This is a genomic window from Pseudophaeobacter sp. 1A16562 (genome assembly GCF_041008785.1).
Lineage (GTDB): Bacteria > Pseudomonadota > Alphaproteobacteria > Rhodobacterales > Rhodobacteraceae > Phycobacter > Phycobacter gallaeciensis_A.
The window spans coordinates 113,227-170,897 of the sequence record NZ_JAXGFT010000010.1; the positions used below are offsets into that span (position 1 = coordinate 113,227).

The 57,671-nt window shown below is 60.7% G+C and carries 49 protein-coding genes (2 of these 49 only partly in view); 31 read left to right on the forward strand and 18 right to left on the reverse strand.

The window, feature by feature from the left end; all coding sequences use genetic code 11:
- The 3 genes from SM764_RS14980 to SM764_RS14990 all read left to right on the forward strand — a co-directional run.
- Positions 1-445 carry the 3' portion of a TAXI family TRAP transporter solute-binding subunit gene (locus SM764_RS14980; RefSeq protein WP_065270355.1) on the forward strand. Its footprint begins 521 nt before the window's first position, so only the last 445 of its 966 coding nucleotides appear in the window; its start codon lies off the left edge, out of view; its stop codon occupies positions 443-445.
- A 128-nt stretch (positions 446-573) separates the two neighbouring features.
- Entirely contained in the window at positions 574-3,561 is a 2,988-nt protein-coding gene (locus tag SM764_RS14985; RefSeq protein WP_369002149.1) for a TRAP transporter permease, read from the forward strand.
- On the forward strand, positions 3,558-3,989 hold the full coding sequence (locus SM764_RS14990) for a universal stress protein (protein ID WP_369002150.1): 432 nt from the start codon (positions 3,558-3,560) through the stop codon (positions 3,987-3,989). Before SM764_RS14985 ends, SM764_RS14990 begins: the two co-directional genes overlap by 4 nt.
- Positions 3,990-4,062: 73 nt before the next feature.
- Here the strand turns inward: SM764_RS14990 and SM764_RS14995 are convergent, their stop codons facing one another.
- The 4 genes from SM764_RS14995 to cls form a co-directional block, all read right to left on the reverse strand.
- Positions 4,063-5,142, reverse strand: coding sequence for a lipocalin-like domain-containing protein (locus SM764_RS14995; RefSeq protein ID WP_369002151.1), 1,080 nt, complete (start codon positions 5,140-5,142; stop codon positions 4,063-4,065).
- Positions 5,132-7,555, reverse strand: a complete 2,424-nt coding sequence (locus tag SM764_RS15000; RefSeq protein ID WP_369002152.1) for an ABC transporter permease — start codon at positions 7,553-7,555, stop codon at positions 5,132-5,134. The genes SM764_RS14995 and SM764_RS15000 overlap by 11 nt, the downstream gene beginning before the upstream one ends.
- Positions 7,552-8,208, reverse strand: coding sequence for an ABC transporter ATP-binding protein (locus SM764_RS15005; RefSeq protein WP_369002153.1), 657 nt, complete (start codon positions 8,206-8,208; stop codon positions 7,552-7,554). The genes SM764_RS15000 and SM764_RS15005 overlap by 4 nt, the downstream gene beginning before the upstream one ends.
- A 135-nt stretch (positions 8,209-8,343) precedes the next feature.
- Positions 8,344-9,765: a cardiolipin synthase gene (gene cls, locus SM764_RS15010; RefSeq protein WP_369002154.1), complete on the reverse strand. Its 1,422-nt coding sequence runs from the start codon at positions 9,763-9,765 to the stop codon at positions 8,344-8,346.
- Between the two features lie 188 nt (positions 9,766-9,953).
- Here cls and SM764_RS15015 point away from each other — a divergent pair, with 188 nt between their 5' ends.
- Together SM764_RS15015 and SM764_RS15020 are read left to right on the forward strand one after the other, a co-directional pair.
- Positions 9,954-10,850, forward strand: a complete 897-nt coding sequence (locus tag SM764_RS15015; RefSeq protein WP_369002155.1) for a YihY/virulence factor BrkB family protein — start codon at positions 9,954-9,956, stop codon at positions 10,848-10,850.
- 153 nt (positions 10,851-11,003) lie between these two features.
- Positions 11,004-11,171, forward strand: a complete 168-nt coding sequence (locus SM764_RS15020) for a hypothetical protein (protein WP_274829277.1) — start codon at positions 11,004-11,006, stop codon at positions 11,169-11,171.
- 30 nt (positions 11,172-11,201) lie between these two features.
- On the opposite strand, the gene SM764_RS15025 is transcribed toward SM764_RS15020, so the two are convergent.
- Positions 11,202-11,933 carry an RlmE family RNA methyltransferase gene (locus tag SM764_RS15025; protein ID WP_274829278.1) on the reverse strand — a complete coding sequence of 244 codons (732 nt, stop codon included), beginning with the start codon at positions 11,931-11,933 and terminating at the stop codon, positions 11,202-11,204.
- A gap of 111 nt (positions 11,934-12,044) precedes the next feature.
- Entirely contained in the window at positions 12,045-13,157 is a 1,113-nt protein-coding gene (locus SM764_RS15030) for a Ppx/GppA phosphatase family protein (RefSeq protein WP_274833666.1), read from the reverse strand.
- Between the two features lie 355 nt (positions 13,158-13,512).
- Here SM764_RS15030 and SM764_RS15035 point away from each other — a divergent pair, with 355 nt between their 5' ends.
- From SM764_RS15035 to SM764_RS15050, 4 genes are all read left to right on the forward strand, one after another.
- Positions 13,513-13,809 (forward strand): virulence factor, encoded by a 297-nt coding sequence (locus tag SM764_RS15035; RefSeq protein ID WP_274829279.1) that lies wholly within the window; start codon positions 13,513-13,515, stop codon positions 13,807-13,809.
- Between the two features lie 26 nt (positions 13,810-13,835).
- Complete coding sequence (locus SM764_RS15040) at positions 13,836-14,768, forward strand: methylenetetrahydrofolate reductase (RefSeq protein ID WP_065273465.1); 933 nt, start codon at positions 13,836-13,838, stop codon at positions 14,766-14,768.
- A 3-nt stretch (positions 14,769-14,771) separates the two neighbouring features.
- Positions 14,772-15,833, forward strand: coding sequence for a methyltetrahydrofolate cobalamin methyltransferase (locus SM764_RS15045; protein ID WP_065270345.1), 1,062 nt, complete (start codon positions 14,772-14,774; stop codon positions 15,831-15,833).
- A 280-nt stretch (positions 15,834-16,113) separates the two neighbouring features.
- Positions 16,114-17,721: a PAS domain-containing sensor histidine kinase gene (locus SM764_RS15050; RefSeq protein ID WP_369002156.1), complete on the forward strand. Its 1,608-nt coding sequence runs from the start codon at positions 16,114-16,116 to the stop codon at positions 17,719-17,721.
- A 235-nt stretch (positions 17,722-17,956) separates the two neighbouring features.
- Here the strand turns inward: SM764_RS15050 and SM764_RS15055 are convergent, their stop codons facing one another.
- On the reverse strand, positions 17,957-20,005 hold the full coding sequence (locus SM764_RS15055) for an ASKHA domain-containing protein (protein ID WP_369002157.1): 2,049 nt from the start codon (positions 20,003-20,005) through the stop codon (positions 17,957-17,959).
- A 268-nt stretch (positions 20,006-20,273) separates the two neighbouring features.
- Here SM764_RS15055 and guaB point away from each other — a divergent pair, with 268 nt between their 5' ends.
- The 3 genes from guaB (at position 20,274) to SM764_RS15070 (ending at position 25,354) form a co-directional block, all read left to right on the forward strand.
- The gene (gene guaB, locus SM764_RS15060) at positions 20,274-21,722 is read left to right on the forward strand and encodes an IMP dehydrogenase (protein WP_065270343.1); all 1,449 of its coding nucleotides are present in this window, start codon (positions 20,274-20,276) and stop codon (positions 21,720-21,722) included.
- A gap of 49 nt (positions 21,723-21,771) precedes the next feature.
- Positions 21,772-22,947, forward strand: coding sequence for an RsmB/NOP family class I SAM-dependent RNA methyltransferase (locus SM764_RS15065; RefSeq protein WP_369002158.1), 1,176 nt, complete (start codon positions 21,772-21,774; stop codon positions 22,945-22,947).
- Between the two features lie 94 nt (positions 22,948-23,041).
- Positions 23,042-25,354, forward strand: coding sequence for a hybrid sensor histidine kinase/response regulator (locus SM764_RS15070; protein WP_274829284.1), 2,313 nt, complete (start codon positions 23,042-23,044; stop codon positions 25,352-25,354).
- 60 nt (positions 25,355-25,414) lie between these two features.
- Here SM764_RS15070 and SM764_RS15075 read toward each other — a convergent pair whose 3' ends face one another.
- The gene (locus SM764_RS15075; protein WP_369002159.1) at positions 25,415-26,011 is read right to left on the reverse strand and encodes a gamma-glutamyl kinase; all 597 of its coding nucleotides are present in this window, start codon (positions 26,009-26,011) and stop codon (positions 25,415-25,417) included.
- Between the two features lie 433 nt (positions 26,012-26,444).
- On the opposite strand from SM764_RS15075, the gene SM764_RS15080 reads away from it, so the two are divergent.
- The 8 genes from SM764_RS15080 (at position 26,445) to SM764_RS15115 (ending at position 37,306) form a co-directional block, all read left to right on the forward strand.
- A complete protein-coding gene (locus SM764_RS15080; RefSeq protein ID WP_369002160.1) occupies positions 26,445-27,569 on the forward strand; it encodes a Gfo/Idh/MocA family protein in 1,125 nt (374 codons plus the stop codon).
- Positions 27,557-28,528: an NAD-dependent epimerase/dehydratase family protein gene (locus SM764_RS15085; RefSeq protein WP_369002161.1), complete on the forward strand. Its 972-nt coding sequence runs from the start codon at positions 27,557-27,559 to the stop codon at positions 28,526-28,528. Before SM764_RS15080 ends, SM764_RS15085 begins: the two co-directional genes overlap by 13 nt.
- Complete coding sequence (locus SM764_RS15090) at positions 28,525-29,739, forward strand: glycosyltransferase family 4 protein (protein WP_369002162.1); 1,215 nt, start codon at positions 28,525-28,527, stop codon at positions 29,737-29,739. The genes SM764_RS15085 and SM764_RS15090 overlap by 4 nt, the downstream gene beginning before the upstream one ends.
- Positions 29,736-30,695, forward strand: coding sequence for a glycosyltransferase family 2 protein (locus SM764_RS15095; protein ID WP_369002163.1), 960 nt, complete (start codon positions 29,736-29,738; stop codon positions 30,693-30,695). The genes SM764_RS15090 and SM764_RS15095 overlap by 4 nt, the downstream gene beginning before the upstream one ends.
- 11 nt (positions 30,696-30,706) lie before the next feature.
- Positions 30,707-32,806, forward strand: a complete 2,100-nt coding sequence (locus tag SM764_RS15100) for an NAD-dependent epimerase/dehydratase family protein (protein WP_369002164.1) — start codon at positions 30,707-30,709, stop codon at positions 32,804-32,806.
- A 344-nt stretch (positions 32,807-33,150) separates the two neighbouring features.
- Positions 33,151-34,218: a recombinase RecA gene (gene recA / locus SM764_RS15105; protein ID WP_065270335.1), complete on the forward strand. Its 1,068-nt coding sequence runs from the start codon at positions 33,151-33,153 to the stop codon at positions 34,216-34,218.
- Between the two features lie 146 nt (positions 34,219-34,364).
- Positions 34,365-37,016: an alanine--tRNA ligase gene (alaS, locus tag SM764_RS15110; RefSeq protein WP_369002165.1), complete on the forward strand. Its 2,652-nt coding sequence runs from the start codon at positions 34,365-34,367 to the stop codon at positions 37,014-37,016.
- A gap of 2 nt (positions 37,017-37,018) precedes the next feature.
- The gene (locus SM764_RS15115; RefSeq protein ID WP_065270333.1) at positions 37,019-37,306 is read left to right on the forward strand and encodes a DUF1330 domain-containing protein; all 288 of its coding nucleotides are present in this window, start codon (positions 37,019-37,021) and stop codon (positions 37,304-37,306) included.
- Positions 37,307-37,406: 100 nt separating this feature from the next.
- On the opposite strand, the gene SM764_RS15120 is transcribed toward SM764_RS15115, so the two are convergent.
- From SM764_RS15120 to SM764_RS15130, 3 genes are all read right to left on the reverse strand, one after another.
- A complete protein-coding gene (locus SM764_RS15120; protein ID WP_065270332.1) occupies positions 37,407-37,988 on the reverse strand; it encodes a VOC family protein in 582 nt (193 codons plus the stop codon).
- Between the two features lie 85 nt (positions 37,989-38,073).
- Positions 38,074-39,894 carry a translational GTPase TypA gene (gene typA, locus SM764_RS15125; RefSeq protein WP_065270331.1) on the reverse strand — a complete coding sequence of 607 codons (1,821 nt, stop codon included), beginning with the start codon at positions 39,892-39,894 and terminating at the stop codon, positions 38,074-38,076.
- 126 nt (positions 39,895-40,020) lie between these two features.
- The gene (locus tag SM764_RS15130) at positions 40,021-40,356 is read right to left on the reverse strand and encodes a DMT family transporter (RefSeq protein ID WP_065273462.1); all 336 of its coding nucleotides are present in this window, start codon (positions 40,354-40,356) and stop codon (positions 40,021-40,023) included.
- Positions 40,357-40,605: 249 nt separating this feature from the next.
- Between SM764_RS15130 and SM764_RS15135 the strand changes: the two genes are divergently transcribed.
- Together SM764_RS15135 and SM764_RS15140 are read left to right on the forward strand one after the other, a co-directional pair.
- Positions 40,606-40,905 (forward strand): hypothetical protein, encoded by a 300-nt coding sequence (locus SM764_RS15135; protein ID WP_369002166.1) that lies wholly within the window; start codon positions 40,606-40,608, stop codon positions 40,903-40,905.
- A 19-nt stretch (positions 40,906-40,924) separates the two neighbouring features.
- Positions 40,925-42,511 carry a methyl-accepting chemotaxis protein gene (locus SM764_RS15140; RefSeq protein ID WP_065270329.1) on the forward strand — a complete coding sequence of 529 codons (1,587 nt, stop codon included), beginning with the start codon at positions 40,925-40,927 and terminating at the stop codon, positions 42,509-42,511.
- A 150-nt stretch (positions 42,512-42,661) separates the two neighbouring features.
- Here SM764_RS15140 and SM764_RS15145 read toward each other — a convergent pair whose 3' ends face one another.
- From SM764_RS15145 to SM764_RS15155, 3 genes are read right to left on the reverse strand one after another with little or no spacing between them, the layout of a single operon-like run.
- Positions 42,662-43,831, reverse strand: a complete 1,170-nt coding sequence (locus SM764_RS15145; RefSeq protein WP_274833640.1) for an HD domain-containing protein — start codon at positions 43,829-43,831, stop codon at positions 42,662-42,664.
- Complete coding sequence (locus tag SM764_RS15150; RefSeq protein ID WP_274829296.1) at positions 43,828-44,085, reverse strand: hypothetical protein; 258 nt, start codon at positions 44,083-44,085, stop codon at positions 43,828-43,830. The genes SM764_RS15145 and SM764_RS15150 overlap by 4 nt, the downstream gene beginning before the upstream one ends.
- On the reverse strand, positions 44,085-44,738 hold the full coding sequence (locus SM764_RS15155) for an alpha/beta hydrolase (protein WP_065270326.1): 654 nt from the start codon (positions 44,736-44,738) through the stop codon (positions 44,085-44,087). The genes SM764_RS15150 and SM764_RS15155 overlap by 1 nt, the downstream gene beginning before the upstream one ends.
- A gap of 192 nt (positions 44,739-44,930) precedes the next feature.
- Here SM764_RS15155 and iscR point away from each other — a divergent pair, with 192 nt between their 5' ends.
- From iscR to SM764_RS15200, 9 genes are all read left to right on the forward strand, one after another.
- On the forward strand, positions 44,931-45,398 hold the full coding sequence (iscR, locus tag SM764_RS15160) for a Fe-S cluster assembly transcriptional regulator IscR (protein WP_065270325.1): 468 nt from the start codon (positions 44,931-44,933) through the stop codon (positions 45,396-45,398).
- A 61-nt stretch (positions 45,399-45,459) separates the two neighbouring features.
- The gene (locus SM764_RS15165) at positions 45,460-46,503 is read left to right on the forward strand and encodes a cysteine desulfurase family protein (RefSeq protein WP_369002167.1); all 1,044 of its coding nucleotides are present in this window, start codon (positions 45,460-45,462) and stop codon (positions 46,501-46,503) included.
- Positions 46,504-46,518: 15 nt separating this feature from the next.
- Positions 46,519-48,039: a Fe-S cluster assembly protein SufB gene (gene sufB / locus SM764_RS15170; protein ID WP_065273461.1), complete on the forward strand. Its 1,521-nt coding sequence runs from the start codon at positions 46,519-46,521 to the stop codon at positions 48,037-48,039.
- A 253-nt stretch (positions 48,040-48,292) separates the two neighbouring features.
- Positions 48,293-49,171, forward strand: a complete 879-nt coding sequence (locus SM764_RS15175; protein ID WP_369002168.1) for a polysaccharide pyruvyl transferase family protein — start codon at positions 48,293-48,295, stop codon at positions 49,169-49,171.
- Positions 49,172-49,185: 14 nt separating this feature from the next.
- Complete coding sequence (sufC, locus tag SM764_RS15180) at positions 49,186-49,941, forward strand: Fe-S cluster assembly ATPase SufC (protein ID WP_065270321.1); 756 nt, start codon at positions 49,186-49,188, stop codon at positions 49,939-49,941.
- Positions 49,942-51,222, forward strand: a complete 1,281-nt coding sequence (locus SM764_RS15185; RefSeq protein WP_369002169.1) for a SufB/SufD family protein — start codon at positions 49,942-49,944, stop codon at positions 51,220-51,222.
- Positions 51,222-51,707 carry a YIP1 family protein gene (locus SM764_RS15190; RefSeq protein ID WP_274834174.1) on the forward strand — a complete coding sequence of 162 codons (486 nt, stop codon included), beginning with the start codon at positions 51,222-51,224 and terminating at the stop codon, positions 51,705-51,707. The genes SM764_RS15185 and SM764_RS15190 overlap by 1 nt, the downstream gene beginning before the upstream one ends.
- A complete protein-coding gene (locus tag SM764_RS15195; RefSeq protein WP_274834173.1) occupies positions 51,704-52,288 on the forward strand; it encodes a YIP1 family protein in 585 nt (194 codons plus the stop codon). The genes SM764_RS15190 and SM764_RS15195 overlap by 4 nt, the downstream gene beginning before the upstream one ends.
- Positions 52,281-53,501: a cysteine desulfurase gene (locus tag SM764_RS15200; protein ID WP_065270317.1), complete on the forward strand. Its 1,221-nt coding sequence runs from the start codon at positions 52,281-52,283 to the stop codon at positions 53,499-53,501. Before SM764_RS15195 ends, SM764_RS15200 begins: the two co-directional genes overlap by 8 nt.
- A 49-nt stretch (positions 53,502-53,550) precedes the next feature.
- Here SM764_RS15200 and SM764_RS15205 read toward each other — a convergent pair whose 3' ends face one another.
- The 4 genes in view from SM764_RS15205 to SM764_RS15220 are tightly spaced (at most 50 nt apart) and all read right to left on the reverse strand, a layout consistent with a single transcriptional unit that may run on beyond the window.
- Complete coding sequence (locus tag SM764_RS15205) at positions 53,551-55,263, reverse strand: dipeptide ABC transporter ATP-binding protein (protein WP_369002170.1); 1,713 nt, start codon at positions 55,261-55,263, stop codon at positions 53,551-53,553.
- Positions 55,260-56,195, reverse strand: coding sequence for an ABC transporter permease (locus SM764_RS15210; protein ID WP_369002171.1), 936 nt, complete (start codon positions 56,193-56,195; stop codon positions 55,260-55,262). The genes SM764_RS15205 and SM764_RS15210 overlap by 4 nt, the downstream gene beginning before the upstream one ends.
- Positions 56,195-57,163, reverse strand: a complete 969-nt coding sequence (locus SM764_RS15215) for an ABC transporter permease (RefSeq protein ID WP_369002172.1) — start codon at positions 57,161-57,163, stop codon at positions 56,195-56,197. The genes SM764_RS15210 and SM764_RS15215 overlap by 1 nt, the downstream gene beginning before the upstream one ends.
- Positions 57,164-57,213: 50 nt before the next feature.
- Positions 57,214-57,671, reverse strand: partial view of an ABC transporter substrate-binding protein gene (locus SM764_RS15220; RefSeq protein WP_274833622.1) — the final stretch only. 1,102 nt of this gene lie beyond the right edge of the window; 458 of the gene's 1,560 nt are visible here — the last part of the coding sequence; its start codon lies beyond the right edge, outside the window; the stop codon is at positions 57,214-57,216.

Here is a 57,671-nt window from a genome sequence, read left to right on the forward strand (position 1 = left end):
GAAGGCGGCCGAACAATCCGCTGCCCTGTGCGACAACCAGATCGACGCGATGGTCTACACCGTGGGTCACCCCTCCGGCTCGATCCAGGAAGCCACCACCGCTTGTGACTCGGTTCTGGTCACTGTGGACGGGGAAGCCGTCGACAAACTGGTTGCCGACAACTCCTTCTATCGTACTGCGACGATCCCGGGCGGCATGTACCGTGGGTCTGACGAAGACACCAAGACATTCGGTGTGGGCGCGACCTTCGTGACCTCGACCGACGTATCTGAAGACGCGGTCTATGCGGTGGTGAAATCGGTCTTTGAAAACTTCGACGCCTTCAAGAAGCTGCACCCGGCCTTTGCCAACCTGAAGCCGGAAGAGATGATCAAGGACGGCCTGTCGGCGCCGCTGCATGATGGCGCTGCCAAATACTACAAGGAAATGGGCTGGATCGAATAAGATCGGCCAATGACCAACTGGCGGGGCGCATTGGCGCCCCGCTTTGCGCCTGCCGGGCCTCTCATCGGTGATGGCGCCAATCACAATAGCCGGATCCCATATCAGGGCGTCCGCAGGGGAGATCATCCATGACATCCGATGCTCAAGGAAATCGACCGCTTAGCGAGGAAGAACTGCAGGAACTGGTCGCGTCCTCGGACGCCGGTGCGCGCAACCCCATTGGGGCTGTGGGCCTGTCTCTTGCACTTGTCGCCGTAAGCTGGTCGCTGTTTCAGGTCATTCTGGCCTCACCGCTTTCGAACTATCTGCTTCCGGGCGCCGTCAATAACAATTCACGGCTGATCCACCTGGCCTTCGCCCTGATGCTGGGGTTCATGGCTTATCCCGCCATGAGCCGGGAAAGCCGCAATCTGGTTGGCTTCTGGCTGGGACACCTGGGAACACTGCTGGGCATTGGTGCCTTTGGCGTGGCGGTGCTGTTGGCCATCGCGCCGGGTATGTCGGTGTCGGTGGCGGTTGTCGTGTCGGCTCTGGTGGCGCTGGTGCTGGTGCTGCCGACCTATCTGAACGGAACGGGTATGGCGACGCGGCTGGAAAGCATGGTCAGCGCGCTTGGCATTTTCGCGGCGGTGGCACTACTGACCTATTGCGCGGTGGCGATTCTTGGGCAGTATCTTTTTGACGGTTGGAGCGGTTCTCTGGCGCTCTTTTCCATCGTGGTGGCGCTGATTGTAGCGGCCGTTATGGTTCTGGCCTACCTGCGGGAATGGGCCAATCCCGAGCCGGGTTTCGTGCCGGTGCAGGACTGGGTTCTTGCCGCTGCGGGCGTTTATGTGGCGGTCTATGGCTTCCTCAACTACCAGAAGATCGTCGACAGTGGCGGTCTGGCAGATGATATCGACAAATTCTTTGCGCTTGCTGGGTTGATCATCCTGTTCGAAGCCGCGCGTCGCGCTCTGGGTCCGGCGATGGCGATCATCGCCACGATCTTCCTCGCCTATGTTTTTTTCGGTTCCTCTGACGTGGTGCCCGAAGTGATCCGCTGGAAAGGCGCCAGCCTGAAAAAGGCGATGAGCCATATGTGGATCACCTCCGAAGGGGTCTTTGGCATCGCGCTTGGCGTTTCCACCAAATTCGTCTTTCTCTTCGTGCTGTTCGGGGCGCTGCTGGATAAGGCGGGCGCCGGGAATTACTTTATCAAAATGGCCTTTGGCGCCCTTGGCCACCTGCGCGGTGGCCCGGCTAAGGCGGCTGTTGTCGGCTCGGCAGCGACAGGCCTGATCTCAGGCTCTTCCATCGCCAACGTTGTGACCACGGGCACCTTCACCATCCCCTTGATGAAAAGGGTGGGCTTTACGAATGAACAGGCCGGCTCGGTCGAGGTCGCCTCATCGGTCAACGGTCAGATCATGCCGCCGGTGATGGGGGCTGCGGCCTTCCTTATGGTGGAATACGTGGGGATTTCCTACGTCGAGGTCATCACCCATGCCTTCCTTCCGGCTGCAATTTCCTATGTCGCGCTGGTCTATATCGTGCATCTGGAGGCGGTGAAGCGGAAAATGCCGACGCTGGGCAACCGGGTGGTCTCCATGGGCCGCACAATCGGAGGTATGGCGGCGTTTTTCGCGGGTTTCGCGGCGCTGTGTTACGGCGTGCAATATCCCGTCGGTTGGGTGATTACGCTGATGCCCGAAGCCTCTGGCACAGTCTTGTCGCTGCTGGTGGTTGCGGCCTATGTGGCGCTGCTGAAGCTCGCCGCCGGGGTCGAGGATCTGGTGCCGGACGATCCCAATGCCGAGGATGTGGAGCTGCCGGATGTGGGCAAGATCTATAAGGCGGGGCTGCATTATCTGCTGCCGATCATCGTGCTGGTCTATTTCCTGATGATCGAACAGAAATCGCCCGGCCTGTCGGCCTTCTGGGCGACGGCACTACTGTTTGTGATCCTGCTGACGCAGAAACCGCTCAAGGCCCTGTTCCGGGGACAGTCCAACCTTGCCTTCAACTTCATGGATGGGGTGAGCGATCTGTGGCACGGCATGATCGACGGTGCTCGCAATATGATCGGGATCGCCCTGGCAACCGCGACAGCGGGTGTGATCGTGGGCACCGTGACGCTGACGGGCGTGGGGCAGGTGATGTCCGAACTGGTTGAGTTCCTGTCTGGTGGAAACCTGATCCTTATGCTGATCATGGTCGGCCTTCTGTCGCTGGTTCTTGGCATGGGGCTGCCGACCACGGCGAACTATATCGTCGTGAGCTCGCTGATGGCGGGTGTCGTGGTAGAGCTTGGCGCGCAATCGGGGCTGATCGTGCCGCTGATCGCGGTGCATCTTTTCGTCTTCTACTTCGGTATTATGGCCGATGTGACACCGCCTGTGGGCCTTGCCAGCTTTGCTGCTGCGGCAGTCTCCGGCGGCGATGCAATCCGCACAGGTTTCGTTGCCTTCTTCTACTCTCTGCGCACCGTGGCGCTGCCCTTTGTCTTCATCTTCAATACCGATCTGCTGTTGATCGATGTGACATGGGCTCAAGGCATATTGGTGGCCATATCGGCGACCATCGCGATCCTGGTCTTTACCGCCGGGACGATGGGGTATTTCCTGACCCGCAGCCGCATCTACGAAAGCGTGCTTCTGGTTCTTGTGGCCTTTGCCCTGTTCCGTCCGGATTTCTTCATGAACCGGATCATGCCCCCCTTTGCCGAGGCGGCCCCGAGCGAACTGGTCGAGGTGCTCTCGGCTTCTGAAGCAGGGCAGGAGTTGCGCCTGCGCATCGAAGGTCCCGATTTTGACACTGGCGGCGCGGCTTCCACAACGCTGGTGATCCCGTCGGATGGCTCCGGCGATGGTCTGGCCATGGCCGAGGCAATCGGTCTGGTGCTGCTGCCTGAAGATGGGCTGATGAAACTGGACGCGCCTGGTTTCGGCACCCCGGCAGAAGAGGTACTAGGCAGCTTTGATTTCTATGGCGATGACCCGGTTCAGGTCACTGAGATCAAGGCGCCGCAGGATCAACTGCCCAAGGAGCTGATCTTTATCCCTGCATTGCTGTTGCTGGCCTTGGTGGCCATGATGCAGCGCGGTCGCGCCAGCAAGGAAGGAGTACCGGCATGAGCAAATCCGTTCTATGTGCGCTTGAACTGAGCGATGCGGCGCTGGACCGCAAGGTGCTGGAACAGGCGGCGCGGCTCGCTGCGCTGGATGATGCCCAGCTGGATGTGCTGAATGTCCTGCCGGATTTCGGCGAAAGCTGGGTCTCCGGCTTTTTCGAAGAGCATCACCACGATAAGGCGGTCAAGGACACTACTGCGCATCTGCGGGACCTCTGCGAGGAAGTGCTGGGCGCGGAGCGAAACGCCAAGGTGCGCCATGTGGTGGCCACCGGCACCGCCTATCAGGAGATCCTGCAAGTTGCGGCCAAGGCGGGAACCGATCTGATCGTGATCGGCGCGCATAAGCCCGACCTCAAGGATTACCTCCTTGGCCCCAACGCCGCGCGGGTAATCCGGCACAGCGACTGTTCGGTCTACGTGGTTCGGTAGGTCAGCGGTCCAATGCTGAGTACGTCAGATCAGAGGCGCCCCCGCTTGTGGCGCCTCTTTTCACGGCTGACAGCTACTCACCAGGCTCATAACCGGTCATCTCCAGATACCCGCGACCGTTGTGGCTGCCGCTGACCCGAACAGGCCCCTCCCAATAGGGAAAGGCGGCGCCCATCCAGCTTTGCGGGTTCAGCGCCTCCACGGTTGCTGACAGCTCCTGCTCTGGCAGCGAGATCTGCCAGCGGGTGGGAACGGAGCGGCCCGCGACGCTGCTGTAGTTCAGCGGTTGCGACGAGAAGGCGCCATCTGGCAGGGCGCGGGCGCTGCCATCGGCCGCAACCCAGGTGCCGGACGTGAAATCAGCGTCCGCGCTGCGCAGCACGAACCCCATCAGTTTTTCACCGCTGTCAAAGGACAGGGAGAACCAATCCCAGCCGGTCTGATCTTCTTCAAGCGGCTGACTGGACCATTCCCGGTCGAGCCAACCGTGGCCGGTGACGGCAACAGGGCCGGAGGGGAGCATCAACTGCCCCTCGATGCGGTAGCCGGGCTGCGAGTAGTAATAGCTGGCCTGTCCGCTGGCGGATTTGACCGAATATCCATCCGCGCCATGCAGGACCAGCGGCGTGTCGGCCGAGAGCTGTAGATCATAGGAAAACTCCATTCCGCCGGCGCGGAGGCTCAACTGGTCGATGCCTGCCCCGGTGCCGCCCATTTGCCAATCGTCGATCAAGGCGTTGAACGGATCTGCGGTGACCCCGGCCTGTCCGATACCGCCGCGCGCCAGACGTTCGGCAAAGTAATGCTGCCGTTCGGTGGTGAGGCCAGCATGCCCCATCCAGATCTGCGGGCTGTCCCAGCCCGGTTGCTCTCCGGGGGCCAGCGCAGAGCGGAACAGGGTCCACTGAATACCATATTCTTGTCCATCCGCGCCTTGAAGGTTGGCTGTCAAGTACCACCATTCAATGCGAAATTCTGGGTGCGGGCCATGGTCGCGCGGAAAGCTGAGCACGGTGCCCGGTTCGGGGATGGCAAATCCTTCAGCCTTTGTGCCCAGGCCCGCGAAACCCTGCGCCCGCAACAACATGGGCGCAAGGGTCAGGCCGAGCGTCAGGAGAACGGCAGCAAGGATCGCCAGCGGCTTATCGTTCATTGGCAAAGACCTTCAACAGGTGGGATGGTGACAGGCGGCTCAGCTTGCGGGCGGGGATCAGGGCAGCCAGGGCGGCGGCCAGCAACGCCAGCAGGAACAGGCGCAGCCAGTCGAGTGGGAACAGATACATCGGCAATTGCCAGCCAAAGGCCGCGACATTGATCACATCCAGGAGCGCCCAGGCCAGCGTCAGCCCCAGGGGCAGTGCCAGACAGGCAGTGAGGCCCGCCAGCAGCAGGCTACGCAAGATGTCGATCCGGGCCAGCCGTGCGCGCGTCACCCCCATAGCCCAGACCGGTGCCAGTTGCGGCAGCCGCTGCCCCCAGAGGGTTAGAAGGCTGGTCAGCATGGCAAAGCTGGCGACCCCCAGCGTCAGCAGGTTGAGCGCCTCTGTGACGACGAAAGTCCGGTCAAAGATCGCCAATGATCGCGCCTTGATCGTGGCTTGGTCTCTTATGCTTTCCGTTTTGATATTAAACCTCTGCCGGACGGAGTTTAAAAAATTTGTACTGCGTTCCGGGGGGATGCGGACGCCAAATTGCCGGTTCGGGATGTCGGGCGCGCGGTGCAGCAAATCCGGCAGGGCGACGATGGCCTGGCCGTTTGGATTGCCGTAATCCGAATAGATCCCGGCGATTGGCGCGCTCCAGTCCGGCGCAAGGGTAAGCGTGTCGCCGGGCGAATACTCGTGGCGCCGGGCCAGCTGTTCGTTGATCAGAATGCCCTGACCCGCGGCCACCTGATCCCAGACGCCGGGCAGCGCCCGCAGGATCGGCCAGTTGTCCCGGTAAGTCGGATCGTCGACAACGCCATAGATCCGCAGCGGTGCCTCTCGGTGCCGGATCTCGTGCCAGCGGATCGGCAGCGGGCGGACATCGGGCTGTGTTTCAGCCCATGCCGCGAAATCAGTGCCCTGCTGGTCGCTGTTCAGCGTGATATAGAACTCTGCCGCCAGCCGCTGATCCAGCCAACCGGTAAAGGTGAGGCGAAAGCTGGAAGTCATTGTTCCAACGCCGATATTCGTCGCCAGCGCCAGCAGAAGCGCCATCAGCGCCAGCGACAGGCCGGGCAGTTGCGCACGGCTGTCGGCCCAGATCCATTCTGCGAGCGGACCCCGTGCACTGCGGGCTCCAAGGCGCAGAAGCAGTGACAGCGCCTGCGGCAGCAGCAGCGCCGCGCCCAGCATCAGCCCGCCCAGAAAGGCAAAGCCCGCCACCAGTCCGTCAAACATCCATAGCGTGACGCATCCCCCGGCGATCAGTATCACGCCAGCAAGAACGGTCAGCCGGAAGGACCGGGCGGTCTGCTGTCCCCGGGCGGAGGTCGCCGGGGCCGCCAGAACCGGCATGGTCCAGAGGCTGAACAGCGCCCGCGCGCCTGCCAGTGCGGTCCCCGCGAGGGCCATGCCAAGGCCGGACAGAACCCATACCGGGCGCAGGGTCAGGCTGCCGTCGACCGAGGCACCGTATAGTCCGGACAACGTCGCGCTGACATCTGGCAGCAGCGCCGCCGCAACCCCATAACCAATGAGTAGGCCAAGGCCACCAGCGCCCAGTGCGATGAGCGCCAGCTCTGCCACCAGTAGACCAGCAAGGGTGCGCAGCTGCACCCCGAGGCTGCGCAGGGTGCGGAACAGGCCGCGGCGATGCTCCAGCCCCAGCCCAATGCTGCCCTGCACGATGAACAGCCCGACGGCGAAGGACAACAGGCCAAAGGCAGTGAGGTTGAGGTGAAAACTGTCCGTGAGCCGGGCCGTAGCTGAACCTGCCGTCTGTGCGCTGATCCGGGTGAGCGTCGGCGCCAGTTGCTCTAGCGGCGGCAGGTCACTGGATTGTTCTGGAAGGATCACCAGCCGATCTAGGGTATCAGGTCGCTGGAGAAGTCGGCTCGCGAGGCTGATATCGGCAATGGCAGTGCCGCGGGGAACATTCGGTGACACCACAATGGGTGGCGTACCCTCGTCCTGTGTAAGAGACGCGGTATCCGGGTGCAGGAACAACTGGCCGGGGGGCAGCAGCGACAGTGAGATATCGGATGCCTCATCCTCTTCGCCTGTTTCTTCGGACAACAGTGCGACAGGCGGCGGGTTCAGGAGATCAATCCCCATAAGATCAATGGATTGCGTGCCCAGCTTGATGCGCCCCTCCAGAACCGGAGCCAGCCGCCAACCGGCGCGGCGCAGGGCCACATAGGTATCAAGCGGGATTACGCCATCACCGGCCACCAGCTGATCGGCCTGCGCTTGTCCCAGTTGGCTGGCGGCGCGGGCATAGCTGGCGCGGGCCTCGGCGTTGATGGCCTGCACCGCTGACCAGAGCCCCGTGGAGAGCGCCAGCCCGGCGACGATGGCGAGCAATTGGAAGGGATGGCGTCGCCAATGGGACAGCAACGTCAGAAAGGCGGCAGTGATCATGCGATCTGCCCCTGTTTCAGATGCAGCCGCCGGTCCAGCTGGTTGGCGATACTGTCCGAATGGGTCACGAGAAACAGCGCCGCGCCACTGTCGCGCAGCAGCTCTAGCATCAGGCCCATCACCGCCTCGCTCGCGGTTTCATCAAGGTTTCCGGTCGGCTCATCCGCCAGCAGCAGCGCCGGACGCAGGGCCATGGCGCGGCCGATGGCGACCCGTTGCTGTTGTCCGCCGGATAGCTGGTCAGGATAGCGGTCCAGTAAGTTCGATAGGCCCAGCCGGTCGATCAAGCGATCTTCCCAGGAGCGGTCCCGGCGGCGGCCCAGCCGTGCGTGCAGGCTGAGGTTGCTACCAACGCTGAGGGATGGGATCAGGTTGAATTGCTGGAACACGATAGAGACCTGCCGCTGGCGTAGGGCGGCGCGCCCGGCCTCGTTCAGCCCGGACAGGGGCGTGCCTGCGATGGTGATCTCTCCGCTGTCGAAACTGTCCAGAGCCGCAGCCAGATGGAGCAGGGTGCTTTTCCCCGATCCGCTGTCCCCGGTCAGGGCCAGGCTGGATCCGGCCTCAAGGGTCAGCGAGACCGCCTGCAATACGGACGTCACACCTTGGCCTGAGGTATAACTCTTGCTCACGTCGGTAATCTTGAGAACCATATGGGTTTGTCATCCTGTCGGCGCTGGGGCGTTGGTTGATACTGGGAAACATTTAGGGGCGTTTTGTGTGCGGAACAGGGCGGCCCTGCTGGGATCGCGGCGTCAGTTCGTGACTTTGGAAATGGTGTCGGACTCTCACAGCACCGGCGCCAGCAACCGGGCCACGGGGGCGAAAAGGCGGACGGACCAGTGCTGCGCCGCGAGTGGCCGATCCAAACTGCGCGCGCGGGTGAAATCATCCTCCAGCATCGCGGCGACAGCTTCCGCCGCGCCGGTATCAAAGAACAGCGCCATGGTTTCGAAATTCAGTCGAAAAGAGCGATTGTCCATATTGGTGGTGCCGACGGCGGCGACGGTATCATCGACGACAAAGGTCTTTTGATGCATGAAACCGCCGGAATACTGCAGGACCTGAACACCGACCTTTTGCAGGTCATCGAAATAGGCGAATGAGGCCAACCATGGCAGGTAGTGGTCGACAATTCCGGGCAACAGTATGCGCACATCCACGCCGCGCAGCGCTGCGTGTTTGAGGGCGGCCACCACATCAAGGTCAGGCACGAAATAGGGCGAAGCGATCCAGACCCGGCTGTGGGCGGCAGAGATGGCCGAAAAGAACATCATCGATCCGTTTTCGGTGGTATCCCCGGGCCCTGTCGGGACGATCAGGGCGGATCGGTTTTCCGGCGACGGCTCCGGCTCCCATGTGAGCAGGTCCAGGATCGGCTCATCCGTCAGCCAGTGCCAGTCCTGCGCATAGGTCAGCTGCAGCTGTTGCACCACCGGGCCGGTCAGCTCCACATGGGTGTCGCGCCAGTCGCCAAACGCCTTGGTGTGGCTGATATATTCATCGCCGACGTTCAGCCCGCCGGTAAAGCCCACACGGCCATCGGCCACCACGGTTTTGCGGTGGTTGCGAAAGTTCAGCATGAAGCGGTGCTTGGGGCCCCTTTGGGTGCCGCGATCCACCAGATTGACGCCAGCCTGTTGCAGCTCGGCAAGATAGGAGGTGGGCAGGCCGTGGCTACCGATCCGGTCGGCCATGAACCAGACAGCAACGCCGCGCTGTCTGGCGGCGATGATGTGCCTCTTTAGGCGGCGTCCCAAATCATCGTCGCGTACGATGTAGAACTGGATCAAGAGGTAGTCGCGCGCCTCATCTATGGCGCGGAACATACTGGCGAACCCGGTTTTTCCATCAATCAGCAGGCGGAAGCCGTTGCCGGTGCAGACCTGAAAGCCAGAGACCGCTTCGAAGGGCGCAGGGTCTACGGCCACCTTCGCAGGGCTATGTGCACCCCGCACCTCGGCCATTGGCTGCATGTCCCGCACGGCGCGATGGGCGTCCTGGCGGGCAGCGCGGTAGCGTTCGAACCGGTGATGGCCAAAGATCATATAGGCGGGCAGGGCGATCAGGGGCGAGGCCAGCAGGAACACGACCCAGCCGATGGCGCCCTGCGGCGTGCGGGCGGTGCGGGCCGCGTTCAGCGCGCCCAGAACCGCTAGCCCCCACATCAGGAGGACGCCACCCGTGCTGATCGCGACCCAGAACGTCACCTGGCAAGTCCCATTATTCGGTTCCTTTCCAATGGAGTATGGCCGGGGCCTGCGCTGATTGCCAGTGGGCAGTCGCGGGGCGAGGACCGCAGGCTCTTGGGTGACCGGGAGGCCACAGGTCACACCAGAGGTGAAAACCAACCCTGTCAGGCTGGCGATTCTGCCGAGGCTGTGGAACGGTTTGCAGCATGAACCTGTTTGCTGTCCTTTCCCCTTGGCTGCGCGCATTGGCCCGCGCTGCCGCCGCATTCAACCGCAAGAACGGATGGGTGATGAGCAGTCATATCGCCATGTCGATGATGCTGGCGCTGTTCCCCTTTGTCCTGTTCACCGTCGCCCTTTCGGGGGCCGCCGCGAGCCTTTTGTCACAGGATGTCGCGATAGAGGATCTGGTGGACCTCGTCTTTGGCGGCTGGCCCGAGGAGGTTTCCAAGCCGATCCTGAACGAACTCTTCGCGGTTTTGGAGACCTCCAGCACGCAACTGGCGACGCTGGGCGGGGTTCTGGCGCTCTATTTCGCCTCCAACGGTGTCAACGCGGTGCGGGTGGCCATGGTCAATGCCTATGGCGACAACGATCCCCGGCCTTTCTGGAAGGCGCGTCTGATCTGCGCCGGGCTGGTGGTGCTGGGCGGCGCGGGCATCCTTGTGGCGGCGGTGTTCGAGGTGATCCTGCCGCTTTATGTCCGCTATATCGCAGATCTGCTGCCCTATCAGCTGGTCGGGCCGGGATGGGAGCAGGGGTTCAGTGGCGTATTGTTGTTTCTGTTGCCACTGGTCGCGGTGCTGCTGTGCCATATACTGCTGCCCGGGCAGCGGCACCGGGTATCGCAGATTCTGCCGGGGGCGGTGTTGACGGTGGTGCTGTGGTGGGCCGCGGGGATCGGTTTTGCGATCTATGTCGGATCTTTCGCGCAGTATTCGGCCACCTATGCGGGGCTAGCGGGAGCCATGGCGGCGATGATCTTTCTTTATGTGAATGCCGCGATCCTGATTTTTGGCGCCGAGTTCAACGGTGCGTTGATGCGGCTGGACCAGCCTGGCGCCGAGGCAGCAGAGGCGTCCGGCGACAGCTACGTCGAATAGTATGCACCAGCGGTTCTTGGAACATTCGGAGGAGAAAGCCTTATTGTTTCCGGTTCTGCAACAAAAAGGCAGGTTTGCCACAATTTGGTCATCGGCTGGGCGAAATACGCGGGTAGGCAAGATTCAGCCGACGCAAGAATAAGGACCGCCGCGATGCTGAAACGCCTTCAAGATCTGTTCAAGAGCCCGATGCCCGACATGGCACCGACGCCGCGTCCCCAGATGATTTTCCGCCAGTGCGAAGACGAAGGCCCAGATGCGCGTTTGCTGCGTGAGCTGGCCACCCTGTCCCTGCAGACAACGCAGCAGCCGCTGCACTAAAGAAGAGGCCTGATTGGCCCACCGGGGCGTTTAGCCCCGGAAGCCGGTGGCGATGACGAACTTTTCGGAACTGTCCGACCGCGATGCGGGCGGTTTCACATTGGCGACCTTGGTGAACTTCTGCTTCAAAAGTTTCTGCAGGTCGCCCTCGGCACCGCCGGCCAGAACCTTGGCCACGAAGGTGCCGCCCTGTTCCAGCACATCAAATGAGAAATAGGCGGCTGCCTCGCAAAGGGCCATGATCTTCAGGTGGTCGGTCTGCTTGTGGCCGGAACTGGCGGCGGCCATATCCGACATCACGACATCGGCCATGCCGCCCAGCCATTCCTTCACCTGATCGTCGGCGCCTTCATCCATGAAATCGAGCTGGTGGAACTCGGCCCCGGCCAGCGGTTCGACCTCCTGCAGGTCGACGCCGATTATGCGGCCAATGGATTTGCCCTGCTTTTCGCCCAGCGCATTGATGCGCTTGACCGCGACCTGCGCCCAGCCCCCCGGCGCGCAGCCAAGATCAACGACCCGGGCCCCCGGGACGAGGAAGCGGAACTTGTCATCCAGCTCCATGATCTTGTAGGCGGCCCGGCCGCGATAGCCTTCGGCCTGGGCGCGGCGCACGTAGGGATCGTTCAGCTGACGCTGCAGCCAGCGGGTCGAAGACAGCTTGCGCCCGCGAGCGGTCTTTACCTTGACCTTGAGGTCACGCTGGCCGCGGCCCGAAGTGTTCTTGCCGGTCGGGCTCTTGCCGGAAGGGGTCTTTGCCATCTCTTTGTACCATCTTTGCCGATGTCGGACTTTGCCAGTAAAGGCTCACTTTCCGCGGTCCATGACAGATCGGACGCGAAAACTCAAATGCCGAGGGTTCGGTCTGCGTTATTAAAAGGGTCCGTCTTCCAGAACACCGTCCGCGCTCATCTGTGCATATAGCAACCCTTCGCGCAGGCCCCGGTCCGCGACCGACAACCGGTCGGTGGGCCAGCAGCGAAGGAGAGCCTGCAGGATCGCGGCACCAGACATGATCAGCGCCTGACGGTCCTCGCCGATGCGTGGGTCACTGCGGCGCCCCTGCGGGCCGAGATCCAGATAACCGCGGATCACCTTGTCGATCTGATCACTGGTCATGCGGAGCCCATCGACCTTGGTGCGGTCATAGCGCTTCAGCCCCAAATGGGAGGCGGCGACGGTGGTCACGGTACCCGAGGTGCCGACGATCTGGAAACCTTCGCGGGCCTGCTCATCCTTATAGGGGGCAAAATCGGCGAGGTGTTCTTCGAAGAACCAGCTCATCAAGGCAAAACGGGCGGCATCGTCATCGACGTCGTTGAACTGATCGCGCAGCGTCGCCACACCCAACGGCACGGAAATCCAATCCACCACCTTGGCAGCGGGGAAGGGGCTTTCGGCGGGGTGGAACCCGGCGTGCAGGCGCATGATGGCAGACGGCCGGTCGCGGCGTGGCACCGATGATATGTCGATCCAGACCAATTCGGTCGAACCGCCGCCGATATCCACCACCAGCAGCTGTTCCGTCTTGGTCGACACCAGCGGTGCGCAGGAGATGACCGCCAGACGTGCTTCTTCCTCGGGCTGGATGATTTCAAGCGTCAGACCGGTTTCCCGTTTGACCTGCCGGATGAAATCGCGCGCGTTCTTGGCACGGCGACAAGCCTCGGTGGTGACGAGCCGCATGCGGCGTACCTTGTTGCGCTTGAGTTTTTGCTGACAAATACGCAGCGCCTGAATGGTGCGCGACATCGACGAACGGGACAGACGCCCAGTCCGTTCAAGGCCGGTCCCCAGCTGGACCGACTTGGAAAAGCTGTCCACTACGTGAAAGCCACTGCCATTGGGCTGGGCGATCAGCATGCGACAACTGTTTGTGCCTAGATCCAATGCAGCATAAAGCGCATCCGGATCCGGACGGGCTGGTACAGGGGTTTCAACCGCCTTGGGAAACGCGCCCGCACCTTTGGAACGCCTGGGCGCCATGATTCACGCCCTCCGATTATCGTGTTGGTTTTAGGATATGTTCACAAAGACGTTTGTGCAAGGGCGGCGGCGCCCGGATCGACGCTTTCCTTGTACCGGTTAACGGCGCTGCTCCGGCCCTTGTTTCGGCGTTCAGCCTGTGTTGCCAGGGGCTTGTGCAGGGTCTTGGCGACAACCTCATAAGCTTGATGAGAATTATGAGGATGCCCCTCTGTGGCCATGCGGGCCCGGAGAATGTATTCAGAGCCAGAGCAAAAGGTCGCTCAAACCCCAAGTGTTGTCGAAAACCGGCACCCGCGTTTCAGGATCGCATTCTAGAAACGCAGCAGAACAGACGCAAAGCAAAGGACCCGACATGCCTGACGTCACCATCGTATACTGGCGCGATATCCCGGCTCAGGTCATCGTGGGCAAGGGCCGCCGCGGCGCCAAACGCCAGCTCGAAGAACGGTTCGAGCAGGCCATTGACCGCGCAGCGATGAAGGTGAACGCCAAGGATGCGGACGCCTATCTCGCGGAATGGCGCAAGGCGGCTCCCTTTGCGGCGGAGGGCGATCCGGCAGAGATCGCCGAAGCCGAAGCGGTACGTCTGGAAGGAGAGTTCGATCAGGAGCGTCTGAAAGCCCTGATCGCGAATGACGGATGGGCGTGAGCCTGACACCACTATGGGAGGCCGTGATGGCTTTGTTGAACTTCAAGAAACGCGAGGCCACCAGCCCGCAGCCCGTCAACCCGCAGGTCGAAGCCTTCCTTGACGGATATTCGATCGAGGTGATGCCGCGCACCGCTACCAAGGTCGAGGATTTCCGCGACCTGCTGCCCGCAGGCACCCGCGTCTATATCGCCCATATCGAAGGCACGCCCATCGAAGACATGGTCGAGACCGCCAAGCGCCTGAATGCCGAAGGCTTTCCCGTCATGCCGCACTTCCCGGCGCGGATCATCAAAGACGAGGCGACCCTGGCGGACTGGATCGCGCGCTATCAGGGCGAGGCTGACGTCAAGCAGGCGCTGCTTCTGGCCGGTGGTGTGGCGCAGCCGCACGGTGCCTTCGACAGCTCGATGCAGCTCCTGGAAACCGGACTGTTCGACAAGGCGGGTTTCTCCAACCTGCACGTCGCGGGCCACCCCGAAGGCAACAAGGACATCGATCCGGACGGTTCCTCGAAGAATGTGATGGAAGCGGTTCTTTGGAAACAGAAATTCTCGGAGCGCACCGATGCCAAGATGGCGCTGGCGACTCAGTTCGCCTTTGAGGCAAAGCCGATCATCGAATGGGCTGACGGTCTGAAAGAAGCCGGTGTCGACCTGCCGATCCACATCGGTATCGCCGGTCCGGCCAAGCTGCAGACGCTGATCAAATTCGCCATCGCATGTGGTGTGGGTCCGTCCCTGAAGGTGCTGCAGAAACGTGCCATGGACGTGTCCAAGCTGCTGCTGCCCTATGAGCCGACCGACGTCGTTGCCGAGCTTGCAGCCCACAAGGCCGCGAACCCGGATTTCAACATTACCAATGTACACTTCTTCCCGCTGGGCGGCATCAAGACCAACGCCACCTGGGCCATCAACAACGGCGGCGCCTCGGCGCAGCCAGTCAACTCCCAAGGATAAGACATGACCCGTACTGTCGTAGAATCAAAAACAAAAACCGCTGTCCTGGGCTTTGATGAGCCGTTCTGCGTGATCGGCGAACGGATCAACCCGACAGGCCGTAAAAAACTGGCAGCAGAGCTGGAAGCGGGCGATTTCTCCACCGTTGAGAAAGACGCACTGGCACAGGTGGCGGCCGGGGCCAATATCCTCGATATCAACGCGGGCGTTGTTTATAATTCCAACCCCAACCCGAACGAGACAGAGCCGCCGCTGATGACCAAGATCATTGAGCTGGTGCAGGGTCTGGTCGATGTGCCGCTGTGCATCGACAGCTCGGTCCCCGAGGCGCTTGAGGCCGGTCTGGCTGCCGCGCAGGGTCGCCCGCTGCTGAACTCGGTCACCGGTGAGGAAGAGCGCCTGGAACTGGTTCTGCCGCTGGTCAAGAAATACAACGTGCCGGTGGTTGCGATCTCGAACGACGACACCGGGATCTCGGAAGATCCCGACGTGCGTTTCGCCGTGGCCAAGAAGATCGTCGAACGCGCTGCTGATTTCGGTATCCCCGCGCATGACATCGTGGTCGACCCGCTGGTAATGCCGATCGGGGCCATGGCGACCGCTGGTCATCAGGTCTTTACCCTGGTGCGTCGCCTGCGCGAAGAACTGGGTGTGAACACCACCTGCGGTGCGTCGAACATCTCCTTTGGTCTGCCGAACCGCCACGGCATCAACAACGCCTTCCTGCCGATGGCAATGGGCGCTGGCATGACCTCTGCGATCATGAACCCGGTGGCGCTGCCGGTGACGCAAAAGGCGATTGCCGAGAAGAAGGAACAGGTAACCGCCGCTGGTATCATCCTGCCCGAAGGCATGGACGATGAGACCTTCGTCACCTTGTTCGGTCTCGGCTCGACCAAGCCGCGCGCGGGCAAGGAGATGGAAGCGATCCGCGCTGCCAACCTCTTGACCAACAATGATCCGCACGGCGGTGCCTGGATTGCCGCCAACAAGGCGCCCGCAAAGGCTGGCGAAGAAGGCCGTGGCCGCGGTGGCCGCACCGGTGGCCGTCGCCGCCGCGCCTGAACTTGATAACAATATCGTGAGGGGAGGCCGGGATTTGTCCCGGCCTTTTCTTGTGTGCGGTCTGGGGGCACCGTATTTTGACAAACGGAGCAGGGGCGACATTGTCCTGTGCGTCTGCTTCCTGAGCCAAACGTTGCGGGTGCGATCGGATTGCGCACAAACCTTTGGCAAAAGGTTATCTTCAGACTTCGTTAGCGGTGATCCATTTACAGATTACAACAGAGGAATGGTTACCCATGGTCATTTGGGTGACGTGTCCGAGCTGCAAGGGAAGCAACGGGTGAAACGACTTCAGGCGACCGATTTCTATTCCATGCTGGATGCGATTGGCATGGCGGTGATCGTTTTGGAGGTCGGCGACGATGGGATCCCCCGATATGTCGCGATGAATACGCGCGCACGGGCCATTTCGAAACTTCCGGCAGAGGGTTGGTTTGGCAAGACTGCGATGGAAGTATTTGGCGGTTCCACCGGCGAGCGGGCTCTTGCCAAGCATATCGAAGTGGCGCGCGCTGCCGAAGAGGTAACCTATGAGATCAATCTCCCTGCGGTCCACAAGGAACGATACATCCGCACGACTATGAGCCCTGTCTTCGACGAGACAGGCAAGCTGACGCACCTTGTCGGCTCGTCAGCAGATGTCACGTCGGAACGTGAACGCGACGCGGCTTTGGAGCTGGCCAAGATCGCAAAGCAGGAGGCGGAGGCGGCCAGCCAGGCCAAGGAAAGGTTCCTGGCTGAGATGAGCCATGAGATCCGGACGCCGATGAATGGCATCCTTGGGATCTGCGAATTGCTGCAAGACACCAATCTGGATGAAGAACAGTCCCTGCTTGCCAATACGATCCTGAGTTCCACCAATGCTTTGCTGAAGATCGTCAACGAAGTTCTGGATTTCTCGCAAATCATCGCGGACAAGATTTCACTGCACTATGAACCCTTTTCATTGCGTGATCTTGTTGATGAAATCGTCACGCTTTTCTCCGCCAAGACCTCGTTCAAGGGGCTTGAGTTTCGCTTGGATTATCCTGATGCCGTGCCATCCGTTTTCGTAGGGGACGCCAGCAAGACCCGACAGATCCTTTTGAACGTGATCGGAAATGCGATCAAATTCACCGACGAAGGTTATGTATCGCTGGCGGTTTCCTATGATCCGGCTTCCGCAAGGGGGCCATTGCAATTCGTGGTTTCGGATACCGGCTGCGGGATCGAGGAAAGTAAGCTGCGTTCGATCTTTTCGGCCTACGAGCAAGCCGCCAGCTCGCCGCAGGCGCAGGCAGAGGGCACGGGGCTGGGCCTTGCAATCTCGCGGGCGCTGATCGAACGGATGGGGGGCGACATCACCGTCGACTCGGCGCCAGGACAGGGCGCGCGTTTCTTTCTTTGGTTGAACCTTGCGCCAGATATGGCTGATCCGCGGCGGGCAGAGACTGCGGGGAAGGCAGTCCTCAATCAGATCAACGGTGGGCTGGAACGGGAAGCTGGGATCGACACCGGTATCGCATCGGATCGGCTGCATGGGATGAAGATCCTTGTAGCCGAGGACAACAAGACCAACCAGATGGTCGTGGACAAGATGCTCCAGAAACTGGGGGCGCAGGTCCGTCTTGCGGAAAACGGTGCTGCCGCCGTCGAAAACTATCTGGGCGCGGACTACGACCTGATCCTTATGGATCTTTCCATGCCGGTCATGGGCGGGCTGGAGGCGGCGCGCAGGATCAGACAGCACGAGACAGAAACCGGCCGCGCCGAATGCCGGATCGTTGCGCTGACGGCGAATGCCCAGAAAAGCGACACAAGGGCCTGTTTCGAGGTTGGCATGAATGGATTCCTGACCAAGCCGTTTCGCAGGGCCGAACTTCTGGCCTGTCTCGCTTCACTCGACTGAGGTCTGGTCGGGGCCTGTGGTGTCGGCTGTAGGGTACGTGATGGACGGCAGTCAAAGCGATCGCGTGTTTGGGACGGCCGCAACCTGGCTACGTGATGTGATTCAATCCGATCCTCACCTGGGCTTTGGCCAGCAATCTTGGGGCAAAGGGGCGCAACGTGAAAAAACGTCCCGGTAACCACTACCGGGACGTATAGCGTCAAGCCCCAGTGGAGCACAGTTTTGGGGGAGCGGATTAGCCGCGCCGACGCCTGCGTCTGCGCCCGCCGTCTGCCGCGCCATCGCCGCCGCCGGTGTTGAAGTTGACCTCTGGCAGGGTGACCACCGTTTCCAGGATCGGGAATGGCTCGACCGAGTTCGGGATGGCCGAGGCATTGACGAAATGTTCCTGAAACCGGGGCTCGACTGCGGTTTCCACCTTTTCGATCTGGCGCACGGTTTCTTCGATTTCGCGGCGGGCCTCGGTGTTCAGAAGCGCAATCCGCGCCCCTGTGCCTGCGGCGTTGCCTGCACTTGTGACCTTTTCCAACGGACAATCGGGGATCATGCCCAGAACCATCGCGTGTTTGGCCGAGATATGGGCGCCAAAGGCGCCGGCCAGCACCACGCGGTCCACGGTGTCGACGCCGAATTTGTCCATCAGCAACCGCGCGCCAGAGTAGAGCGCCGCCTTGGCCATCTGGATCGCCCGGATGTCCGGGTTGGTGACAGTAATCGTCGGACCGCCATCGGCAGATCCATCCCAGAGCACATAGGCGTTGGTGCGCCCGTCCTGAATACAGCGGCTGGAGCCGGTCTGTTCTGCCGAACCGATGAGACCAGAGGCATCAAGAACACCGGCAAGGCGCATTTCGGCAATCGCTTCGATAATGCCTGAGCCGCAGATGCCGGTAATGCCGGTGGTGGCAATCGCCTCGGTAAACCCGTCCTCATCCGACCAGAGCTCCGATCCGATGACGCGGAACCGCGGTTCCTTGGTTTCGGGATTGATCTCGACCCGCTCGATAGCGCCGGGCGCGGCGCGCTGACCGCTGGAGATCTGCGCGCCCTCGAAGGCTGGACCTGTGGGGGACGAGCAGGCGAGGACCTTTTCCGTATTGCCCAGCAGGATCTCCGCATTGGTGCCCACATCAACCACCAGCACCAGATCCTTGGATTTATCCGGTGCTTCGGACAGGGCCACGGCGGCAGCATCGGCGCCCACGTGGCCGGCGATGCAGGGTAGCAGGTAGACACGCGCTGCGGGGTGGATGTTGAGATCCAGCTCGCTGGCACGCAGGGACAAGGCGTTCGAGGTCGCTAGGGCAAAGGGCGCCTGACCCAGTTCGAACGGATCAATGCCAAGGAACAGGTGGTGCATCACCGGGTTGCAGACAAAGACCGCATCGACGATCAGCGTCTGATCAATCCCGGCCTCTGCCGAAATCTGAGTGAACAGCTGCGCCATTCCTTCGCGGACCGCGCGGGTCATCTCCTGATCGCCGCCCTTGTTCATCATTGCATAGCTGACCCGGCTCATCAGATCCTCACCAAAGCGGATCTGCGGGTTCATGATGCCGGAGGAGGCGACGACCTCGCCGGTTTTCAGATCGCACAGATGGGCCGCGATGGTGGTGGAGCCCAGGTCAACCGCCAGCCCATAAAGCGAGCCTTCGTAGAGGCCAGGCCAGATATGCATGATGCGCGGCGGTGTGTTGCTGTCGCCCAGATGCACCGCGACGGTGACCTTCCAGCCGCCCTTGCGCAGGACGGGCTGCATGGTTTGCAGGATTTGCAGATCGCACTGGACGTTCTCGATCTCCCACTGGACCCGCAGGGCCTCGGCCAGCCGCTCCAGATCGCCCGAGGGTTTATGCATGTCGGGCTCTTCGACCTCGACGTAGAACAGGCGGGTCGACGGGTTCATCACGATGTCGCGCGCCTCGGCCCGTTTGCGGACCACCTGCCGGTGGACCTGGCTTTCGGGAGGAACGTCAATCACCACGTCGCCTTCGATCAGGGCCTGGCAGCCAAGGCGACGGCCATCGATCAGGCCGCGCTTGTCCTTGTAGCGCTGTTCAACCTTGTTCCATGGGCTCAGCGCGTCGTCCTGCACGGAGACGCCGAGTTTCGAGAATTCGCCATAGGAGGGGGTGATCTGACATTTCGAGCAGATGCCCCGGCCACCGCAGACGGAATCCAGATCGACCCCAAGCTGCCGCGCAGCTGTCAGAACCGGGGTTCCGGCGGGGAACCGGCCGCGTTTGCCGGAGGGGGTAAACACAACGAGAGGATCGTCAGCCATGCCTGTGCCTTTTCACTAGAATTCTGTGGCGGAGCATAAGTTCTTTTTGCCCAAGGGAAAGGCGGCCCGCGTCATTTTTGGGCCTGGTTCCGGCATTTTTCAAAAATGAGCATCTGAGATGCGTCTTGAGCCTGCCGTACGCCCCGTTTGCCTGACCCGGAGGCCCTTGCAACGGGATTTGATCTATTTCTTGTCGTGGCCTCTTTTCCCTCCCGGGCTTCTGTGCCATAGGGTCACCGCCAAACGGGGTTTTGCATGGGGATGACAAATGCAGATTCGTGAGGCTCTCACATTTGATGATGTTCTTCTGGTTCCGGGGGCATCCGAAGTGCTGCCCAGCACGGCGGACACACGCACCCGCGTGACACGCTCGATTTCGCTCAACATTCCGCTGCTCAGCTCGGCCATGGACACGGTGACCGAGGCCCGCATGGCGATTGCCATGGCGCAGGCCGGTGGCATGGGCGTCATTCACAAGAACCTCGATACCGAAGAGCAGGCCCGGCAGGTACGCCGGGTCAAGCGTTTCGAAAGCGGTATCGTCTATAATCCCATCACCCTGACGGCGGATCAGACCCTTGCCGATGCCAAGGCGCTGCAGGAACGCTATCGCGTGACCGGCTTTCCGGTGGTTGACAGCGATGGCCGTGTGGTCGGCATTGTGACCAATCGCGACATGCGCTTTGCGAGCGATGACAACACGCCGGTTTCGGTGATGATGACATCGGACAAACTGGCGATCCTGCAAGAGCCTGCCGACCGCGAAGAGGCGAAATCGCTGATGAAGGCGCGCCGGATCGAAAAGCTGCTGATCACCGACAAATCGGGCAAGCTGACCGGTCTTCTGACCCTGAAAGACACCGAGCAGGCGGTTCTGAACCCCACCGCTTGCAAGGACGATTTGGGCCGTCTGCGCGTCGCAGCGGCCAGCTCGGTTGGCGATTCTGGCTTTGAGCGCTCCGAGGCGCTGATCGATGCCGGTGTCGACATTGTTGTGGTTGATACCGCCCACGGCCATTCGGCAGGCGTGATCGAAGCTGTCAAACGGATCAAGGCGCTTTCGAACGAAGTGCAGGTGATTGCTGGTAACGTCGCCACCGCCGAAGCGACCCGCGCGCTGATTGATGCGGGCGCGGATGCCATCAAGGTCGGGATCGGCCCGGGCTCGATCTGCACGACCCGCATGGTGGCCGGTGTTGGCGTGCCGCAGCTGACCGCTGTGATGGATTGTGCCAGCGCGGCAGGCGACACTCCGGTGATCGCCGATGGCGGCATTAAGTTCTCCGGCGATTTTGCCAAGGCGATTGCCGCCGGCGCCTCCTGCGCCATGGTTGGCTCGATGATCGCCGGCACCGATGAAAGCCCGGGCGAGGTGATCCTGTATCAGGGCCGCTCGTTCAAGAGCTATCGCGGCATGGGTAGCCTTGGCGCCATGGCGCGCGGCTCGGCCGACCGGTATTTCCAGAAGGACGCGGCCAGCGACAAGCTGGTGCCCGAAGGGATCGAAGGTCAGGTGCCCTACAAAGGTTCCGCAGGCGCGGTCATTCACCAGTTGGTCGGCGGTCTTCGCGCGGCCATGGGCTATACCGGCTGTGCGACCGTCGAAGAGATGCGCCGTAACTGCAATTTCGTGAAGATCACTGGCGCCGGCCTCAAGGAAAGCCACGTGCACGACGTTCAGATCACACGCGAAAGCCCGAACTACCGGATCGGATGATCTTGATGCGCAGTACTGTGACAGCGTCAGCGAAGATCGGGGCCGGGGCGTGACCCCGGCGGCCCGCCTGCAGGCGGCGATCGAGGTCCTGGATCAGGTGATCGCAGGCGAGGCGGCGGAGAAGGCTTTGACCGGCTGGGCCCGGCGCAGTCGCTTTGCGGGCTCCAAGGATCGCGCGGCAGTGCGCGATCACGTCTTCACGGCGCTGCGCTGCTTTCGCTCCCATGCGGTTCTGGGTGGCAGCCTGACGGGCCGGGGCCTGATCCTTGGCGGTCTGCGCGAGGCGGGCGTCGATCCGGCCGATATGTTCACAGGTGAAGGCTACGCGCCCCCGCCGCTGAATGCAGAAGAACAGGCACCAGCAGCGGAGTTCGCAAGCTCTGCAGAGGAACTCGATATTCCGGACTGGCTCTGGTCCTCTTTTTCCAGCAGCCTTGGGGATAATGCCGAGGCCGCAGCGCAGGCGCTCCGCCAGCGCGCGCCGGTGCATCTGCGGGTGAATCTTCGCAAGGGCAGCGTCGCGGAGGCCCGCGCCGCGCTGGAGGAGGAGGGGATCTCAACCGAGCCCCATGCTGCTTCACCCACCGCGCTGGAGGTCACCGAAGGCGCCCGCAAACTGCGTAACGGGGCGGCCTATAACAATGGTTTGGTTGAGCTGCAGGATGCCGCGAGCCAAGCGGTGGTGGATATGCTGCCGCTGCGTGATGGCCTGTCCGTGCTGGACTACTGCGCCGGAGGCGGTGGCAAGTGCCTCGCCATGGCGGCGCGTGCCCAAATCCGCCTGACAGCCCATGACATCGATCCCCGCCGGATGAAGGATCTGCCGGAGCGGGCATCGCGCGCCGGGGTTCAGATCAGCTGCCAGCCGACCGAGGCGGTCCGCTCTGCTGCGCCCTTTGATCTGGTGCTTTGCGATGCGCCCTGTTCCGGCTCCGGCTCCTGGCGGCGCGCACCCGAAGGCAAATGGCGCCTGACGCCGGAGCGGCTGGACGAGATCCGGGCCATTCAGGCCAAAATTCTGGATGAGGCGGCCGAACTTACAGCGCCAGACGGTGTGCTGGCGTATGCCACCTGCTCCATGCTGGAGACGGAGAACGACGATCAGATCCGTGCCTTCCTGTCCCGCAGCCCGGAATGGCAACTGATCGGCGAAAAAGCCTGGGGGGTGCAGGATGGCACTGATGGCTTCTTCGCAGCGATGTTGACGCGGTCGAAGGCTGATTGATAAGTATCTGTCAACAAAAGCCGCTGCACCATTAACGTGGCCTTAACCTTGATGGCGGCGTATTGGCGGCATCTTGTCTTTTTTCGGAGCCGTAATGACAGGTCGCCCCACTTCCTCCGTTCCTTCATTGCGGGTGAATACCCCAGAGAATAAACGCCTTTTGATCGTTCTGCTGCTGGCAGGCGCAATGCTGGTGGCGCCTTGGGCGCTTGAGTGGCCTGACCGGGTCGCGCGCGGAATGCTCGCCGTTTCGCTGACTCTGGTGGCGGTGGCGCTTCTGATGGTTCTGCAATCCAGGGTGCGACTGAATGCCCGGGCGATGGCGACGGATCTTCTGACCGGTTTCATCGAAAAGGACGCCACGCCCACCTTCGTTACCGATGTGGACGGCAGCATTCACGCCTGCAACGAGGCCGCCGTGAAGCGGTTTTCCGAAGGCAAACAGGAAACCCTTGCCGGCACATTGCGCTCGGTTCTGGCCAATCCGACGGCAGTACTGTTCCGCCTGCAAAGCCAGGCGGCAAAAAGCGGTGCTGCGCGTGAGGATATCGTCACCCGGCGCGGTCATGTCCGTCTCGCGGTGCACCAGATGCAGGGCGGCAGCTTTTTGTGGCGGGTTGAGGATATTGCCGAACGCAGCGGCGGCAGCGGGCGCGGTGCCGAGGCGGTGCCGATCCCGATGATCACCGTGGGCCGGTCCGGCGCGGTTTTGTTCATGAACGAGGCCGCCCGCAAACTGATCGGCGAACGGGTCAAATCCACCGAGCGCCTGTTTACGGCGTTGCCGGTCAATCCCGGTCAGCTCAATACCATCATGACCCAATCCGGGCCGGTGGACGTCTTGGTGACCGAGCTGAACCGCACCCAGGGCCGCAGCGAGCTTTACCTGATGGAGGTGGATACCTCCGGGCTCAGCGCTTCCAGCTCTGGGTTCGAAAGCCTGCCCGTGCCCTTCCTGAAAGTGGCGCCCAGCGGCGATATCCTGTCTCTCAACAAGATGGCCCAGCGTCTGCTGGCGGTGGAGCCGCGCGACGATCTGAAACTCGGTCAGCTGATGGAGGGACTGGGGCGCCCGATGTCCGATTGGCTGCGCGATACGGCCGCAGGGCTGGCCTCTAACAAGTCCGAATTCCTGCGCCTATCGCGCCGTGACCGCGAGGTTTTCGTACAGGTGACCCTGACGCGCACCTTCGAAGAGGGCGCGCCGGTGTTGATCGCGGTGCTGAACGATGCGACCGAACTGAAGACGCTTGAGGCGCAATTCGTGCAAAGTCAGAAAATGCAGGCCATCGGCCAGCTTGCCGGCGGCGTTGCGCATGACTTCAATAACCTGCTGACCGCCATTTCTGGCCATTGTGACCTGCTGCTGCTGCGCCACGATCAGGGCGATCAGGACTATGGTGATCTGATCCAGATTCATGAAAACGCCAACCGGGCGGCCTCCCTTGTCAGCCAGCTTCTGGCGTTTTCGCGCAAGCAGACCCTGCAGCCCGAAATCCTGGACGTGCGCGACACGCTGTCGGACCTGACGCATCTGCTGAATCGTCTGGTCGGGGAAAAGGTGACTCTGACGCTCAGCCATGATCCGGTGATGCGCTCGATCCGGGCGGACAAACGCCAGCTGGAACAGGTGCTGATGAACCTTGTGGTGAACGCCCGCGATGCGATGCCCAATGGCGGTGAAATCCGCGTCGAGACCGAAGCGGTTACCCTGACGGCACCGCTGGAACGCGACCGGGCCAAGGTGCCTGCGGGCGATTGGGTCACCATTCGGGTGTCAGACGAAGGTGTCGGGATCGATCCGGACAAGATGCAGAAGGTGTTCGAGCCCTTCTACACCACCAAACGCACGGGTGAGGGCACCGGTCTGGGCCTGTCGACCGCCTATGGCATTATCAAACAGACCGGTGGCTATATCTTCATCGACTCGGTCAAGGATCATGGCACCCGCTTCACCCTGTTTTTCCCGGTGCACAAGCAAGACGCCGTAGAGCATGCCCCAGTCGAGGCACCCGTCGAGGAAACCGCCGCGCCGCAGCATGGCGAGGGTGTAGTGTTGCTGGTCGAGGATGAGGCGCCGGTGCGCGCCTTTGCATCGCGCGCGCTGCGGATGCGCGGCTATACGGTGCTGGAGGCAGAATCCGCCGAAGACGCGCTGCGCACGCTGGAGGATCCGGGACTGAGCGTCGATGTCTTTGTCACGGACGTTGTGATGCCGGGCATGGATGGCCCCAGCTGGGTACGGGAGGCACTGAAAGAACGCCCCGATACCCGTGTTGTCTTCGTTTCCGGCTATGCAGAAGGCGCCTTTGGCGAAACGGACCCGGATGTGCCGAACTCGGTGTTTCTGCCCAAACCCTTCTCGCTGAGCCAGCTGACCGAAACGGTACACGCCCAACTTCACTGACGCTGCGCAGGCGCTGCCTGCTTTCGGCGGTCAGTATTTTTCTGACGAAAGGCGTCGGCGTTAGTCGCCGATGCTGTCGTAGAGTTCGAAATCCGCCGCACGCTTACGCCGCAGGATGGCTTCGACCTTGGGATCCAGTGTCAACTCCATGGCGGGGCTGACGTTCTGGCGGTCGGTTGCGATCTTCATATCAAGCCGTTCCTCCAGAAAGGCTGTGAGCGCGGGCTGGTCTTCATATCTGAACAGATGCGTCACTGCGCAACCATTTCGCTGTGGCTCCAGGAACTTAGCCTGACTTCCCACATCGGCAAATTTCGGCACATCGCCTTTGCAATAGGCTCGGACGAAATCGTTGAAACTGATCCCTTTGGTCGAATTCGGGGACCCATCCAGAAACGGCCGTTGACGAAACCGGTACCAGCTGCCCAGCCAGCTGATCGGCTCACGCATCACGGCGGCCAGCTCCAGCTCAACACCGCAGACACGTTCGAACATCGGCCGGAACCAGCGGTTGTAGCGGAACACCGGCGCATGTTTCAGCTGCGGCGGATCGGAGACCACGAAATCAGCACGATCCCGCAGCGCGGCCTGATAGGCCGTAGTGCCGGTTTTCGGAACCGAAAGAAGAACCAGCCGTTCGTCATAAAATACAAGCATTGCCACAGGGCTCCGAAAGGAAATCAATCTAAGACATACTATCAGATTGCACGTGTCACAATTCTTCCATTCAAAGGACAACAAAAGCGCCGCGAGAGCTTTGATGCGGTAGAGTGCAGTGCATTTCGTGTGGTCAGCTTAATACCTCGTGGAGGCCTTCGCTATTGAGGCAATGCTGCAAAGCACCTGATTTTCGGTCTGGAAAGCGGGAAGAGATGGTAAATTCTCCGCTCTGAAATAGCGCAAAGCGACATCGAACGTTGCGGAAACGCGGCATTTTTGCCCATCATTCAGAATTCGAAGTCTCGCCGAATTCTGGCCATTTTTGTAAAATAGGCAGATGTCGTGGGAAAAGGCAGGTCTTATTAGTGCTCCTTGAAAGTTTGGCAGGTGTGTCCCGTTCTTGCGGGTTTTTCTTATCGGGGGCAGGGGCGTGAAACAGCGGCTTCTGGTACTTGGCTGCGGCTTTGTGGCCGACCTTTATATGCGGTCCTTGGCGGTTATGCCGGGGATCGAGATCGCGGGCGTGTTTGATACCGACAAACAACGGCTCAAAAACTTCTGCAGCTACTGGAACCTGCCGCTTGCACCAACGTTTGAAGCATTGTTGCAAAGCGCGCCGGGCGCGCTCGTTCTCAACCTGACAAATCCAGGATCCCACTTTGAAACCAGCCGCGCCTGTCTGGGTGCGGGCCACCCGGTATATTCCGAAAAACCCCTGGCGACGACCTTTCCTGAGGCCAAAGAACTGGTGGATCTTGCCATTAGCCGCGGCTTGCAGATCGCTTCGGCCCCTTGCTCGGTCCTGGGGGAAGCGGCGCAAACTCTTGGTCAGGCTCTCCGCAACAATACCGCAGGCACTCCGCGCGCTATCTATGCCGAGCTGGATGACGGGTTCATCACCCAGGCCGAATACCACAAATGGCAGACGGAGAGCGGCGCGCCTTGGCCTTATGAGGATGAATTCCGGATTGGCTGCACGCTCGAACACGCAGGCTATTACCTGGCCTGGCTGATCAGCTGGTTCGGAGCGGTCCGCACGGTAGTTGCCGCCAGCGCCGAAGCTGTTCCGGGCAAGGAGGGGCACGGACCGCATGCGCCGGATCTGTCGGTGGCGACCCTGTTTTTCGAGAACGGCCCGGTCACGCGACTGACCTGTTCCTTTGTTGCGCCGCACAACCACCAGATCCAGATCGTCGGCGACGCAGGCGTGCTGAGCTGCGATGAAGCCTGGGACAATGATGCGAAAATCCGGTTCGCACGGCGTATCAAACTAAGGCGGCGCCTGATGGAATCGCCGTTGAAGAAACGGATCCGGCTCAAGCAGCCAACCCATCCCAAGGTTAGGAAGTGGGGGGCTGCGGCGATGAATTTCATGCTTGGCCCTGACGAAATGCTATCCGCGCTTGCCGAAGGACGCCCGGGGCGGCTGTCCGGTGATTTCGCCCTGCACCTGACCGAAGTCACGCTGGCCATCCAGAACGCAGGCGAGTTCAGCGGAGCCCAGACCATGACAACCCGCTGCGATGCGATGGAGCCGATGCCATGGGCGCAGTGAACCGTATCCTGATCACCGGCGCGAGCGGCTTTGTCGGCTCCGCTGCCCTGCGCGCCGCCCGCGATCAGGGGATCGAGGTGATCGCGCTATACCGCGGCCTGCCGCACGCCGCGTGGGAGGATGATCTCGGCATCACTGCAGTAAAGCTGGATCTAACCGCAGCAGACGCCACCGAACGGCTGAGCCCACTTGTCAGCGAAGTCGGGTCAATCATCCATGCCGCAGCGCATCTGGGTGATGATGCGGCGGCGCACGACCGTGTGACCCTGGGGGGGACGCAAGCGCTGCTTTCTGCTCTGGAAAACTGGTGCGGCACGTTCGTGCTTGTCTCTTCCATTGCGGTCTACGACACGGTGGCGCTTGCCCCCGGTGACGCTCTGGACGAAACCTGCGCTCTCGCAACCGCCCAGAAAGCCCGTGATGCCTATTCTAAGGCGAAGCTCACACAGGAAGCGCTGGTCCAAGAGGCTATGCCCGATGCCTGGCTGATCCGGCCCGGTGCGGTTTGGGGGGCCGGACGAACGTGGAACGCTCTGCTGGGGTTCTGGGCATCAAAGGTTTTCGTGCAGATCGGCAAGGACGGCGCCTTGCCTTTGGTTCATGTTTATCACCTTGGCGAAACCCTGATCCGGGCGGCGCAAAAGGAACCAAAGGGAACGGTGTCGATCAATGTGGTGGACGATGATCTACCTGACCGGAGGCGGTTTGTGTCGGTGCACAAAACTCTGACTGGCTGGCCCAAGTTCGTCCTTCCCATCACCTATGACGTTTGGCTGAAGCTGGCGCGCCTGTTGCGGCCGATATCAGCGGGGCTGCCGGGGTTGTTTCAGGAACCGATTATTCGCGCACGGCTGATGCCGCTGCGCTATCCCAACGCGGCCTTGCGGGCCACATTGGGTGGCAAGGATCACGCCCCATTCGAAGAGATGATGGCACAGAGCATCGCAGGTGAGCCATGACATTGCCCAAGCTTGCCTATCTGACCGGAGAGTATCCGCGCGCTTCGGATACCTTTATCCAGCGTGAAGTCGCGGCGTTGCGGGCGCTGGGTCATGATGTCCTGACCTGCTCGATCCGCACCACGGGGGCCGAGCACCTAGTGGGGCCAGAGCAGCGCCAGGAGCATGCCTTGACCTTCAAGGTACTGGGCGCCTGCAAAAAGCCCCTGCGCCTGCTGCGCGCGCATCTGCGCTGGATGCGAAATCCCGGCCGTTATATCACTGCCTTGCGACTGGCCTGGAAAACGGCGCCTCGAGGGGTAAAGGGGCGCCTCTATAACCTGATCTACTTCCTTGAGGCGGGCGTTTTGGCGGATGAGCTGCGCCGACAGGAGGTCGATCATCTGCACAATCACATCGCCACTGCCGCTTGCACTGTGGCAATGCTGGCCTCGGAACTGTCGGGCATCCCCTACAGTTTCACGATCCACGGGCCGGACATCTTTTTCAATCCGAACCATTGGCGGATCGATGAAAAGGCCGCGCGGGCGCGGTTTGTTGCCTGCATCAGCGAATTCTGCCGATCACAGCTGATGTGTTTTGCCGATCAATCCCATTGGGCGCGCTTTCATATCATTCATTGCGGCATTGACCCAGGCCGCTACACTTCTGCGCCTCACAAGGGTGCAAACCTGCTCTTCGTCGGGCGGCTCGCCGCGGTCAAGGGGCTGCCAATTCTGCTTGATGCGTTGCGGGACCTCTCTGGCGACTGGAAACTGACGGTGATCGGAGATGGTCCGGATCGCGCCGCGCTTGAGGCGCAGGCACAGGGGCTGAATGTCGATTTTCTGGGTTACCGTTCGCAATCTGAAGTCGCAGAAGCGCTTTCGAACACCGACGTCTTTGTCCTGCCCAGCTTTGCCGAAGGGGTGCCCGTGGTTCTGATGGAGGCAATGGCCTCGGCGGTGCCGGTTGTTGCAACAAGGATTGCAGGAATACCGGAACTGGTGGATCACGCCACCAGCGGGCTGCTGGTACCGCCCGGCGATCCGCAAGAGCTGCGCGCGGCCCTTGAACGTATGTTGGCGGACAGCAAGGCCCGGCAGGACATGGGGCTGGCGGGTCGTGCAAAGGTGTCCGACGATTTCAACATTCATACCGAAGCCGCCCGCCTATCCCGACTGTTTGCCAGCTATGCAGGCGGCAGCCCCGTTCTGGAGAAGCGTCCATGACGCCGGTCGATATCGTTCTCATTGGGCGCAACGAGGGCGCGCGTCTGATTGCATGTCTCGACTCGGTCCAGGGGCAGGCTCGGCACATTGTCTATGTGGACAGCGGCTCAGACGATGACAGCCTTCACGAGGCACGCAAGCGCAACGCCAAAGTGGTGGAGTTGGATATGTCGATCCCCTTCACCGCGGCGCGTGCGCGAAACGCGGGGTTTGACGCGCTGGAGGATCCCGAGTTTGTCCTGTTCATCGATGGCGACTGTGTTCTGGCATCCGGGTTCGTAGAGGCCGCGCGCGATTATCTGAACGATCATCCAGAGGTCGACATGGTAACCGGCTGGCGCTCCGAGATCCATCCGGAGGCCAGCCCCTATAACCTTCTCTGTGATTGGGAATGGCATCGTCCGCCGGGCGAAATCATGGCCTGCGGCGGCGATATGATGGTTCGTGCTGCGCTATGGCAGGCCGTGGGCGGTATGAACCCGCAGGTGATCGCTGCCGAAGACGATGAGATCTGCTGCCGTTTTCGCAAATCCGGCCATACCCTCTGGCGCATACCCAGTGGCATGACACGTCATGATGCGGACATGCTGCGGTTTGGTCAGTGGTGGACGCGAGCGGTGCGCACCGGCCACGGTTTTGCGCAGGTGCATCATCTTCATCCTGACTATTTCACCACAGAATGCAGGCGCGCCTATGTTTACGCCCTTGCACTACCGCTCTTCGCAATCACTGCGGCTGCGGCGTGGTGGCCGTTCAGCCTGCCCATTCTGGGGGTCTATGCGCTCAATTGGGCACGCTCAACGGCGGGATTGCGCGGGGATGGCATTCCGCTCACCAAGGCAAGATACCTTGGCTTTCTGCTGACCCTATCAAAATTTCCGAACCTGATCGGCATAGTGCAATTTCACCTGCGCCGCCTAACCGGGCGCGACATGCGCATCATCGAGTACAAGTAAAGGAACATTCCATGGCGAGCGAAACCCGCATAGGCCTGATTGGCGCCGGATATATTGCCACCTGGCATGCGGACGCCCTCAAGGCGACGCCGAATGTGCGGATCGCGGCGGTCTGCGATGTCAATGAAACCGCGGCCAAAGGGTTCGCAGGACGATATGGTGCGCAGGCCTTTACCTCTGTCGATGATCTGATCGCTTCTGGTAGCTGCGACGCCGTGCATATCCTGACCCCGCCGCATCTGCACCGGGCGCTGGCCATCAAGTGCCTTGAAGGCGGGCTCGATGTGTTGGTTGAAAAACCGGTTGCTGAATCAGCGGCCGAGACCCGCGAGATCGAGGCGGCAGCCACCAAAGCAGGCAAGCGGTTTTGCGCCGGGCACAACTTTCTGGGTCTTCCCTCCTATCAAAAGATGAAAAAGGACATGCGCGCTGGGGCCTACGGACGGGTGTCTGGCTGTGACATCAGCTGGGCGTTACCGCTCGCACCGCTCCGCTCTGGCCCCTATAATCTTTGGCTTTTGCGCGAGCCAAAGAACCTCCTGCTTGAACTAGGGCCGCATATTTTTGCCTTTGCGCATGATCTTTTTGGTCCTGTCGAGGTGCTCCATGCCCAGGCGGAATGGCCCGTCGCACTGCCTGGAGGGGATATGCGCCCGCAGGGATTCCGGATCCTTGCGCGGGCTGGCGCGGTGCAGATCACCTTTACCCTTGCCATGGTCGAAACCACCGACAACCGAAGCGTGACGCTGCGCGGATCCAGCGCGCGGGCGCGGCTGGACTATGCGCAGGACGTGCTTGTTGTTGAGCGGGAAAACACATCAGACTTGGTGGCCAATCCGCTGCGTAGACAGCTGGACCTGTCCCGCCAGCACCTGTGGCAGGGGATAGGGAACGCGGCGGTTCAGACTGCGTCACTCAACACCAAAAACCCATACGGGCGCAGCTTTCGTGGCATGAATGCGGCCCTTTATGCAGCGGGTCCCGGCGCGGCGCATGCAAAGCCTTATGCTGGCGAAACCGCGGTTGAGGTCATGCAGGCGATCGACGATGCTATCGCTCTATTGCCCGAAAAGGTTTTGCGTGCCGCCGCACCTGCCGTTCAAACCAGAAAACCAAAGCCAAGCGTCATGGTGATCGGCGGAACCGGTTTCATCGGCCGGGCACTGACACGGCGCCTTGTCGCCGACGGCCGCGATGTGCGGGTCCTGTCACGCAGCCGCTCTGGCCCGTTTCCTGATCTTCCCGACCAGGTGGAAACCGTGAGTGCCTCGCTACAAGATCTGGAGGCATTGACTGCAGCAATGCAGGGGATCGAGGTGGTGTTCAATTTAGCAAAGGCGCTCGAAACCACATGGGAGGATTGCCTGATCAACGACGTGGGGGTTGCGACACGCATCGCCGAAGCCTGCCAAATGGCAGGTGTAAAACGGTTGATCTACACTGGCACCATCGCAAGCTATGACATGTCGAACCCTGCACTGACCATCACCGAAGAGACGGGATTTGCAGAGGATCTGACCGACCGCAATCTCTATGCGCGGTCCAAGGCAGAATGCGAAAAGCAGCTGATGAAGCTCCACCGCGAGCGCGGGCTGCCTGTTACAATTGCCCGTCCCGGAATCGTCGTCGGGCCCGGCGGACCGCTGCAACACTGGGGGATCGGTCGGTGGCACGGTGCCGGGGCGGTTCGCATTTGGGGGCACGGGCGCAATATCCTGCCCTTCGTCCTGAACGAAGATATTGCAGATGGACTTGTCCGGATGATGGATGCCCCGGTCGAAGGGCAAAGTTTCAATCTCATCGGTGAGCCGATGCTTTCCGCGCGTGACTATTTTGCCGCCATCGAGACCGCACTCGGCGCCAGAATCCGCGTGAACTCCGGCAACCTGTATGCTTTCTACGCGTCGGATGCGGTCAAATATGCGCTCAAGAAATATGCCCTGCGCCGGTCCGGCGTAATCCGACCCAGCCTCGCAGATTGGAAAAGCCGAGCACATTATTCGCCATTCAGCAATGAAAAGCCAAAACAGGTACTCGGCTGGAAACCGGAAACCGACCGTGCGGTGTTCGTTGAGAAAGCCATAGCCAATGCGAACTTGTTTGGGTTTTGATCCCAGGGGAAGGGGTCTCAGTTTGCCCCCCTTGCCTGAAGTCAGAATTATTCAGAAGCTCCCTCCAGTCTGTCCGCATCGTCTAAAAGACTGCATTCGATCATTTGTCCATGCCTGAGGGGGGGCGGTTCGGGTGCGCGTGGCGGGCGCTTCCCTTTGCCAACTTCGTCTGGCCAGGGACAGCCTCAGCGTTAGACACAGCGGTTCCTGTGCCGGTCCTCTACGTCTTCTCGGAAGTTTTACTTGCAATGTTCTTGTTTTGATCCCATAAGGAACAAGAGGCGAACAAAGCAAGTGATTGCCGCAACCCCACGGGTATGACACATAGAAGGGGATTAGGGATTATGGCGGATCTGTTGACCATGAAAAACAAAGAAAGCGGTGACAAGCAAAAGGCGCTGGATAGCGCGCTTGCCCAGATTGAGCGGCAGTTCGGCAAGGGCTCGATCATGAAGCTGGGCGACGGCAAGGCGATCCAGGAGATCGAAGCCAGTTCGACCGGGTCTCTGGGGCTGGATATCGCGCTTGGGATCGGCGGCCTGCCGATGGGCCGGATTGTTGAGATTTACGGCCCGGAAAGCTCCGGTAAAACGACACTGACGCTGCATTGCGTGGCCGAACAGCAGAAAAAGGGCGGCGTCTGCGCCTTTGTCGATGCGGAACACGCGCTGGATCCGCAATACGCGGCCAAGCTGGGCGTCGATCTGGACGAGCTGCTGATTTCGCAACCCGATACCGGCGAACAGGCGCTGGAGATCACTGATACGCTGGTGCGGTCTGGTGCGGTCAACATGGTGATCGTGGATTCGGTGGCGGCACTGACACCCAAATCCGAACTTGAAGGCGACATGGGTGATTCCAGTGTTGGCGTGCAGGCCCGTCTGATGAGCCAGGCCATGCGTAAGCTGACCGGGTCCATCAGCCGTTCCAAATGCATGGTGATCTTCATCAACCAGATCCGCATGAAGATTGGCGTGATGTTCGGCTCACCCGAAACGACAACTGGCGGTAACGCGCTGAAATTCTACTCTTCGGTCCGCCTTGATATCCGCCGCATCGGCTCGATCAAGGATCGGGATGAGGTTGTCGGCAACGCAACCCGCGTCAAGGTCGTCAAGAACAAGGTGGCGCCGCCTTTCAAACAGGTGGAATTCGACATCATGTATGGTGAAGGCATCTCCAAGATGGGTGAATTGCTCGATCTGGGTGTGGCCGCCGGTGTGGTCAACAAATCCGGCGCATGGTTCTCTTACGGAGATGAACGGATCGGGCAGGGCCGTGAAAACGCGAAACAGTTCCTGCGGGAACATGCGGAAATCGCCTATGATATCGAAGACAAGATCCGCGCGGCGCATGGGCTCGACTTTGACCGCCCCGACGGCGGCGGTGACGATGACATTCTGGAGGCCTGAGGGCGCCCGGATGTGATCCGATCCAATATGAAATGGGGCGCAACGCAGGTTGCGCCCTTTTTCGTTTCGGCGGGCAGTGGACAGGGCTGCGCTCTGGGGCTAAACCTGCCTGAAACCCTGACAAAGCCCGAAAAGGGATCCCGCATATGGCGACGCTGAACGACATCCGCTCCACCTTCCTGAACTACTTTGCCAAGCAAGGCCACGAAATCGTGGAATCCGGTCCGCTTGTGCCCCGCAACGATCCCACCCTGATGTTCACCAACTCGGGCATGGTCCAGTTCAAGAACCTTTTTACCGGGGTCGAGCATCGTGATTACAAACGTGCCACCACCGCGCAGAAATGTGTGCGCGCGGGCGGCAAGCACAACGATCTCGACAACGTTGGCTATACCGCGCGCCACCACACGTTCTTTGAAATGCTGGGCAACTTCTCCTTTGGGGACTACTTCAAGAAAGAGGCGATCCCCTTTGCCTGGGAGCTGATCACCAAGGAATTCGGCATCGACAAGAGCCGTCTGCTGACCACCGTCTATCATACCGACGACGAAGCCTTTGAAATCTGGAAAAAGGTCGGCGTGCCCGAGGACCGGATCATCCGCATCGATACCTCGGACAACTTCTGGCAGATGGGGCCGACCGGGCCCTGCGGTCCGTGTACTGAAATCTTCTACGATCACGGCGATCACATCTGGGGCGGCCCTCCGGGCAGCGCTGATGAAGACGGCGACCGTTTCATCGAGATCTGGAACGTCGTTTTCATGCAGAACGAACAGTTCGAAGATGGCTCGATGAAGGCGCTGGACATGCAGTCCATCGACACCGGCATGGGGTTGGAGCGTATCGGTGCACTACTGCAGGGCAGCCACGACAACTATGATACCGACCTGTTCAAGGCGCTGATCGAAGCCTCGGCCGATGTCACCAACGTTGATCCTTATGGCGATCAGAACGTGCACCACCGTGTGATCGCGGACCATCTGCGCTCTACCTCTTTCCTGATTGCTGACGGCGTGATGCCTTCCAACGATGGGCGCGGCTATGTGCTGCGCCGCATCATGCGCCGTGCCATGCGCCATGCGCACCTGCTGGGCGCCAAGGATCCTGTGATGCACCAGCTGGTTCCGGCCCTGGTACAGCAGATGGGCGCCGCCTATCCGGAACTTGGTCGCGCACAGGCGCTGATCCAGGAAACGCTGCACCTGGAGGAAAACCGTTTCAAACAGACGCTGGATCGCGGTCTGAAGCTGCTGGATGATGAACTGTCCGGACTGGACGAGGGCGCACCCCTGCCGGGTGAGGCTGCGTTCAAGCTTTATGATACCTACGGCTTCCCGCTGGACCTGACGCAGGACGCCCTGCGCGAAAAGGGGCGTGAAGTCGACACCGACGGCTTCGATACCGCCATGGCGGCGCAAAAGGCCAAGGCGCGTGCCGCATGGTCCGGCTCGGGCGAAAGTGCCGACAGCACCCTGTGGTTCGATATTGCCGATGAACATGGCGCCACCGATTTCCTCGGCTATGAAACCGAAAGCGCCGAAGGCCAGATCCAGGCCATCGTCAAGGATGGCGAGATCGTGCGTGAGGCGGGTAAGGGCGATAGCGTTCAGCTTGTCCTGAACCAGACGCCGTTCTATGCCGAATCCGGTGGTCAGGTCGGAGACAGCGGTGAAATCCGTCTCGAAGGTGGCGCCCTGCGCGTCACGGACACCAAGAAAGCTGCCGATGTCTTTATCCACTTCTGCGAAGTGACCGATGGGATCGTGACGGTCAATGCACCCGCGCAGCTGGTGGTGGATCACACCCGCCGCAGCGCCATTCGTGCCAATCACTCCGCCACGCACCTGCTGCACGAGGCCCTGCGGGAGGCGCTTGGCGATCACGTGGCACAGCGCGGCTCGCTCAACGCTGAGGATCGTCTGCGCTTTGACTTCAGCCACGGAAAGGCGCTGAGCGCCGAGGAGCTGACCCAGGTTTCAAAAGACGTGAACACCTATATTCGCCAGAACACCCCGGTGGAGACCCGGATCATGACGCCGGATGATGCTCGTGCCCTGGGCGCGCAGGCGCTGTTTGGTGAGAAATACGGCGACGAGGTTCGTGTCGTCTCCATGGGGCGCGCAGCGACCGGCAAGGGTCACGACAAACAGACCTATTCCATCGAACTCTGCGGCGGGACACATGTGAAGCAGACCGGTGATATCGGTTCCTTCGTCATCCTTGGCGACAGCGCATCCTCGGCTGGCGTGCGCCGTATCGAGGCCCTGACCGGCGCTGCAGCCTCTGAATATCTGGAGGCCGAGGCGGGCCGGATGGCGGATGTGGCAGCGATGCTCAAGGCACAGCCTTCCGATGTCATCGACCGCATCAAGGCGCTGATGGACGAGCGTAAGGCGCTGCAGAACGAGGTATCGCAGCTGAAACAGCAAGTCGCTATGGGTGGCGGTGCGTCCGGTGGCGTGGAGACCAAAGAGATCGGCGGCAAGACCTTCCTCGGCCAGGCGCTGGAAGGCGTCTCCGGCAAGGATCTGCGCGGGCTCATTGATGCGCATAAACAGAAACTCGGCTCTGGTGTGATCCTGCTGATCGCCAACGACGACGGTAAGGTCGCAGTCGCGGCCGGGGTTACCGATGATCTGACTGGTCAGGTGTCCGCGGTAGATGTGCTGAAGGCTGCTGTGCCTGCTGTTGGCGGTAAGGGCGGCGGTGGCCGTCCCGATATGGCGCAGGGAGGCGGCAAGGATTTTGCCGGGGCCGAAGCGGCCATCGCGGCTGCAGAACAACTTTTGGAGGGATAATCATGGGCGCACTCTGGATTGCTCACGTCACGGTCACCGATGCGGAGGCCTATGGCAAATACGCTGAGCTGGCCGGCCCGGCGATTGCGAAACACGGCGGCAGCTTCATCGCCCGCGGCGGTAAGTTCGTACAGCTGGAAGGCAAGGAACGCCCGCGGAACGTGGTGGCGAAATTCCCAAGCGTCGAGGCCGCCGTCGACTGCTACAACAGCCCCGAATACCAGGAGGCGCTGAGCCACGCGCGCGACGCCTCTGAGCGTGAACTGATGGTGGTGGAAACCTCTGAATAATTGCGGTTTTCCGCGACCTGCCCAAAAAGGGCAGGGTGAGACAAAAAAGGAGCGCAGGCCTTCCTGCGCTCCTTTTCTTTTGCCGGAATGCCGCCAGTGATCAATAGGGATCGCGGGGCCGTCTATCGTCCGTCAGGCTCGAGGTGTGGCAGGTCACCAGGAGTTCGATCGCATCGGCCAGATGCTCTTCCTGAATGTTGTAATCTCCGCGGGCGACGCGGATCTTGTGGGCTTCGATCATTACATCCGCATGGGTGCAGCCGGTGGGCGGTTCAAACCTGTAACAAGCCAGCTCGATCATCAGCCCCAGCGGATCCTTGAAATAGATCGAATCCATGAAGCCGCGGTCCTTCGCGCCGGAGTGGCCGATGCCGCGGTCCTTCAGCCGTTTTTCAACTTGCGAGAACATGGCCCTGCTGACGTTGAACGCGATGTGATGCACGCAGCCGGGTTCCGTTGGGGTGCGGCGGCGGTCAGGCGTGCGGGTTTCATTGGTGAAGACGGTAATCAGCCGCCCGTCACCGGGATCGAAATAGAGGTGGCCTTCGTCCGGATTGTCCAGATTGGGCTGATCAAAGACGAAGGGCATGCCCAAGAGGCCTTCCCAGAAATCGATCGATGTCTGCCTGTCGGCGCCAGTCAGCGTGATGTGATGGACGCCCTGTACCTGAATTTTCTGCATTCGGGTCCTCCTGTAATTTTGGCGGACCCTATCATGAATGTGGCATAGAAAAAGGCCGCCCCGGGGGGCGGCCTCGTAAATGTGATCAGCCGTTAGACTTGGCCATCCGCTTGCGTTCATGCGGATCCAGGTAGCGCTTGCGCAGGCGTACGTTGTTTGGCGTAACCTCGACCAGCTCGTCGTCATTGATATAGGCAATTGCCTCTTCCAGCGACAGCGTCATCGGGGTGGTAAGGCGCACTGCCTCATCCGTGCCAGAGGCGCGCACGTTGGTCAGTTTCTTGCCTTTCAGCGGGTTCACTTCCAGATCGTTGTCACGGGAGTGTTCGCCGATGATCATGCCAGTATAGACGTCGGCCTGGGCGCCGATCATCATCTTGCCGCGCTCTTCGAGGTTCCACAGGGCGTAGGCAACGGACTGGCCGTTCTCCATCGAGATCAGCACACCTGCACGACGGCCGGGAATGGGGCCTTTGTGCGGGGTCCAGCCGTGGAATACGCGGTTCAGAACACCGGTGCCGCGGGTGTCGGTCAGGAATTCACCGTGATAGCCGATCAGACCACGCGAAGGCACATGAGCGATAATCCGTGTCTTGCCAGCGCCTGCGGGCTTCATCTCGACGAGCTCACCCTTGCGGGCGCCGGTCAGTTTTTCGATCACCGCGCCGGAGTATTCGTCATCAACGTCGATGGTAGCCTCTTCGACGGGCTCCATCTTGACGCCGTTCTCTTCGCGCATGATCACCTGCGGGCGGGAGATCGACAGTTCGAACCCTTCGCGGCGCATGTTTTCGATCAGAACGCCCATCTGCAGTTCGCCGCGGCCCGAAACTTCGAAAGCCTCGCCGCCGGGGGTGTCAGCGATCTTGATCGCGACGTTGGATTCGGCCTCTTTCATCAGGCGGTCACGGATAACGCGCGATTGGACCTTCTTGCCATCACGACCCGCCAGCGGGCTGTCGTTGATGCCGAAGGTCACGGTGATGGTGGGCGGGTCGATGGGCTGGGCATCCAGGGGTTCGTCCACGGCCAGGGCGCAAATTGTATCGGCCACGGTCGCCTTGGCCATGCCGGCGATGGAGACGATGTCGCCCGCCTGGGCTTCTTCGATGTCCTGTTGAGCCAGACCGCGGAAGGCCTGGATACGGGTCACGCGGAACTGTTCGATCTTCTGGCCCATGCGGGTCAGCGCCTGAACGGTAGCCCCAACTTTCAGAGTGCCGGATTCGACACGGCCTGTCAGAAGACGGCCCACAAAGGGGTCGCTGCCCAGCGTGGTGGCCAGCATGCGGAAATCTTCATCCTGACGCTTGATCTGTGCAGGCTCGGGCACGTGGTTGACGATCAGGTTGAACAGCGCGTGCAGGTCCTTGCGGGGACCGTCCAGCTCTGCATCGGCCCAGCCATTGCGGCCCGAGGCGTACATATGCGGGAAGTCGAGTTGGTCCTCATTCGCGTCAAGCGAGGCGAAGAGATCGAAACATTCGTCCAGTGCGCGGTCCGGCTCGGCGTCGGGCTTGTCCACCTTGTTCAGCACAACGATCGGACGCAGGCCAAGCGCAAGCGCTTTGGAGGTCACGAACTTGGTCTGCGGCATCGGGCCTTCGGCGGCATCGACCAGCAGCACAACACCGTCCACCATGGACAGGATCCGCTCGACCTCACCGCCAAAGTCGGCGTGACCGGGGGTGTCGACGATGTTGATCCGTGTGCCTTTCCATTCGACCGAAGTCGGTTTGGCAAAAATGGTAATGCCCCGCTCGCGCTCCAGATCGTTGCTGTCCATGGCGCGTTCCGCCACAGCCTGGTTTTCGCGAAAGGCGCCGGATTGTTTCAGCAGCTCGTCGACCAGGGTGGTTTTCCCGTGGTCCACGTGTGCAATGATCGCAATGTTGCGCAGGTCCATGACGTCAGCCTTTGTAAGGAAGTTGCGCCGCGCATAGCCCGATACCGGCCCGAAGGCCAGAGAAAATCCGCAAACACGGCGCAAAGGCCGCTGCGACGCAGCGATTTGGGCGCCGGGGCGCCTGTGTCAGTGGCCAGAAGACCCTGAAAACAGATGAATGACAAGGATTCCCGCCAAGATCATCGCCATGCCAAGCACGGCCGGCAGGTCCAGTTTCTGGCCGAAGACCACAAGACCGATTACCGCGATCAACACGATGCCGAGCCCGGACCAGATGGCATAGACGATCCCCACCGGCATCACCTTTAGGGTCAGGCCCAGCATGTAGAAGGAAAACCCGTAGGCGACCAGAACGATCAGGGAGGGCATCAGGCGGCTGAACTGCTGGCTGGCCTGCAGGGCGGTGGTGCCAATGGTTTCGGCGGCAACGGCGACGATCAGGTAGATGTAGTGAACGGGCATCGCGGCCTCCGAAGTTTCCGGGAGAGATGTGGTGTCTTCCGGGTATCGCAAGCCGCTGCGTTGGAACAGCCCCGAAAACCGTGCCGCGCGAAAATTCCGGATCCTGGCCTTGCCAAATTTATCTGAAGGGCTGCGGGAAAAGCCCGTTTCTACGGGGCGCGCGATTGTGGAGGATCGTTAAAACAGCTTTCAATTTTCTAACCAAATGGCAACGAGTTTTGGATAGAGAGAAGTCCGGAAGGAAATCTGATGAAGCATTTTCTGGCCGGCATGGCGGCTTGTATCGTTGTTGCATTGTCGCCGTTGCTGGTTCTGGCTTCGAACAAAGACCTGAGCCCGGGCACGCCGATCCTTGTGGTGTCGGCGCCATGGGGGCCGGATGCACCCGACGTGATCACCGGATCCGGTTTGCAGGAGATTTCCCCCGAACGTGCGCCGTTTGGTGCGCTAACAGTGCTTGAGGATCTGGCGGACGCCAGACGGTTAAAAGAGAACGGCGCTTGGTTTGTGGTCGATGGAACGGTGATCGCCCAGATCTGCGCAGAGTGAGTAAAGGGGCTGCTCGAGTATGGGCAAGGTTACACAAGGCGATGGGCTGGATATGTCCACCGTCACAAACTCATCTGACAAACAGTTTCAGCGTCTGGCCACTCTGGTCCTGCTGCCTGCTCCGGCCCTGGTGGCCTATTTCGTTGATGGCGCGGTGCCGTGGTGGCTAATGGCCAGCTTGAGCGGTGCGTTGGGCCTGTTGACCTGGCTGTCAAAAGGATTCTCCGATAGTTTTCGCGATTATGTCATCGCCTTCTGCTATATCGGTCACAGCATTCTGTTCACGACCTCCTTTACCGGTCATGCTTGGCAGATCGACAGTCATATGCTGTTCTTCGCCTCGCTCGCCGTGGTGTCGACCCTTTACAGTCCCGGCGCGGTAATCTTTGCCACCGTGCTTGTGGCGGTTCATCACCTTGCCTTCAGCCTGATGCTGCCCTCCCTGGTGTTTCCGGGCGGCTCGGTCCTTGCCAGCATCGAACGCACGGTGATGCACGCCGTGATCCTGCTGCTGGAGGCCGGTATTCTGCTGATGAGCATCTATCAGCGTCAGGCGGCCCGTAGGGCGCTCGAAGAGCAGCAACAGGCGTTGCAGGAAGAGGCAGCCAAGGCTGAGGAGGCAGAAGAGGAAGCCCTGCGCAGCAAGCGGGATTCAGAAAATGTTGTGATGATTTTCGACGAGAGCCTGAAAACTATGGCGGCAGGGAACCTCAGCGGTCGTATCACCGGTGATTTCCCGCATGAGTACGAATCCATGCGCGACGCCTTCAATGAACTGGCGGAAAGCCTGAACTCGGGCATTGGCACCGCAATGACGATCTCCGGCGATTTCCGCAACGATGCGCATTCCGTTTCTGAGGCGGTGCAAAGCCTGTCGGCGCGGACGGAATCGCAGGCGGCAACCCTGACCGAAACCACGGCGGCCCTTCAGGAGTTGAGCGAGTCAGTGAAGAAAAGCGCGGCTGATTCCGGCAAGGCCGCCGAGAATGCGCGCACGGCCTATCGCGGTGCGGTGGAAAACGGCGATCTGATGTCGGCAGCCGTGGATGCCATGGGAAACATCGAACAATCCTCCAACGAGATTTCGACGATCATCAACGTGATCGAGGATATTTCCTTCCAGACCAACCTTTTGGCGCTAAATGCGGGCGTCGAGGCCGCCCGCGCCGGAGAAAGTGGCCGAGGCTTCGCTGTTGTGGCGGCCGAAGTCCGTGCACTGGCGCAGCGCACCGCCGATGCTGCAAACGAGGTGAAGTCGCTGATTGGAACCAGCGCCAAGCAGGTCAAGGAAGGATCGGAACTGGTCAACAAGGCTGGCGACGCCCTTCAGGATATCGTCGCGCGGGTTTCCGAAACCAACAAGCTGATTGAGGCAATCTCCGGCACATCAACCGATCAGGCTTCGGCCCTGTCCGAAATGGCTTCGGCGCTTAGCACGCTGGATGGGGCGACCCAAACCAATGCCGCCATGGTTGAGGAAATGACCGCCATGAGCATGAGCATGGACAGCAAGGCGCGTGAGCTGGCCGGAACGCTGTCGCGTTTTGAGCTTGATGATCAGCAGTCAGGTATGGGTGGAGCAGGGGGGCTGCGTCTGGTGAGCTGACGCAACCCTGCCCAGCAATCTGGGTATTCCGTCCATCGCATTGGCTGGGCGGAATTAAGTAAATGAACGGAAACGGGGGCGGTGGTGATTACTGCCCCCGTTTCCGTTTGGTCTGATTATGTCTGTGGGGCGCGTCCGGAGGGGAGGTGTTTAGACCCGGCCGGCTGCTTCAAACCAGGGCAATAACTGAGCGCGCACATGTGTCCAGACCTCTGGCGCCCCCCTGGCCACTTTTACCCCGACGCGCTCTTCCAGCTGGCTGAGGCTGACATCGTATTCCACCCAGCTGCCGCCACCGTTCAATAGGTTCAGAAAGATCGGCTGAACCCGGTCGATGGATTTGGCGTAAATGGCATCCGGACTCTCAGCGGCTTCAAACTCGGTCCAGAGCCCGTGAAAGGCGCTGCCTTGCGGATGCGGCAGAAGGTGGAACAGGCGCTCTGCGGCGGCGGCTTCCTTGGCCTCAAGCGCGGCCAGCGCCGCAGGGTCCTGGGTGCCGTGTATTGGAGTGTCCCCGGCGTCGATTTCCACAAGATCATGTAGCAACAGCATCTGCACGATGCGGCCCACATCCACGTCGTGGGCACTGTGCTCGGCCAGGATCCAGCCATAGAGCATGATGTGCCAGCTGTGTTCGGCAGAGTTTTCCCGGCGCGATCCATCTCCGAGTTTGGAGGCGCGCAGAACCAGTTTCAGCGCGTCGGCCTGGTTGAGGAATTCCAGCCTCTGGGTCAGTGTCGCGCAACTCGCTACGCTGCCCTGACCCAAAAGGTTCATCGCGTGATGGTAGGCCTTGGGGAATTGCGTCTCCAGCGCTGCGGCGCGTCCAGTGGACAGGTTTTCCCGGACCACATCAAAATGGAACTCCGGCGCATCCGCGCAGTACAGGGTCTGAAAGATCGGCTGACAATGGTCCAGATGCTTGGCGAACCGTGCATCAAGACTTTCGCCTGCCTCAAATTCGCGCCAAAGGTCGAACAGCTCTGCGCCCTGATCCTCTGGGAGCAAGCCAAACAGTCGCTGGGCTGCTGCCAGTTCAGAAACCGCCACGGCCTCCCAGTCGACGTCATCGGTGATCGGATGATCGCCCGCGTCGATTTCCACCAGATCATGCAGCAACAGCATCCGGATGACCCGGTCGATGTTCACATCCGGGTCTGCCAACGGGGCGAGCGCCAACGCATAAAGTGCCAGGTGCCAGCTGTGTTCGGCGGAGTTTTCCGCGCGCGACCCGTCCAGAATGAGGTTTTGCCGTTCGATCCGGCGCAGTTTTTCTGCTTCGAGGAGAAAGTCGAACTGTCGTTGAAGGCGCATCGTCACGACGCGCCGTCCGTCTTGTTCAGCTGCGCTTCAGCTTCGGCCTGCAGGGCTGCGATTTTCTGGTTCAGGAAATCGCGGGCTTTGCGCTCGGCAAGGCGCACGCGGATCTCGGTCAGAAATGCCTCTTCCAGAGATTGGGACGCCGCGCCCAGAACCTGTCCGACTTCGACATAAAGCCGATCCTGGCCGATGGCGTCCTGTATCTTCAGCGTATCGATGGCCAGCTTTTGGGCCAGCGTCTCGATCGTGCTCATCAGCGCGTGTTCTCTGTCAGGCGGCGTTTGACGTAGTCGTTCACGTTGGTCATCAGCGTGTCCATGTGCTGATCCTGGAAGAAGTGATCCGCGCCTTCGACCTCGGTATGGGTAATGGTGATACCTTTCTGCTCGTGCAGCTTGTTCACCAAGTTCACCGTGTCTGCGGGCGGCGCCACGCGGTCGGCGGTGCCGTTGATGATCAGACCCGAGGACGGGCAGGGCGCCAGGAAGGAGAAGTCATACATATTGGCAGGCGGAGCTACCGAGATGAAGCCAGTGATCTCGGGGCGGCGCATCAGCAGCTGCATGCCGATCCAGGCCCCGAAGGAGAAGCCGGCAACCCAGCAATGCTTGGAGTTGTTGTTCATCGACTGCAGGTAATCCAGCGCCGATGCCGCATCGGACAACTCACCGACGCCTTGGTCGTATTCACCCTGCGACCGGCCAACACCCCGGAAATTGAAGCGCAGCACGGTGAAGCCCATGTTGTAGAAGGCATAGTGCAGGTTATAGACAACCTTGTTGTTCATCGTGCCGCCAAACTGAGGGTGTGGATGCAGGATGATCGCGATCGGTGCGTCTTTTTCTTTTTGGGGATGATAGCGGCCTTCCAGGCGGCCTTCGGGTCCGGGGAAAATGACCTCAGGCATGGGCAGTACGTTCCTACTCTTGGTATTTCCTTGAATGCCGGACCGGGAAACTTGACGAATTCGGTAAGGCACCTTAGAACTGTTCTAATTGCTGCGGGGGTCTTGGACCTGCGCTGTCAAGATCAGATATGCGTTGATGCGGTTAAGGTCAATGTTTTCGGCATTTACGCGGCTGTTTGGAGTGTCTGGACGATGAAACTATCCACCAAGGGGCGCTATGCCATGGTTGCCCTTGCTGATATTGCCCTGCAACCGGAAGGCACCCTTGTCGTGCTTGGCGATATCTCCAAACGTCAGGATATTTCGCTGCCCTATCTGGAGCAGCTGTTTGTGAAACTCCGCCGGGCGGATCTAGTGGCTTCGGTGCGTGGGCCGGGCGGCGGCTATCGCCTGGCGAAACCGGCGTCGGAAATTCGGGTGGTGGATGTGCTGTCGGCCGTCGATGAAACCGTTGATGCGATGCACAAGGGGGCAGGTGCCTCCGGCGCGGCCTCCGGATCGCGGGCACAGTCGCTGACCAACCGTCTGTGGCAAAGTCTTAGCGCGCAGGTCTATGTGTTCCTGCACCAGACGCGCCTGTCGGATGTGATCGAAAACGAGCTGGCGCCGTGCCCGGCGGTTCCGAACCTTTTTGCGGTGGTCGACGCCGAGGCCGATTGACCCCGGTTCCCGCTAGAGGCAGGGACGGTGCAAGTGCCCTCAGATTGGAAAACATGAGTCTATGAAACGCGTTTATCTGGATCACAATGCCACGACGCCCGTGCGGGCAGAGGCGCGCGATGCGATGATTGCGGCGATGGACCTGTGCGGCAACCCGTCGTCAGTGCATGCCGAAGGGCGTGCGGCAAAATCCCTGATCGAACGCAGCCGCGCGCAGATTGCGGAGGCCTTTGGCGCAGACGGGGCCGATATTGTCTTTACCTCCAGCGCCACCGAGAGCGCAGCGCTGGCTTTGTCTGGGCGGGGTCTGCACGGCGCCCCGGTTGAACACGATGCTGTAAGGGCCTGGAATAACGAGGATCTTTCGGTGTCCCAGCAGGGTATCGTCGAGGTGCCCGACCCGGCTGGCTCGACGTTGCAGTTGGCCAATTCGGAAACCGGCGTGGTCCAGAACCTGCCGCAGGGGCTTGCGGTGACGGATGCCACTCAGGCCTTTGGCAAGCTGCCGGTGGCCTTTAACTGGCTCGGCGCCGAGATGGCGCTGATTTCGGCGCATAAGCTGGGCGGCCCCAAGGGCTGCGGCGCGCTGGTGCTGAAGCGCGGCACCGATCTGGCGTCCCAGATCAAGGGCGGCGGGCAGGAAATGGGCCGTCGCTCGGGCACCGAGAACGTGATCGGCATCGCCGGTTTTGCGGCTGCTGCCACGGCGGCGGCCCGGGATCTGGCCGATGGGCGCTGGGATCGCGTCGCCGAACTTAGAAATATTCTAGAAAATGCCCTTGCGGTCGACGCCCCGGAAACTATTTTTGTCGGGAAAGAGTCGCCCCGCCTGCCCAACACCACTTGTTTCGCCACCCCGGGCTGGAAAGGCGAAACGCAGGTCATGCAAATGGACCTCGCTGGTTTCGCCATTAGCGCGGGCAGCGCCTGCTCCAGCGGCAAGGTCCGGGCAAGCGCGGTTCTGACTGCGATGGGATACGATGAGATAACCGCCCAGGGCGCCGTTCGGGTTTCGCTCGGGCTGGAGACAACAGAAGAAGATGTGCTGCGCTTTGCCGAAGCGTGGCTGAAGAAACAAAAGAAACATCGCGCCCGCGCGGCGTGAGTGCAGGAGATGATCATGGCCGCTTTGGACCAGACGCAAGTCAAGGAAGGTGTAGACCAGGAAACCGTGGATGCGGTGGCCGAGGTCAGCACGTATAAATACGGCTGGGAGACCGATATCGAGATGGAATACGCCCCCAAGGGCGTGAACCCCGATATCGTGCGCCTGATCTCTGAAAAGAACGAAGAACCGGAATGGATGACCGAATGGCGTCTGTCCGCCTTTGAACGCTGGAAGCAGATGGATGAACCGGACTGGGCGATGGTCAGCTACCCGGAAATCGATTTCCAGGATCAGTATTACTACGCCCGTCCGAAATCGATGGAAGTGAAGCCGAAGTCACTGGATGAGGTCGACCCCAAGCTGCTCGCCACTTACGAAAAGCTTGGTATCCCCCTGAAAGAACAGATGATTCTTGCAGGCGTCGAAGGTGCTGAGGATGCGCCCGCCGAAGGCCGCAAGGTCGCTGTGGACGCGGTGTTCGACTCCGTGTCGGTCGGCACCACCTTCCAGAAGGAGCTTGAAGAGGCGGGTGTCATCTTCTGCTCGATCTCCGAAGCGATCAAGAACCACCCAGAGTTGGTGAAGAAATACCTCGGCTCGGTCGTGCCGGTGTCCGACAACTTCTACGCCACGCTGAACTCGGCCGTGTTTTCGGATGGCTCCTTTGTTTACGTGCCGCCGGGCGTGCGCTGCCCGATGGAACTCTCCACCTATTTCCGCATCAACGCGGAAAACACCGGCCAGTTCGAGCGGACTCTGATCATCGCGGACAAGGGCTCTTACGTCTCTTACCTCGAAGGCTGCACCGCGCCGCAGCGTGACGTGGCCCAGCTGCACGCAGCCGTGGTTGAGATCATCATCGAAGAAGACGCCGAGGTGAAATATTCCACCGTTCAGAACTGGTACCCCGGTGACGAAAACGGCAAGGGCGGCATCTACAACTTTGTCACCAAACGCGCTGATTGCCGCGGTGACCGAGCCAAGGTGATGTGGACCCAGGTGGAAACCGGCTCTGCCGTGACCTGGAAATACCCGTCCTGCATCCTGCGCGGCGACGACAGCCAAGGTGAGTTCTACTCGATCGCCATCGCCAACAACATGCAGCAGGCCGACACCGGCACCAAGATGGTGCACCTGGGCAAGCGCACAAAATCGCGCATCGTTTCCAAGGGGATTTCGGCCGGCAAGGCGCAGAACACCTATCGTGGTCTGGTCTCTATGCACCCTAAAGCCAAGGAAAGCCGCAACTACACCCAGTGTGACAGCTTGCTGATCGGCGACAAGTGCGGCGCCCACACGGTTCCCTACATCGAGGTAAAGAACAATTCCTCCCGGGTGGAGCATGAGGCGACCACATCCAAGGTGGACGATGAGCAGCTGTTCTACTGCCGTCAGCGTGGCATGGACGAAGAAGAGGCGGTCGCCCTGGTGGTGAATGGCTTCTGCAAGGACGTGCTGCAGGCCCTGCCGATGGAATTCGCCATGGAAGCGCAGCAGCTGGTTGCGATCAGCCTTGAAGGTTCGGTGGGCTGATACCGATGCGGCGGACGCCTGATCAAAACCTCTCCAAACCGGCCCGGGGCGCGTGGGATCACCACCGTCTCCACCGGCAGGGAACCGGCAGCGCAGCGGTGCTGCTGGCCGGGTTTTGCACGGGCGCCGTTGTGGGCGGCTGGGTCACGGATGGGTTTGGCGTTTATGCAGTGGGTGCGGTTGGAGCTCTGGCGTTTTGGTGCATCGGATTCTGGATCTCTCGGCGCCGTCAACGCGGCAGGGATGGTCTGAAATGACTGCTGTTCCTTTGCATAACGGGCCTTTGCGGCTGTTCTGGTGGAAAGGTACGCCGAACTTCGGTGATGCCCTGTCGCGCATCGTGACGGCGCATGTCTCAGGGCGTGCGGTGCAGCACAGCCGCCCGGCGCAGGCGGATCTGTTTGCGGTGGGGTCGATCCTGCAGATCGTGCGCCGGAATTTTTCGGATAAATCCACACCGAAAGACAACGCACCGTGGATCTGGGGGAGCGGTGTTTTGCACCATATTCCCCATGGGTTCCTTGAAAATGTTCAGGTGGCCCTGCTGCGCGGTCCGGTAACTGCGGCCTTGCTGGGATTACAGGCAAACCGGTTCGGGGATCCGGGGCTTCTGATCGCGGATGCCCTTGGCGACAAGCCGACGCGGGGCGACCGTATCGGATTGGTACCGCATCACAGCCAGATCGACGATCCGATGGTCCGGGCCGTTGCGGCCTCCGATCCTGCCTTCGATCTGATCGATCCCCGCAGGGAGCCCGAGGTGGTGTGCCAACAGATCGGCGCCTGCCGCCATGTCTTTGCGTCGTCGCTGCATGGGCTGATCACGGCGGACTCCTATGGCGTGCCCTCCACGTGGGTTTGGCCCGGTGATCAGGGATATCTGAAATACCACGACTACGCTGCCTCGATCGGGCGTGCGATGATCGCGCCAGAGGCATGGGAAGATATTCCCGGCCTTGCGCGCGGCCTGCACCACGACGACGGGCCGCTTCCCCACGCCGATGGGATCGCTGCGGCTCAGGCCGCGCTTTATGACACATTTCCCGCCGCGTTGCGGAGCCACCAGGCTCTGGCGGTGGATCCGACAAAGAAAACGAATACAGGCGCGGCCACGGCCGTGCACTCAGGATAAGAAACGAGGAAATCATGCTGGAAATCAAAAACCTGCAAGTCAAACTTGAAGAAGAGGATAAGCAGATCCTCAAAGGTGTGGACCTGACGGTCGAGGCTGGCAAGGTACACGCGATCATGGGACCGAACGGGTCGGGTAAATCGACCCTGTCCTATGTTCTGTCCGGTAAGGACGGCTATGAGGTAACGGGCGGCACGGCGACGCTGGAGGGTGAAGATCTGCTGGATCTGGAGCCGGAAGAGCGCGCGGCAGCTGGCCTGTTCCTGGCGTTCCAGTATCCGGTCGAAATCCCCGGCGTCGGCAACATGACCTTCCTGCGCACCGCCGTGAACGCGCAGCGCAAGGCGCGCGGCGAGGACGAACTCTCCGCTGCTGATTTCCTGAAAGAAGTCCGCGCTAAGGCCAAGGATCTGAAGATCGACGCCGACATGCTGAAACGTCCGGTCAACGTCGGTTTCTCCGGCGGTGAGAAGAAGCGCAACGAGATCCTGCAGATGGCGATGCTGGGCCCCAAGATGTGCATTCTCGATGAAACTGACTCCGGGCTCGACGTCGACGCGATGAAGCTGGTGGCTGATGGCGTCAACGCGCTGCGTGACGAAGGTCGTGGTTTCCTGGTGATCACCCACTACCAGCGCCTGCTGGATCACATCAAACCGGATGTGGTGCACATCATGGCCAATGGCCGCATCATCAAAACCGGCGGCCCCGAGCTGGCGCTTGAGGTGGAAAACAACGGTTATGCCGACATCCTGGCAGAGGTGGCGTAAATGGCGCTTCCCGAGGTAAAACAAACAGCTACGGATGCGCGGCTCGCCGCGCTGACGCTGCCCGAGGGTGGCTGCCTGGAACCGGCACGCCGCGCTGCGCTGTCCCGCGTGCAAACGCTGGGTCTGCCTGGTCGCCGCGATGAGTACTGGAAATACACCCGCCCTGAGACGCTGACCTCGGCCGAGGTGATGCCTGCCGCCGTCTTTGACGCGGGCGAGCCGCCGATGTTCGATGAATTCGACAGCCTGAAGGTGGTCTTTGTCGATGGCGTCTTTGACGCCGAGGCCTCGGATGATCTGGCGCTCGAAGGCGTTCAAATCGACCGGATCGCCGATATCTGTGGAAAAGATATACACTGGGCCAAGGACTTGTACGGTGTTCTTGAGGCACGCGGCCAATCCCCGGTTGCTCGCCCGCTTGCGGCGCTGAATACGGCCTTTGCCGAGGATGGTCTGGCGATCCACGTGACCGGCACCCCTTCCAAGCCGATCAACATGGTCTATCGCCACACCGAGACCGGTTCGGATGCAATCCTGCACCACGTCATTCTTGTGGATGCCGGCGCCGAAGCGACGATCCTGGAAAATGGTCCGGCGGCGGCGCGGTTCAATAAATGCATGGAGATTGACATTGCCGACACCGGAAAGCTGCATCTGGTGCGTTCGCAGGGCCGTGATCACGAACGCCGCGCGGCCACGCATCTGTTTGCCCGGCTCGGTACGGAATCGCAGCTCAAGGCCTTTACCCTCACCGTCAACGGCGTGCTGACCCGTAACGAGGCGGTGATCGAGCTGACCGGCGACGATGCGATTGCGCATATCGCGGGCGCCTGCGCCGGTGATGGCGACTTCCATCACGATGACACCGTGTTCATCACCCATGACGCGGTGAATTGCGAAAGTCGTCAGGTCTTCAAGAAGGTTCTGCGCAACGGGGCAACCGGTGTGTTCCAGGGCAAGATCCTGGTCAAGGAAGGCGCACAGAAAACCGATGGCTATCAGATCAGCCAATCGCTGCTGCTGGATGACGACAGCCAGTTCCTCGCCAAGCCCGAGCTGGAGATCTACGCCGATGACGTGGCCTGCTCGCACGGTTCCACGTCTGGCGCGATTGACGAGGATGCGCTGTTCTATCTGCGTTCGCGTGGGGTGCCGGAAGGTGATGCGACCGACCTGTTGACGCTTGCGTTCCTGGCCGAGGCCGTCGACGAAATCGAGGACGACACGATCGCCGAGGCAATCGTCGCGCGTCTCGAAGGCTGGTTGTCGCGGCGCCGCTGATGGCTGTGACAACTGACATTGTCGCCACATACCGGGGGCCGCGCCGTGTAATTGCGCGGCTCCTGTCTATGGGCCACCGCGAAGACCGGTTGTTGGCCTTTGTGATGTTTGGCTGCGCCATGGCATTCGTGGCGCAGATGCCCCGGCTTGCGCGTGAGGCCCATCTGACAGGGCAAGAACTGAACATGCTGCTGGGCGGCGCACTTCTGGGACTGGTCTTCATGGCGCCACTGGCGCTTTATGCCATGTCTTTCGTGCTGCATCTTCTGGCGCGTATGCTGGGCGGGCAGGGTGAGGCTTATCGCTCTCGTCTGGTCCTGTTCTGGACGCTTCTGGCCTCCAGCCCGCTTTTGCTGCTGAACGGATTGGTTGCCGGGTTCATCGGACCTGGTCCGGCGCTCAACAGTGTTGGATTGCTCTGGCTGGCGGTTGTGCTGTGGTTCTGGCTGTCCGGCATGATCGAAGCCTATTGGACCCGCACATGACCCCGTTCTTGAACCTTGCACTGCTGACCCTGCGTAGCCCGGCCAAAGCGGCCGAGATCGTTCTTGCCCAGCAGTGGCGGGGCGAGGCGGTCTGGACCGGTCTCTTGCTTGTGGCCGTGCTGAATGCGCTGACCCATGCGCTGATGCTGTGGCTGTTTCCGGTGGCGCAGGAACTGGCGTTTCTCAATATGTCGCCGACCGCGCTGGTGGGGCTTTCTGCCGGGCTTCTCGTGGTCTTTTCCGTGGCGGTGACCTTTTGTGGTCGACTGATCGGTGGGCAGGGTGGCTTTGCCCAAGTTCTTCCGGTGATGATCTGGCTGCAACTGGTCCGTGTTGGCATTCAGGCCGTGGTGATCGTGGTGACGCTGCTCTCCGCCGGTATCGGCGCGTTGCTGAGCCTGCTGGTTAACGTGTTTTTGATTTACGTGCTCCTGCATTTCGTGAATGAGGCGCATAGGTTCAATTCCCTGTGGCGCGCCTTTGGCGTGCTGGTGATGGCGAGCCTTCTGGCCCTCTTTACTCTGACATTCGTTTTGGGTCTTCTTGGCCCAGCCAAACTGGGACTGCCCGCTTATGTATGACGTCAACACGATCCGATCCGATTTCCCGATCCTGTCCCGGCAGGTGAACGGCAAGCCGTTGACCTATCTGGACAACGGCGCCTCGGCGCAGAAGCCGCAGGTGGTGATCGATGCGATCACACGGGCGTACTCGGAAGAATACGCCAATGTTCACAGAGGCTTGCACTTCCTGTCTAACCTGGCGACCGAGAAGTATGAATCCGTGCGGGGTGTCATTTCCCGGTTCCTGAACGCAGGTGATGAGAACACAATCGTGCTGAACTCTGGCACCACCGAGGGTATCAATCTGGTGGCATACAGCTGGGCGATGCCGCGGTTTGAACCGGGGGATGAGATCGTTCTGTCGGTGATGGAGCATCACGCCAATATCGTGCCTTGGCATTTCCTGCGCGAACGGCAAGGCGCCGTTCTGAAATGGGTGGATACCGCGCCGGACGGCAGCCTTGATCCGCAGGCTGTGATTGATGCCATCGGTCCGAAAACTAAACTGGTTGCCATCACCCAATGTTCGAACGTGTTGGGGACCGTGGTGGATGTTAAGGCGGTGACCGAAGGCGCCCACGCCAAGGGTGTTCCGGTTCTGGTCGATGGTTCACAAGGCGCCGTGCACATGCCAGTCGATGTGCAGGATATCGGCTGCGATTTCTATGCCATCACCGGGCACAAGCTTTATGGCCCCTCGGGATCGGGGGCGATCTATATCCGCCCCGAACGGATGGCGGAAATGCGTCCCTTCATCGGCGGGGGCGACATGATCCGCGAAGTCACGCGCGATACGGTCACCTACAACGATCCGCCGATGAAGTTCGAAGCCGGCACGCCGGGTATCGTGCAGACCATCGGGTTGGGTGTTGCGCTGGAATACATGATGGGTATCGGCATGGAGAACATCGCCGCCCATGAACGCGATCTGTGCAATTACGCGTCAGAGCGGCTGAACGGCCTCAACTGGATCAGTGTTCAGGGGCAGGCACCGGGCAAGGCGGCGATCTTCAGCTTGACTATGAACAATGCCGCGCATCCTCATGATATTTCGACCATTCTCGACAAGAAGGGCGTTGCTGTCCGGGCCGGGCAACACTGCGCAGCGCCGCTGATGGATCACCTTGGTGTGGCGGCGACCTGCCGTGCGTCCTTTGGAATGTATAACACAAGGGAAGAGGTCGACACGCTGGTCGATGCGCTGGAACTGGCGCACGAGTTGTTCTCATAAAACATCGCGTTCCCGGCCCCGGGTGATCGGAGCCGGGAACCGAGTCGACTTATGCCGTCGCGCCGCCCAGCAGATCCATGCGGGGCATCAGATCCAGCAGGTGTCGCGAATACTCATGCGCGGGGGCCTCGAAAAGAGTTTCTGCCTCCGCGATTTCGCAGATCTGGCCGTTCCGCATTACCGCAATCCTGTCGCACATCTGACGGATCACCGGTAGATCGTGACTGATGAAAATCATGGTCAGGCCCAGTTCCTCTTGCAAGTCTTTGAGAAGGTTCAGGATTGTTGCCTGCACCGAGACATCCAGCGCCGATGTCGGCTCATCACAGATCAGGATTCGCGGGCGCGACGCCAGCGCCCGGGCGATTGAGATACGCTGCCGCTGACCGCCTGAAAACTCATGCGGATAGCGCAGCCCGGCGGCGGCGCCCAACCCGACATGATCCAGAAGATCGCCAACCACCCTGCGGGTTTCCCTGTCGCTGTCGGTCATCCGGTGATAACGGATTGGCTCGGCCACGATATCGAACACCCGCATCCGCGCATTGAGCGAGGAATAGGGGTCTTGGAATATCATTTGCAGCGCCCGGCGGGCCTGCTGCGCCGGGGCGCTGTTGGGGTGCGAGCTGACATCTTGGCCCAGCACCCGGATGGAACCGGAATCCGGGCGATAAAGCCCCGCGATCAGCCGCGCAATGGTGGACTTTCCTGAGCCGGATTCCCCAACGATGCCAAAGGTTTCCCCTTCGGCGACCGAGAATGTCGCCTCATTCACGGCCCTCAGCATGCGCCGGTTCCCTTTGAACAGCGATTTTTGCAGCACGAAGGACAGGTTGAGGTTTTGCACCTCCACGGCGGCGCTTTCCTGACGGTCACTGCGGGCCTGTCCCAGCCAATGGTTCTGAATGTCGATCCGGCTAAAGGGTTTGTTGTCGCCTTCGATGTAATCGACCGAGGTGAACCGCTCCAGCTTGCGGTCGGCGCGCGGAACAGCGGCGATCAGGGATCGGGTGTATTCGTGATTGGGGGCGCAAAGGATCTGCGCGACATCACCGGTCTCCACCACTTCGCCGCGGTACATTACCACGACCCGATCGGCGATATTGGCAATGACACCAATGTCATGGGTTACGATGATGACGCCCAGATTGCGCTCCCGGCAAAGCCGTTTCAGCAGATCAAGGATCTGAGCCTGGATCGAGACATCAAGCGCGGTTGTCGGCTCATCCGCGATGATCAGATCGGGATCGCCGGCAAGGGCAAGGGCAATGACCACCCGCTGACGCATGCCGCCCGAAAACTGGTGCGGATAGGCGCGCAGCCGTGCCTTGGCCTCGGTAATGCCGACCTGTTCCAGTAGTTCCACCGCACGGGCTTCGGCCTTGGCATCCTTCAACCCTGTGGTTTTTTCAATCGTTTCAACCAGCTGCGCGCCGATGGTCATCAGGGGATTGAGCGAGGTTTGTGGATCCTGGAAGATCATCCCGATCCGGTCGCCCCGGATCCGGCGCATCTCGTCCTCGTCGCGCCCACGCAGCTCTTCGCCCTGAAACAGGATCGAGCCGCCCGCAACGCGCCCAGGCGCCTCCAAGAGGTCGATGATGGCATTGCCAATGGTGGATTTACCGGCGCCGGATTCCCCGACCAGACCGACGACTTCGCCCGGCTTCACGGTCAGCGACACATTGCGCGCCGCCTTGACCGTGCCGCGGCGGGTAGGGAACTCGACATCGAGCCCTTCGATTTTCAAAAGTTCTGTCATCTCAGTTTCGGATTGAGGGCATCACGCATCCAGTCGCCAAGCAGGTTCACTGCAAAGACCAGAACGACCAGTGCGATTGCGGGAAAGAAGGTGATCCACCACAGACCGGAGAAGAGGTATTCGTTGCCAACCCGGATCAGGGTGCCAAGCGACGGCGTGGTGGGCGGGATGCCCTGTCCAAGGAAAGACAGGGTCGCCTCTGAAATGATCGCGAGGGCAAGGCCAATGGTCGCGATCACCAGAACCGGGCGCAGGGTGTTGGGAAAGATGTGACGGATCATGATCAGCCAGCGGGGCAGGCCGATGATGCGCGCCGCCTGAACGTATTCCTTGTTCGCCTCGACCAATGTGGCGCCGCGGGCGACGCGGGCGAATTGCGGCCAGTCGGTCAGGCCAATGGCGATAATCACAACGTAGATGGCGAATTCGTCGCGCAGCTCCAGTGGCAGTACGGCGCGGCCGATGCCGTTGATCAGGATCGCCAGCAGAATGCCGGGAATGGTCAGCTGTACATCGGCGATACGCATGATTACCGCATCGGTGACGCCGCCGACATAGCCGGAAATCACCCCCAGCGTGACGCCCAACACCATGCCAAGGCAGACCGCAGCCAGCCCCACGATGATCGACAGGCGCCCACCGTAAAGGATCGTCGACAGCATGTCGCGGCCTTGGTTGTCGGTGCCCAGCAGGTATTGCGGTTGCCCGCCTTCGGCCCAGGCGGGGGGCAGCTTGCCATCCCAAAGCGAGATTTGCGCCGGATCAAAGGGATCAAATGGCGCGAGAACAGGGGCAAAAACGCAGGCCAGGATCATCAGAACCGTGATCACGGCGGCAATCACCGCCCCCGGTGAATGGAAAAAGGACCAGACGATGTCATTGTCCTTGAAACGCTCCCAGCGGGTGGCCGGGCGATCGATTGGAAGGCTCATCAGGACCCCAGACGGATACGTGGATCGACGACGAAATAAAGAATGTCGACGATCAGATTAATCAGGACGAACAGCAGCGCCACGAAGACAAGGTAAGCGGCCATGATCGGCACATCGACGAAATCGACGGCCTGGATGAACATCAGGCCGGTGCCGGGCCATTGAAACACGGTCTCGGTGATCACCGAAAAGGCGATCAGCCCGCCGATATTTAGGCCGATGATGGTGATCACCGGAACCAGCGTGTTGCGCAGCGCGTGACGAAAGTTCACCGCCCGTTCAGACAGGCCACGGGCGCGGGCGAACTTGATGAAATCGGTGCGCATGACCTCCATCATCTCGGCCCGCACCAGACGCAGGATCAACGTCAGCTGAAACAGCGACAGGGTAATCGCGGGCAGGACGATGGCGCGCCAGCCATCGCTGGTCAGCAGTGATGTCTTCCACCAGCCAAGGTCCACTGTACCGCTGCGCCCCGAGGACGGCAGCCAGCGCAGATGCACGGCAAAGACATAGATCAGCGCGATGCCAATGATGAAGGTTGGCAGACTGACCCCGATCAGCGATGTCGACAGGATGACCCGGCTGACCCAGGATTTGCGCCGGATACCGGTATAGACACCCAGTGTAATTCCAGCCGCCAAGGCTATGATTGCACTTACAAAAACCAGCTCTAGCGTCGCGGGTAACCGCTCCAGGATCAACTCATCCACGGGGCGCTTGATCCGGTAGCTGAGGCCGAAATCGCCGCTGAGGATATTCCCCATGAAGCGGGTGTACTGCGTCAGGATGGGGTCATCGAGCCCCAGCTGCTGACGGATTTCGATCCGCTGTTCGCGCGTGGCATCCTGTCCGACCATATTGTTGACCGGATCGCCGACGAAGTTGAACAGGGAAAAACTGATGGCCGAGACGACAGCCATGACAAGCAAGGACTGCGCCAGCCGTTTGAGGATAAAGAATGTCATTGAGCCCCCGGAGCATAGGGGCGGACGCCAGGCCCGCCCCGTGACTCAATTTACTTCATGACCGCGAAACGGGGACGGAAGGCATCATCCGCCGCGATCGCGATATCGACCTTGTCCGAGATGCCCCATGCCAGAACCTGGTGGTGGATCGGCACATAGGGAATGTCGGCCTTCACCAGATCCCAGGCCTCATCAATCAGCGCGGTGCGCTTGTCGATGTCGATCTCGGTGGTGATTGCGTCAGTGATCTCGTTCACGCGAGCGTTGTCATAGCCGGTCGCGTTCCAGGACCCTTCGCCATCCAGCAGGTAGGAGAAGACATAGTGGCTGTCGAGCGTCGGAACACCCCAGCCCAGCATGTAGAAATCCGATTCACGCTTCTGGATCTTGGGGAAGTGCTGCGCCTTCGGAATCGCGTCGAGGTTCACCTTCACGCCAATCTTGGCCAGCATCGCCACGGCCGCCTGACAGATCTTCTCATCGTTGTTGTAGCGGTTGTTGGGGCAGT

Excerpts from the sequence above, each read along its gene's own strand:
- SM764_RS14985 (WP_369002149.1), top strand. The coding sequence starts at position 574 with ATGACATCCGATGCTCAAGGAAATCGACCGCTTAGCGAGGAAGAACTG.
- SM764_RS14990 (WP_369002150.1), top strand. The coding sequence starts at position 3,558 with ATGAGCAAATCCGTTCTATGTGCGCTTGAACTGAGCGATGCGGCGCTG.
- SM764_RS14995 (WP_369002151.1), bottom strand. The coding sequence starts at position 5,142 with ATGAACGATAAGCCGCTGGCGATCCTTGCTGCCGTTCTCCTGACGCTC.
- SM764_RS15000 (WP_369002152.1), bottom strand. The coding sequence starts at position 7,555 with ATGATCACTGCCGCCTTTCTGACGTTGCTGTCCCATTGGCGACGCCAT.
- SM764_RS15005 (WP_369002153.1), bottom strand. The coding sequence starts at position 8,208 with ATGGTTCTCAAGATTACCGACGTGAGCAAGAGTTATACCTCAGGCCAA.
- SM764_RS15015 (WP_369002155.1), top strand. The coding sequence starts at position 9,954 with ATGAACCTGTTTGCTGTCCTTTCCCCTTGGCTGCGCGCATTGGCCCGC.
- SM764_RS15020 (WP_274829277.1), top strand. The coding sequence starts at position 11,004 with ATGCTGAAACGCCTTCAAGATCTGTTCAAGAGCCCGATGCCCGACATG.
- SM764_RS15025 (WP_274829278.1), bottom strand. The coding sequence starts at position 11,933 with ATGGCAAAGACCCCTTCCGGCAAGAGCCCGACCGGCAAGAACACTTCG.
- SM764_RS15030 (WP_274833666.1), bottom strand. The coding sequence starts at position 13,157 with ATGGCGCCCAGGCGTTCCAAAGGTGCGGGCGCGTTTCCCAAGGCGGTT.
- SM764_RS15035 (WP_274829279.1), top strand. The coding sequence starts at position 13,513 with ATGCCTGACGTCACCATCGTATACTGGCGCGATATCCCGGCTCAGGTC.
- SM764_RS15040 (WP_065273465.1), top strand. The coding sequence starts at position 13,836 with ATGGCTTTGTTGAACTTCAAGAAACGCGAGGCCACCAGCCCGCAGCCC.
- SM764_RS15045 (WP_065270345.1), top strand. The coding sequence starts at position 14,772 with ATGACCCGTACTGTCGTAGAATCAAAAACAAAAACCGCTGTCCTGGGC.
- SM764_RS15055 (WP_369002157.1), bottom strand. The coding sequence starts at position 20,005 with ATGGCTGACGATCCTCTCGTTGTGTTTACCCCCTCCGGCAAACGCGGC.
- guaB (WP_065270343.1), top strand. The coding sequence starts at position 20,274 with ATGCAGATTCGTGAGGCTCTCACATTTGATGATGTTCTTCTGGTTCCG.
- SM764_RS15070 (WP_274829284.1), top strand. The coding sequence starts at position 23,042 with ATGACAGGTCGCCCCACTTCCTCCGTTCCTTCATTGCGGGTGAATACC.
- SM764_RS15075 (WP_369002159.1), bottom strand. The coding sequence starts at position 26,011 with ATGCTTGTATTTTATGACGAACGGCTGGTTCTTCTTTCGGTTCCGAAA.
- SM764_RS15085 (WP_369002161.1), top strand. The coding sequence starts at position 27,557 with ATGGGCGCAGTGAACCGTATCCTGATCACCGGCGCGAGCGGCTTTGTC.
- SM764_RS15090 (WP_369002162.1), top strand. The coding sequence starts at position 28,525 with ATGACATTGCCCAAGCTTGCCTATCTGACCGGAGAGTATCCGCGCGCT.
- SM764_RS15095 (WP_369002163.1), top strand. The coding sequence starts at position 29,736 with ATGACGCCGGTCGATATCGTTCTCATTGGGCGCAACGAGGGCGCGCGT.
- SM764_RS15100 (WP_369002164.1), top strand. The coding sequence starts at position 30,707 with ATGGCGAGCGAAACCCGCATAGGCCTGATTGGCGCCGGATATATTGCC.
- recA (WP_065270335.1), top strand. The coding sequence starts at position 33,151 with ATGGCGGATCTGTTGACCATGAAAAACAAAGAAAGCGGTGACAAGCAA.
- alaS (WP_369002165.1), top strand. The coding sequence starts at position 34,365 with ATGGCGACGCTGAACGACATCCGCTCCACCTTCCTGAACTACTTTGCC.
- SM764_RS15115 (WP_065270333.1), top strand. The coding sequence starts at position 37,019 with ATGGGCGCACTCTGGATTGCTCACGTCACGGTCACCGATGCGGAGGCC.
- SM764_RS15120 (WP_065270332.1), bottom strand. The coding sequence starts at position 37,988 with ATGCAGAAAATTCAGGTACAGGGCGTCCATCACATCACGCTGACTGGC.
- typA (WP_065270331.1), bottom strand. The coding sequence starts at position 39,894 with ATGGACCTGCGCAACATTGCGATCATTGCACACGTGGACCACGGGAAA.
- SM764_RS15130 (WP_065273462.1), bottom strand. The coding sequence starts at position 40,356 with ATGCCCGTTCACTACATCTACCTGATCGTCGCCGTTGCCGCCGAAACC.
- SM764_RS15135 (WP_369002166.1), top strand. The coding sequence starts at position 40,606 with ATGAAGCATTTTCTGGCCGGCATGGCGGCTTGTATCGTTGTTGCATTG.
- SM764_RS15140 (WP_065270329.1), top strand. The coding sequence starts at position 40,925 with ATGGGCAAGGTTACACAAGGCGATGGGCTGGATATGTCCACCGTCACA.
- SM764_RS15150 (WP_274829296.1), bottom strand. The coding sequence starts at position 44,085 with ATGAGCACGATCGAGACGCTGGCCCAAAAGCTGGCCATCGATACGCTG.
- SM764_RS15155 (WP_065270326.1), bottom strand. The coding sequence starts at position 44,738 with ATGCCTGAGGTCATTTTCCCCGGACCCGAAGGCCGCCTGGAAGGCCGC.
- iscR (WP_065270325.1), top strand. The coding sequence starts at position 44,931 with ATGAAACTATCCACCAAGGGGCGCTATGCCATGGTTGCCCTTGCTGAT.
- SM764_RS15165 (WP_369002167.1), top strand. The coding sequence starts at position 45,460 with ATGAAACGCGTTTATCTGGATCACAATGCCACGACGCCCGTGCGGGCA.
- sufB (WP_065273461.1), top strand. The coding sequence starts at position 46,519 with ATGGCCGCTTTGGACCAGACGCAAGTCAAGGAAGGTGTAGACCAGGAA.
- SM764_RS15175 (WP_369002168.1), top strand. The coding sequence starts at position 48,293 with ATGACTGCTGTTCCTTTGCATAACGGGCCTTTGCGGCTGTTCTGGTGG.
- sufC (WP_065270321.1), top strand. The coding sequence starts at position 49,186 with ATGCTGGAAATCAAAAACCTGCAAGTCAAACTTGAAGAAGAGGATAAG.
- SM764_RS15185 (WP_369002169.1), top strand. The coding sequence starts at position 49,942 with ATGGCGCTTCCCGAGGTAAAACAAACAGCTACGGATGCGCGGCTCGCC.
- SM764_RS15190 (WP_274834174.1), top strand. The coding sequence starts at position 51,222 with ATGGCTGTGACAACTGACATTGTCGCCACATACCGGGGGCCGCGCCGT.
- SM764_RS15195 (WP_274834173.1), top strand. The coding sequence starts at position 51,704 with ATGACCCCGTTCTTGAACCTTGCACTGCTGACCCTGCGTAGCCCGGCC.
- SM764_RS15200 (WP_065270317.1), top strand. The coding sequence starts at position 52,281 with ATGTATGACGTCAACACGATCCGATCCGATTTCCCGATCCTGTCCCGG.
- SM764_RS15205 (WP_369002170.1), bottom strand. The coding sequence starts at position 55,263 with ATGACAGAACTTTTGAAAATCGAAGGGCTCGATGTCGAGTTCCCTACC.
- SM764_RS15210 (WP_369002171.1), bottom strand. The coding sequence starts at position 56,195 with ATGAGCCTTCCAATCGATCGCCCGGCCACCCGCTGGGAGCGTTTCAAG.
- SM764_RS15215 (WP_369002172.1), bottom strand. The coding sequence starts at position 57,163 with ATGACATTCTTTATCCTCAAACGGCTGGCGCAGTCCTTGCTTGTCATG.